Source organism: Micromonospora sp. NPDC050276 (genome assembly GCF_044459545.1).
In the GTDB taxonomy this organism is placed as follows: domain Bacteria; phylum Actinomycetota; class Actinomycetes; order Mycobacteriales; family Micromonosporaceae; genus Micromonospora.
The window spans coordinates 390664-447219 of the sequence record NZ_JBITJA010000006.1 but is presented as its reverse complement, the minus strand read 5'-3'; the positions used below and the strand labels follow the sequence as shown (position 1 = coordinate 447219).

The 56556-nt window shown below is 68.9% G+C and carries 52 protein-coding genes and 3 pseudogenes; 32 read left to right on the top strand and 23 right to left on the bottom strand.

Going from position 1 to position 56556, the window contains the following annotated elements:
* The first annotated feature begins 56 nt into the window (after nt 1–56).
* The 3 genes from ACIBF8_RS16210 to ACIBF8_RS16200 all read left to right on the top strand — a co-directional run bounded on the left by ACIBF8_RS16210 (nt 57) and on the right by ACIBF8_RS16200 (nt 1556).
* A complete protein-coding gene (locus ACIBF8_RS16210) occupies nt 57–296 on the top strand; it encodes a hypothetical protein (RefSeq protein WP_396783698.1) in 240 nt (79 codons plus the stop codon).
* A 730-nt stretch (nt 297–1026) separates the two neighbouring features.
* Nucleotides 1027–1302: a type II toxin-antitoxin system Phd/YefM family antitoxin gene (locus tag ACIBF8_RS16205; RefSeq protein WP_396783696.1), complete on the top strand. Its 276-nt coding sequence runs from the start codon at nt 1027–1029 to the stop codon at nt 1300–1302.
* Nucleotides 1299–1556 carry a Txe/YoeB family addiction module toxin gene (locus ACIBF8_RS16200; protein ID WP_396783694.1) on the top strand — a complete coding sequence of 86 codons (258 nt, stop codon included), beginning with the start codon at nt 1299–1301 and terminating at the stop codon, nt 1554–1556. Before ACIBF8_RS16205 ends, ACIBF8_RS16200 begins: the two co-directional genes overlap by 4 nt.
* A gap of 30 nt (nt 1557–1586) precedes the next feature.
* Here the strand turns inward: ACIBF8_RS16200 and ACIBF8_RS16195 are convergent.
* Nucleotides 1587–2620 (bottom strand): annotated as a pseudogene (locus ACIBF8_RS16195) (tyrosine-type recombinase/integrase); the annotation flags it as partial.
* 128 nt (nt 2621–2748) lie between these two features.
* Here ACIBF8_RS16195 and ACIBF8_RS16190 point away from each other — a divergent pair.
* Nucleotides 2749–2931 (top strand): hypothetical protein, encoded by a 183-nt coding sequence (locus ACIBF8_RS16190; protein ID WP_396783692.1) that lies wholly within the window; start codon nt 2749–2751, stop codon nt 2929–2931.
* A 15-nt stretch (nt 2932–2946) separates the two neighbouring features.
* Here ACIBF8_RS16190 and ACIBF8_RS16185 read toward each other — a convergent pair whose 3' ends face one another.
* Nucleotides 2947–5232: a TOTE conflict system archaeo-eukaryotic primase domain-containing protein gene (locus tag ACIBF8_RS16185; protein WP_396783691.1), complete on the bottom strand. Its 2286-nt coding sequence runs from the start codon at nt 5230–5232 to the stop codon at nt 2947–2949.
* Between the two features lie 228 nt (nt 5233–5460).
* Here ACIBF8_RS16185 and ACIBF8_RS16180 point away from each other — a divergent pair, with 228 nt between their 5' ends.
* From ACIBF8_RS16180 to ACIBF8_RS16145, 8 genes are all read left to right on the top strand, one after another.
* Nucleotides 5461–6486: a hypothetical protein gene (locus ACIBF8_RS16180; protein WP_396783690.1), complete on the top strand. Its 1026-nt coding sequence runs from the start codon at nt 5461–5463 to the stop codon at nt 6484–6486.
* A gap of 34 nt (nt 6487–6520) precedes the next feature.
* The gene (locus ACIBF8_RS16175) at nt 6521–7285 is read left to right on the top strand and encodes an NYN domain-containing protein (protein WP_396783689.1); all 765 of its coding nucleotides are present in this window, start codon (nt 6521–6523) and stop codon (nt 7283–7285) included.
* 367 nt (nt 7286–7652) lie between these two features.
* Nucleotides 7653–8069, top strand: coding sequence for a hypothetical protein (locus tag ACIBF8_RS16170; RefSeq protein ID WP_396783688.1), 417 nt, complete (start codon nt 7653–7655; stop codon nt 8067–8069).
* 330 nt (nt 8070–8399) lie between these two features.
* Nucleotides 8400–8888, top strand: a complete 489-nt coding sequence (locus tag ACIBF8_RS16165; protein ID WP_396783687.1) for a hypothetical protein — start codon at nt 8400–8402, stop codon at nt 8886–8888.
* Nucleotides 8889–9053: 165 nt separating this feature from the next.
* A complete protein-coding gene (locus tag ACIBF8_RS16160) occupies nt 9054–9368 on the top strand; it encodes a hypothetical protein (protein ID WP_396783686.1) in 315 nt (104 codons plus the stop codon).
* Nucleotides 9365–9733 carry a hypothetical protein gene (locus ACIBF8_RS16155; protein WP_396783685.1) on the top strand — a complete coding sequence of 123 codons (369 nt, stop codon included), beginning with the start codon at nt 9365–9367 and terminating at the stop codon, nt 9731–9733. The genes ACIBF8_RS16160 and ACIBF8_RS16155 overlap by 4 nt, the downstream gene beginning before the upstream one ends.
* Before the next feature lie 465 nt (nt 9734–10198).
* Nucleotides 10199–10579 carry a hypothetical protein gene (locus tag ACIBF8_RS16150; RefSeq protein ID WP_396783684.1) on the top strand — a complete coding sequence of 127 codons (381 nt, stop codon included), beginning with the start codon at nt 10199–10201 and terminating at the stop codon, nt 10577–10579.
* Nucleotides 10579–14151: an AAA domain-containing protein gene (locus ACIBF8_RS16145; protein ID WP_396783683.1), complete on the top strand. Its 3573-nt coding sequence runs from the start codon at nt 10579–10581 to the stop codon at nt 14149–14151. Before ACIBF8_RS16150 ends, ACIBF8_RS16145 begins: the two co-directional genes overlap by 1 nt.
* 431 nt (nt 14152–14582) lie before the next feature.
* On the opposite strand, the gene ACIBF8_RS16140 is transcribed toward ACIBF8_RS16145, so the two are convergent.
* The 7 genes and pseudogenes from ACIBF8_RS16140 to ACIBF8_RS16110 all read right to left on the bottom strand — a co-directional run.
* Nucleotides 14583–14840: a hypothetical protein gene (locus tag ACIBF8_RS16140; RefSeq protein WP_396783682.1), complete on the bottom strand. Its 258-nt coding sequence runs from the start codon at nt 14838–14840 to the stop codon at nt 14583–14585.
* Between the two features lie 12 nt (nt 14841–14852).
* A complete protein-coding gene (locus tag ACIBF8_RS16135) occupies nt 14853–15248 on the bottom strand; it encodes an Imm7 family immunity protein (protein WP_396783680.1) in 396 nt (131 codons plus the stop codon).
* 1 nt (nt 15249) lies between these two features.
* Entirely contained in the window at nt 15250–15783 is a 534-nt protein-coding gene (locus tag ACIBF8_RS16130; protein WP_396783679.1) for a restriction endonuclease fold toxin, read from the bottom strand.
* 9 nt (nt 15784–15792) lie between these two features.
* Nucleotides 15793–16701 (bottom strand): RHS repeat-associated core domain-containing protein, encoded by a 909-nt coding sequence (locus ACIBF8_RS16125; RefSeq protein ID WP_396783677.1) that lies wholly within the window; start codon nt 16699–16701, stop codon nt 15793–15795.
* Nucleotides 16698–17222: an RHS repeat domain-containing protein gene (locus tag ACIBF8_RS16120; RefSeq protein WP_396783785.1), complete on the bottom strand. Its 525-nt coding sequence runs from the start codon at nt 17220–17222 to the stop codon at nt 16698–16700. The genes ACIBF8_RS16125 and ACIBF8_RS16120 overlap by 4 nt, the downstream gene beginning before the upstream one ends.
* A 398-nt stretch (nt 17223–17620) precedes the next feature.
* The gene (locus ACIBF8_RS16115; protein WP_396783676.1) at nt 17621–17794 is read right to left on the bottom strand and encodes a hypothetical protein; all 174 of its coding nucleotides are present in this window, start codon (nt 17792–17794) and stop codon (nt 17621–17623) included.
* Between the two features lie 542 nt (nt 17795–18336).
* Nucleotides 18337–18499 (bottom strand): annotated as a pseudogene (locus ACIBF8_RS16110) (replication initiator); the annotation flags it as partial.
* A 126-nt stretch (nt 18500–18625) separates the two neighbouring features.
* Here ACIBF8_RS16110 and ACIBF8_RS16105 point away from each other — a divergent pair.
* A complete protein-coding gene (locus tag ACIBF8_RS16105) occupies nt 18626–19519 on the top strand; it encodes a sigma-70 family RNA polymerase sigma factor (protein WP_396783675.1) in 894 nt (297 codons plus the stop codon).
* 60 nt (nt 19520–19579) lie between these two features.
* Here the strand turns inward: ACIBF8_RS16105 and ACIBF8_RS16100 are convergent, their stop codons facing one another.
* Nucleotides 19580–19939: an ankyrin repeat domain-containing protein gene (locus ACIBF8_RS16100; protein WP_396783673.1), complete on the bottom strand. Its 360-nt coding sequence runs from the start codon at nt 19937–19939 to the stop codon at nt 19580–19582.
* Between the two features lie 1024 nt (nt 19940–20963).
* On the opposite strand from ACIBF8_RS16100, the gene ACIBF8_RS16095 reads away from it, so the two are divergent.
* From ACIBF8_RS16095 to ACIBF8_RS16080, 4 genes are all read left to right on the top strand, one after another.
* Entirely contained in the window at nt 20964–21260 is a 297-nt protein-coding gene (locus ACIBF8_RS16095) for a hypothetical protein (RefSeq protein ID WP_396783671.1), read from the top strand.
* A gap of 168 nt (nt 21261–21428) precedes the next feature.
* A complete protein-coding gene (locus tag ACIBF8_RS16090; protein WP_396783670.1) occupies nt 21429–22199 on the top strand; it encodes an IclR family transcriptional regulator in 771 nt (256 codons plus the stop codon).
* 341 nt (nt 22200–22540) lie between these two features.
* Nucleotides 22541–23977: an extracellular solute-binding protein gene (locus ACIBF8_RS16085; RefSeq protein WP_396783668.1), complete on the top strand. Its 1437-nt coding sequence runs from the start codon at nt 22541–22543 to the stop codon at nt 23975–23977.
* Nucleotides 23978–24012: 35 nt separating this feature from the next.
* Complete coding sequence (locus ACIBF8_RS16080; RefSeq protein WP_396783667.1) at nt 24013–26010, top strand: ABC transporter permease subunit; 1998 nt, start codon at nt 24013–24015, stop codon at nt 26008–26010.
* Between the two features lie 33 nt (nt 26011–26043).
* On the opposite strand, the gene ACIBF8_RS16075 is transcribed toward ACIBF8_RS16080, so the two are convergent.
* The 5 genes and pseudogenes from ACIBF8_RS16075 to ACIBF8_RS16055 all read right to left on the bottom strand — a co-directional run.
* Nucleotides 26044–26655, bottom strand: a complete 612-nt coding sequence (locus ACIBF8_RS16075) for a dihydrofolate reductase family protein (RefSeq protein ID WP_396783665.1) — start codon at nt 26653–26655, stop codon at nt 26044–26046.
* 149 nt (nt 26656–26804) lie between these two features.
* The gene (locus tag ACIBF8_RS16070; protein WP_396783663.1) at nt 26805–27701 is read right to left on the bottom strand and encodes a GNAT family N-acetyltransferase; all 897 of its coding nucleotides are present in this window, start codon (nt 27699–27701) and stop codon (nt 26805–26807) included.
* A gap of 134 nt (nt 27702–27835) precedes the next feature.
* A complete protein-coding gene (locus tag ACIBF8_RS16065) occupies nt 27836–30160 on the bottom strand; it encodes a hypothetical protein (RefSeq protein WP_396783661.1) in 2325 nt (774 codons plus the stop codon).
* Nucleotides 30161–30313: 153 nt separating this feature from the next.
* Complete coding sequence (locus ACIBF8_RS16060; RefSeq protein ID WP_396783784.1) at nt 30314–30823, bottom strand: low temperature requirement protein A; 510 nt, start codon at nt 30821–30823, stop codon at nt 30314–30316.
* Nucleotides 30779–30899: pseudogene (locus ACIBF8_RS16055) on the bottom strand (hypothetical protein); the annotation flags it as partial. The gene ACIBF8_RS16060 and the pseudogene ACIBF8_RS16055, both read right to left, overlap by 45 nt.
* A gap of 181 nt (nt 30900–31080) precedes the next feature.
* On the opposite strand from ACIBF8_RS16055, the gene ACIBF8_RS16050 reads away from it, so the two are divergent.
* Nucleotides 31081–31545 carry a hypothetical protein gene (locus tag ACIBF8_RS16050; protein ID WP_396783659.1) on the top strand — a complete coding sequence of 155 codons (465 nt, stop codon included), beginning with the start codon at nt 31081–31083 and terminating at the stop codon, nt 31543–31545.
* A gap of 34 nt (nt 31546–31579) precedes the next feature.
* On the opposite strand, the gene ACIBF8_RS16045 is transcribed toward ACIBF8_RS16050, so the two are convergent.
* Entirely contained in the window at nt 31580–33979 is a 2400-nt protein-coding gene (locus ACIBF8_RS16045; protein WP_396783657.1) for a glycoside hydrolase family 65 protein, read from the bottom strand.
* 169 nt (nt 33980–34148) lie between these two features.
* Here ACIBF8_RS16045 and ACIBF8_RS16040 point away from each other — a divergent pair, with 169 nt between their 5' ends.
* The gene (locus ACIBF8_RS16040) at nt 34149–34778 is read left to right on the top strand and encodes a phosphatase PAP2 family protein (protein WP_396783655.1); all 630 of its coding nucleotides are present in this window, start codon (nt 34149–34151) and stop codon (nt 34776–34778) included.
* Between the two features lie 127 nt (nt 34779–34905).
* Here ACIBF8_RS16040 and ACIBF8_RS16035 read toward each other — a convergent pair whose 3' ends face one another.
* Complete coding sequence (locus ACIBF8_RS16035; protein WP_396783654.1) at nt 34906–35598, bottom strand: prepilin peptidase; 693 nt, start codon at nt 35596–35598, stop codon at nt 34906–34908.
* Nucleotides 35599–36364: 766 nt separating this feature from the next.
* Here ACIBF8_RS16035 and ACIBF8_RS16030 point away from each other — a divergent pair.
* The 12 genes from ACIBF8_RS16030 to ACIBF8_RS15975 all read left to right on the top strand — a co-directional run bounded on the left by ACIBF8_RS16030 (nt 36365) and on the right by ACIBF8_RS15975 (nt 45635).
* Complete coding sequence (locus ACIBF8_RS16030; RefSeq protein ID WP_396783653.1) at nt 36365–36931, top strand: hypothetical protein; 567 nt, start codon at nt 36365–36367, stop codon at nt 36929–36931.
* Nucleotides 36925–37857 (top strand): hypothetical protein, encoded by a 933-nt coding sequence (locus tag ACIBF8_RS16025; RefSeq protein WP_396783652.1) that lies wholly within the window; start codon nt 36925–36927, stop codon nt 37855–37857. The genes ACIBF8_RS16030 and ACIBF8_RS16025 overlap by 7 nt, the downstream gene beginning before the upstream one ends.
* On the top strand, nt 37854–38513 hold the full coding sequence (locus ACIBF8_RS16020; protein ID WP_396783651.1) for an SAF domain-containing protein: 660 nt from the start codon (nt 37854–37856) through the stop codon (nt 38511–38513). Before ACIBF8_RS16025 ends, ACIBF8_RS16020 begins: the two co-directional genes overlap by 4 nt.
* A gap of 2 nt (nt 38514–38515) precedes the next feature.
* The gene (locus ACIBF8_RS16015) at nt 38516–39316 is read left to right on the top strand and encodes a ParA family protein (RefSeq protein ID WP_396783650.1); all 801 of its coding nucleotides are present in this window, start codon (nt 38516–38518) and stop codon (nt 39314–39316) included.
* Nucleotides 39306–40841, top strand: a complete 1536-nt coding sequence (locus tag ACIBF8_RS16010) for a CpaF family protein (RefSeq protein ID WP_396783648.1) — start codon at nt 39306–39308, stop codon at nt 40839–40841. The genes ACIBF8_RS16015 and ACIBF8_RS16010 overlap by 11 nt, the downstream gene beginning before the upstream one ends.
* A 4-nt stretch (nt 40842–40845) precedes the next feature.
* Nucleotides 40846–41748: a type II secretion system F family protein gene (locus tag ACIBF8_RS16005; protein WP_396783646.1), complete on the top strand. Its 903-nt coding sequence runs from the start codon at nt 40846–40848 to the stop codon at nt 41746–41748.
* A gap of 117 nt (nt 41749–41865) precedes the next feature.
* Nucleotides 41866–42735, top strand: coding sequence for a type II secretion system F family protein (locus ACIBF8_RS16000; protein WP_396783783.1), 870 nt, complete (start codon nt 41866–41868; stop codon nt 42733–42735).
* Nucleotides 42736–42759: 24 nt separating this feature from the next.
* Nucleotides 42760–42963, top strand: coding sequence for a hypothetical protein (locus ACIBF8_RS15995; protein ID WP_396783645.1), 204 nt, complete (start codon nt 42760–42762; stop codon nt 42961–42963).
* A 5-nt stretch (nt 42964–42968) separates the two neighbouring features.
* Entirely contained in the window at nt 42969–43412 is a 444-nt protein-coding gene (locus ACIBF8_RS15990) for a TadE family protein (protein ID WP_396783643.1), read from the top strand.
* Nucleotides 43409–43876: a TadE/TadG family type IV pilus assembly protein gene (locus ACIBF8_RS15985; RefSeq protein WP_396783641.1), complete on the top strand. Its 468-nt coding sequence runs from the start codon at nt 43409–43411 to the stop codon at nt 43874–43876. The genes ACIBF8_RS15990 and ACIBF8_RS15985 overlap by 4 nt, the downstream gene beginning before the upstream one ends.
* Nucleotides 43873–44322 carry a pilus assembly protein TadG-related protein gene (locus ACIBF8_RS15980; RefSeq protein ID WP_396783640.1) on the top strand — a complete coding sequence of 150 codons (450 nt, stop codon included), beginning with the start codon at nt 43873–43875 and terminating at the stop codon, nt 44320–44322. Before ACIBF8_RS15985 ends, ACIBF8_RS15980 begins: the two co-directional genes overlap by 4 nt.
* A 14-nt stretch (nt 44323–44336) precedes the next feature.
* Nucleotides 44337–45635, top strand: coding sequence for a LysM peptidoglycan-binding domain-containing protein (locus ACIBF8_RS15975; RefSeq protein ID WP_396783639.1), 1299 nt, complete (start codon nt 44337–44339; stop codon nt 45633–45635).
* Nucleotides 45636–45752: 117 nt separating this feature from the next.
* On the opposite strand, the gene ACIBF8_RS15970 is transcribed toward ACIBF8_RS15975, so the two are convergent.
* Nucleotides 45753–46607, bottom strand: a complete 855-nt coding sequence (locus ACIBF8_RS15970; protein ID WP_396783638.1) for a DUF2231 domain-containing protein — start codon at nt 46605–46607, stop codon at nt 45753–45755.
* Nucleotides 46608–46791: 184 nt separating this feature from the next.
* Between ACIBF8_RS15970 and ACIBF8_RS15965 the strand changes: the two genes are divergently transcribed.
* A complete protein-coding gene (locus tag ACIBF8_RS15965; protein ID WP_396783637.1) occupies nt 46792–47562 on the top strand; it encodes a crotonase/enoyl-CoA hydratase family protein in 771 nt (256 codons plus the stop codon).
* Between the two features lie 31 nt (nt 47563–47593).
* Here the strand turns inward: ACIBF8_RS15965 and ACIBF8_RS15960 are convergent, their stop codons facing one another.
* From ACIBF8_RS15960 to ACIBF8_RS15940, 5 genes are all read right to left on the bottom strand, one after another.
* Nucleotides 47594–51286, bottom strand: a complete 3693-nt coding sequence (locus tag ACIBF8_RS15960) for a discoidin domain-containing protein (RefSeq protein ID WP_396783636.1) — start codon at nt 51284–51286, stop codon at nt 47594–47596.
* A 175-nt stretch (nt 51287–51461) separates the two neighbouring features.
* Nucleotides 51462–53108 (bottom strand): glycoside hydrolase family 13 protein, encoded by a 1647-nt coding sequence (locus ACIBF8_RS15955; protein WP_396783635.1) that lies wholly within the window; start codon nt 53106–53108, stop codon nt 51462–51464.
* A 102-nt stretch (nt 53109–53210) separates the two neighbouring features.
* The gene (locus ACIBF8_RS15950) at nt 53211–54098 is read right to left on the bottom strand and encodes a carbohydrate ABC transporter permease (RefSeq protein WP_396783634.1); all 888 of its coding nucleotides are present in this window, start codon (nt 54096–54098) and stop codon (nt 53211–53213) included.
* Between the two features lie 11 nt (nt 54099–54109).
* Nucleotides 54110–55066 (bottom strand): carbohydrate ABC transporter permease, encoded by a 957-nt coding sequence (locus ACIBF8_RS15945; protein ID WP_396783632.1) that lies wholly within the window; start codon nt 55064–55066, stop codon nt 54110–54112.
* A gap of 86 nt (nt 55067–55152) precedes the next feature.
* Nucleotides 55153–56532, bottom strand: a complete 1380-nt coding sequence (locus ACIBF8_RS15940; RefSeq protein WP_396783630.1) for an ABC transporter substrate-binding protein — start codon at nt 56530–56532, stop codon at nt 55153–55155.
* Nucleotides 56533–56556 lie beyond the last annotated feature (24 nt).

Genomic DNA, 56556 nt, shown 5'->3' with positions numbered 1-56556 from the left:
TGGGGCCATTGGAACCCGGGCATGAACAAGTTCCGAACGAGAGCGGGTCGAGACCTATGGCAAGCGAGTCCTGCCCCATCTGCGGCGACGAGGCCGACGCCGACGAAATCGACCCGCACGGCCACTTCTCCGGGGATGACGAGAGCGACCTCGACGAGGACGTAGTCGTTCACCTGCTTATCCTTGGATCGCGACGGGACAGGATCGGCTGCGGCGAAGACATCGACAACAGTAGCGACGGGGCAGGCACGGACGAGGGTAGCGTGAACTGCCCCGAGTGCCGCGCCCTCATCTGACCCGACGGAGACGGTGAGGGCGGCCTGGGCGTCCGCTCATGGCCGCGAAGTGCTCGTTAATTCCGATGATTGTTCGGCGGGATGACTCGCTTCCGGACGTGCCGAGATGCCGGCACTCCAGCCGACGAACTGGCCCCTCGCGGCGGCGGCTCGCTCATCTAGCCGCGATCCGGGCACCAGCCGCGTCCACCGAATACTCACCGTGAGTAGCGGACGTGGGTCGTCGGGCCGGCCGCCGTCGCAGCGTCCCGAATGCTTCGCGCACCGACCTCTGCACTTTGGCGTACCCCGACTTTGTACCGGACCCGTACGCCGACAGGTGGTCGCTCCTCGGGTGCTCGGACGTCCCCAGTCCAGGACGGACCCACCAAGCAAACCCGGACATCGCCCCGAGTCGGGCCACACACCGCCGCATCGCGCTCCGAATCCGGGACCTGGACCAGCGCGGACACGACGGGACAGTCTTGCTGTTGCTTGGACGGCAGACCAAGGCCGCGATGATAGAGAGCCTTCATGGCACTTTGTCTCGTTCTGGTCACTTTTAATCATAGGTTCAGGGTTCGAGTCCCTGGCGGCCCACTCTGTTCCAGCTCAGCGGCCTTCTGTGGGGCCGCTGACTTTGCGATCCGGGCCGGTGCAGCAGCGAAGTACAGCAGCAGCCGGCCAGGCAGTGCATGTCGGCACCGCCCCACCTGAGGTACAGTTTTCTGTACTTGCTATGGAGGTGGTCGTGCGGACCGTGAACTTCACCCAGCTACGGCAGAACCTGGCCGCCGAACTCGACAGCGTCATCAACGACGCGGAGGAAGTGGTGGTGACCCGATCCGGCCACGAGCCCGTGGTGATCGTGCCGCTTGCCGAGTACGAGTCGATGAAGGAGACCGAGTACCTCCTACGCAACCCGAGCAACGCCGCCGTGCTGCGCCGATCGATGGCGGAGCTGGAGAAGGGTGATGCGTCCGAGCGAGAACTGATTGACCCGGCCACCGTACGGGACGTCGCGTGAGGCTGGTCTTCACCGCGACGGCATGGAGCCAGTACCTCAGCCACACGGACCGAAAGCTGGTCAAGCGCATCAACGACCTCATCGCGGACGTGATGCGCAACGGATACGAGGGCATCGGTAAGCCGGAGCCCCTTCGCGGAGAGCTGTCCGGCTTCTGGTCCCGCCGGATCGATCGCGAACACCGGCTGGTGTATCGGATTACCAAGGACGACATCGAGATCATCGCCTGCCGTTACCACTACGGCGACCGGTAGTTGACTGGGCTGGAACCAGCAGCGCGGCGGTCATCGGTCGAGCGTCTGGCCAAGTCGCTTGAGCGCGTCGCGGGTGGCCGCCGAGGAGACCACCGTGTAGATCTCCATGGTGATGGCGAACTGTGCGTGCCGGAGGATCTGCATCACCACCCGAGGGTGGACGTCCAGGTCGGCCAGGAGCGAGGCGCAGGTTCGCCGGGCGTCCCGGACGGTGATCCGCCGGACTCCTGCGGCGTACAGCGGCGGTCCCAGAAGCGGTTGAAGTTGCGTGGCTCGACCGGCCGGCCGTAGCGGGTAGTGAAGATCAGGTCGGACGGCTGCCAGGCCGGGCCGGCGGCGTCCCGGGCGGCGGCCTGCGCGACACGGTGGCGGCCAAGGGCAACGGTGCAGATGTCCGGTAGCGGCAGGGTGGCATCCGAGGCCGCCGTCTTGGTCTCCCGGTGTAGCAGTTCGGCACCGACCCGCTGGAGCTGCCGATCGATGGTCAACTCCCCCGCGTCGAGGTCGACGTCAGCCCAGGTGAGCCCCAACATCTCGCCCTTGCGCAGACCGAGTACCAGGACCAGGACGTACGCGGCGTCGAGCGGGTCGTTGTCGGCGCGGTCCGACTCCAGGAAACGCGGCGCCTCGTCGCTTGTCCACGCCTTCCGCTTGCGCTTCCGTACCGGTGGTAGCTTCACCACGGATGCGACGTTGCGGGAGATCAGCCCTTCGGTGATCGCCTGGGACAGCAGCGTCCGAAGCACGGTCCGCAGGTGGGTGACGCTCGTTGCCGATGGCAGATCGTGGCAGCAACGGCCGAGGGCACAGCAGCGACGCTGGGCCGGCTTGCGCCGCTCGTCCTTGCCCTGGGTGCAGCACTGGCAGGTGCGACCCACCTCGTTGATCCAGGTCTGCACATCGCTGACCCGGAGCTTGTCGAGGCGCTTCCGGCCTAGCCCCGGCACGAGGTAAAGCCGGACGACAACCTCGTAGGTGACGTAACTGCCCGGGGCGAGGTTCGGCTTGACGATCTCGCGCAGCCAGTAGCCGGCGTACTCCCCCACCGTCGGAGATCGGGTCGATGGGCAGACGGGATGGCGCACCGGGATTGCAAGTGCCGGGGTTCCCGAAGTGCTAGCTACTTCGACCTGAACAGCGGCTGAACGCGCTCGCCGGACGGCAGGAGCAGGAATGGCAGCGGGTGTCCGCGATGATCGAGACGAAGCGACCAAAGGAGTACGACTCTGCCATCATCCTGCTGGCCGACCTGAAGACGCTGGCCGATCGGGACGGCGGCACCGAAGCGTTTCGGCAACGGATGCGGCAGGTGCGGGAGCGGCATGCCCGTAAGCCGAGCCTGCTGGACCGGCTCGACCGAGCCGGGCTCGACTGACCCGGCACGCACGATTCAGCTGCCACCGCTGGGGACGGTGGTGAAGCCGAGTTGCGCGTAGGAGCGGGATCGCTTGCGCCACATGGCGGCGAGGACACCGACATTCTCGTCGACGTAGTCATGAACCTCGACGGTGGTCTTGCCGGGGTGAGCGCGCAGGATCCGGCCGACGTACTGCACCATGCTGCCCTTGAACGCGACGGGATGAGCCAGGAACAGCGTGTCCAACTTCGGGCAGTCGTAACCTTCACCAACGTACTTGTCGGTGGCGACGACCAGTAGTGGTGGTCCGTCGGCGGGCGGGTCGGCGAGGAAGGCGAGGACTTGCTTGAGGTCTTTGGCCTTGCGGGTGGCGTAGAGCAGGTGGGGTTCATGGCCGAGGCCGCGTAGCCGCTGCCCGAGGGCTTCGACGTGAGCGGTCTGCCGGGTCAGGACCAGGCAGTTTCGGCCGCGTGCGAGGGCGGCGTGTACGTCCTGGCTGACCTGTTCGTTGCGGGTGTCGTCGGCGACCAGGCCGCCGAACACCACAGAGGTGATCGCCCCGGGCTTGGTGGTGTCGGAGTCCTGGGGTAGCGCGAACTCGGTGTGGTGGACGTGCAGGCCACGTTGTAGGGCATCCGGGTCACCCTTGTCGATCATCGGGATGCTGTGCCGCTTCGGACCGCAGTGCATGAAGATGACCGGCCCGAGACCGTCGCGTCGGTAGGCGGTGGCGGTCAGTCCCACCCATCGGCGGGCGGGGATACGGCGGACTGCCTTCTCGATGGTGGGGGCGCCCGCGTGGTGGGCTTCGTCGACGATGACCAGCCCGTACCCGCCCAGCCGCTGTCCGGCGTCATCCATGCGGGCCACGGTTTGGATCATGGCCAAGTCGATGTACCCGGTGGGTTTCGTCCTTCCGCCGCCGATCTGCCCGATCTGACTGGTCTCGACGTCGAGGACGGCGCTGATGCGGTCACGCCACTGGTCCATCAGTGGAGCCCGGTCCACCAACACGAGGGTGGGCGTGCGGTGGTGCGCGATCAGGGCGCAGCCCATGACGGTCTTACCCGATCCTGGTGGGGCTTCCAACACGCCGTGCTCGTGGCGGGCAAGGTCGGCGACTGCGGCGGGTTGGCGGTCGCGCAAGGTTGCGGTGAACGTCACGTCGATGGGCGGAGGGTCAGCGCGCCGGTCGGTGATGTCGAGCCGGCTACCGGCCTGCGCCACCAGTTCGGTGGCCTTGTCCGCCATCGCCCGAGGCAGGTGAAGGAACTCCAGGTCCTCGGTGTAGCAGCGCACGAAACGCGGGGTGTTCCAGTTCGACAACCGCAGGTTCTCGTTCTTGTAGAACGCCGGGTTCGCCAACGACGCCGCGTGCTTGAGCGAAGCCAGCAGCGACGCGGGCAGCCCGGCCCGGCGGATCGCGAGCATCCCCGCCCACTCGGCATGAACCACGGCCGGCGCCGCCGTCTCCGAGCGCAGTGCCGACCGGAACAACACCGCCTCCGGGCCAACCGCCACCGGCCGCAGCTCGGTGACCAACCGTCGCACGTCGGCCAGGCCGAGCCGGCCGACACCCGCGAGAATCGCCCACTGATCGGGATACGGGGTGAACGTCTCCGGGTCGACGAAGACCGTCGTGCCGAGTTCGCGGCACTGCTTCTGCAACGGCAACGCGATCAGGTTGCCCAGCCCCTCCCCCTTTGCCGGCAGATGGTCCTGGGATGGGAAGAACCGGTCGTAACTGTCCAGCCCGAGTTCGCCGCGGACGGCCATCGCCTCCCGCAGCAACCCGAACCCCAACGCCCGCGCCTCCAGCGCCGGCACCGGCTCGGAGAAGAAGACCCACACATGGGCGCCCTGCCCCGACCGCGAAACCTCAACCGCCGTCGGAACGCCGGCGGTCTCGGCGGCTTGGACGTATGCCTGGACGTCGAGCTGCCACTGCTCGCCATCGAAATCACAGACGAGCAACCGGCACGAGTCATCAGCCAACATCGGGTACAGCCCGATGCTGGTCCGCCCGGACAGATGGTCGTGAAGCACCGCGTCGCTCAACGGCCGGTACCGGCGGGCCTCCTTCGCCTCCTGCCACGTCTGCCCCGGCAGCCGCTCCAACTGCGGGTACCAGCCCTTGCGGCCATCCTTTTCCCACCGCTGGGCGTGCACGTCGTCGCGCCCCACGAACAGAGAGCGGAACAACGCCAACCGCTCAGCCGCAAGCCGCTCCCCAGCGCCGGCCGACGGACCGGCAACAGGCGGGCCCTGCACCACCGCCTTACCGGCCGGCGGCAGCAGCCGGGCAACATCGGCTCGCAAGGCGGCCAACTCCGAGCGAAGCGCGGCCAACTCCGTTGCGCAGCCGCAAGCGCAGCCAGCTACGGGACTGGTCGATATCGCCGTCATCACCCCATTGAACAAAGCCGCCGATGCACCAACCTCGGCAGGGCGCAGACTCGATTGCCGGACCCACCACGCATCGATCAAGCGGTACGCTCTCGCGTCGGAGCGTACCGCCGCAGTGACGAAGAGGAGTGGCAGTAGGTCATGTCGTTCGTGCCCTCACCGCCGAAGAGCCGGCACTGGACCTTCACCGCTGTCGCCACCGCGATTGCCTCGCCGGCGATCGCGTGGGGTGTTGATCGGTCGTACCGGTCGGTGGACAGATGCCTCCGTGCGCACGGACAGCAGATCAGCGATTCAGAGGCGGACATACCCGACGCATGCTCGGGGATCAGCGCCCTACTGGCGCTGGTGGCACTGATCGCCATCGTCTACGTCGCCGCGACGGCGATCACGGGCCTGTGCGTAGGAGTGGCAGAGGGACGGCACCGGCGCGGCTTCGGGCACCGACGGTGGTTCGCTGTCACGGTCGTCGGGCTCGCCGCCCCGTGGGCGCTGGCAACCTACGCCGCCGGCTACGGCATCGGCCGGCTTGTACCGCCTCCCCCCGTCGACAGAGCGTGGGCAGAAGGTCGTGACGCCGCGCACCGGCTCCTCGATTTCCTCTCCCTGGGTGGCAAGCCGGGAGCCGTCCTCGCGCCAGGTTTTCTCACCGAGGAGCCGGTGTACCTGGACGCGCGGCTGCACTATGCGCGCCACTACGGCTCGACGGTCACCTACAACCAGACCTCGGCAGTGGCGTTCGGATCGGCGGGCTTCGTAGCCGGCGCTCTGGTCGCCAACGCCATCGGCAACAGCAGCGCCAAGTCCCGGGCCGAACGTCTGGCCCGCCCGCAGTGGCGCGAGCAGCAGCTCACCAGAGTCGTGCTCACACCGACCAGAACATGGTGTTATGCCTCCGGACGGTGGTTGTCGTTCGACCACGCTGCCGTCATGGAATACCACCTCGACCACCAGGGCGTGGTGCTCATCTTCGCCAACTCCGAACCGCTGCGACTGAGCGGGCCCGCCGCATGGGCTCACGCGGTGCTCTTCGGGTATTTCCGCTTCGGCGCCCAATCGTTGGCCAGCGCCCCGTTCCTCATGCCGGTCCGCACCACACGTGCGCCGGCATCCGCTTCACAGTCGCCGGTGACATCTGCGGCGACCCCACCCGTAGCAGGTAGGTGAAAGCATGGATAGCGCTGACCAGAGCACCGCCCGCTTGGCGGTCCTCATCGATGCCGACAATGCTCAGCCCGCGGCCGTCGTCCCGCTGCTGGCCGAGGTCGCGAAGTACGGCACGGCCCACGCCAAACGCGCCTATGGAGACTGGACCGGCAACGGCCTTCGTGGTTGGAAGGAGCATCTCCTCGCCCAGTCCATTCAACCGATCCAGCAATTCGCCTACACCTCCGGCAAGAACGCCACCGACGCGGCGCTCATCATCGATGCGATGGATCTGCTCTACACCGGCCGCTTCGATGGTTTCTGCATCGTCTCCAGCGACAGCGACTTCACCCGCCTGGCCTCCCGCATCCGCGAGTCCGGCCTGACCGTCTACGGCTTCGGCGAGCGCAAGACGCCCCACTCATTCGTCGCCGCCTGCGACAAGTTCATCTACACCGAGAACCTCACGCTCGGCCTTCCAACACCGCTTCAAACGGTTGTCGTCAAGCCGCGCATTCCCACCACAGATTCCAGCATCGACACCGCCCTCGCGACGCTTCTCCGCGACGCGGTCGAAGCCGCCTCGGGCGACGACGGCTGGGCGCACCTGGCCACCGTCGGACACATCCTCACCAAGCGGCGCCCCGACTTCGATTCCCGCACCTACGGGTACGCCAAGCTCACCGACCTCGTCACCGCCACCGCGCTCTTCGAGGTAGACCGCCGACTGCCCGCCGACGGTAAACCCGCCGTCGTTTACGTTCGGGACCGGCACCACGCCACGTCCCGACGCGACACCGACTCAACTCACGGCCCGTAACACCACGGGTCGGACGCTCCCAGATTGCTCGGACGCTCCTCCCCCTGCTGAACACACCCCATCCACTCGATCAATGGGCGCGAATAGCGACTTGTCTCGTTCTGCGCACTCAAGTAGCACCGGGTGTCGGATCTCAGCACCTTCCGACGACTGATCACCTCACAAGACCCGACGACCAGACCCGAGCCAAGCGGACGCTGGAGCACGAATCCGGTAGCGCTACCGACCTTGCAGGCACCCGCAGCGGTAACCGGTCGGGTACTCTCCGCTCAGCGCGCTTGTCCCTAATGGACGGCGCGAGCCTGCCCCTGACCGGTACAGGTCATGGCCGCCAGGCGACTGCCGACCGGTCGAGGAGGAGCCCCTCATGACGGCAGATGCCGACCAGTTCCGCCAGTCGATGGATGATGCCCTGAAGGCCCTGCGTGAATTGCGGACCAACCGCCCAGCGGTGGCAGACGTCCAGACCTGCGGAGAGGCCACTGCGGCGGACGGACTGATCGCCGTGATCGCCGCTCCAGGCGGTCGGATTCAGTCGATCACCGTGGCACCCCAGGTGCTGCGGCAGGGCAGCGGCTACCTCGCCGAACAGATGACGATCGCCGTCAACGCGGCCCTCGACGACCTGCAAGCCCGAACGGTCGCCGAAGCACCGGACGCTCCAAATCCGGCCGTGCTGCTCGAACGGCTCGAAGACGTCCAGCAGCAGTCGGTGCACCAGATGCAATCGTTCCTGAGCGCGCTCACCTCAGCCCAGACCCGGACAGCCCGGCCGGCGGGTTGACGATGTCGTTGGAGATTGATCCGGATCACGTCCGGGCATCGGGCAGTCGGCTCGTGGACGTGGGTGACCGGCTGGCGAGCGCACTCGAGACGCTCGACGCCCGATTGAAGAGCTTTGGCGAGCCATGGGGTGGCGACATGCTCGGCACCCTGGTCGGCCTCTCGTTTCAGTTGTCTCCGGCTACCTGGTGCAGTGCTATGCCGCGATGGCCGACGAGTACCAGAGCAGCGGCGAGGACCTGGTGGCACTGGCGGAAGACCTGATGGCCGTCGAGGAGGACCTGACCGGCCAGTTCGGCGCACTGGCCGCGAAGTTGGGCTGACCATGGGCATGACGATTCCGAGTGAACTTGCCTCGGTGCTCGCCATGATCGGTTACGACTGGCCGGAGGGCGACGAGGAGAAGCTCTTCGAACTCGGGCAAGTCTGGATGGACTTTGCCACCACGGTCGAGGAGGTGGGCCGGGAGGCTGACGCGCTGGCCGCAGAAGTGACTGGCGGCAACCAGGGCGACGTGATCGCGGCCTTCGACGCGTACTGGTCTGGTGCCGACGGGCCGGGTGGCGTGTTGGCCGGGAACACCACCGCCACTACCGTGCTGGGCGCCGGTTACGTGGTGGTCGCCGCGGTCGTGCTGGCGCTGAAGGTGCAGATCATCGTCCAACTGGTCATCCTGGCCGTTCAGATCGCCCAAGCGGTGGCCACGGCGGTGCCCACCTTCGGTGCATCCCTGCTGGAGATCCCGATCTTCAAGATGATCACCAGCCTGATCCTCGACCAGCTCATCGACATGGCCATGCGGGCGATCCTCGGTGGGTAAGCGAAACCGCAACCGGCATCTCCGCGACGCGGCCGTGCCGCCCGAGGTGGAGTCGGCGCTGGTCAAGCCGGTCGCGCAACTCGCCAAGACCCCCGGGTACGCCGGGAGTACCACGTCGGCGACGAGCAGCGGCCCAAGCATCGGGGCACCGACCGCAATCTGGCTATGGGCAGCGCGAGCCGTGCCCCCACCAATGGGCAGACCGCGCTGGACCGCTCGGTGCAGATCAAGGAGACCAACGAGCGTCGCCGTATCGGTGTCGATCACCAAACGGGCGAGATCGTCATCCTCGACCGGCACCGCCGCATCGAGCCGTCCAACCCTGGTGACGACGTCGTCGAGATCTACCACGGCCATGTCCGCAACTGGGAGGACCACAGCTCAGACGGCTTGAACGACGATATGCGCAACGCCCTCAAGCGTGGCGGACTGGTAGACAAGAAGGGCAGGCCGACCGCGCCGCCGAAGGACGAGGCATGAGCACACAGCGCAGCTACTACGAACCAGCTCCGGCGACCCACGACACGGCCACCGCCGCACTCGCAGCGGGCGATATCGACACCCTCACCGACTCGATGGTCGGACTCGCCCTGCACGATGCGGACTGGCGCTGGTGCCAGGACTTCTACCTACGCGTGCTGGATCACCCAGAGGAGGACGTCCGGGCCACAGCAGCGATCTGCCTCGGCCACCTTGCCCGCATCCACCACCAACTCGACACCGACAAAGTCCTGCCCGCCCTGCGCGCCCGGCGGCGCGACCCGCAGGTCGGCGGCACGGTGGAGGACGCCATCGCCGACATCGAGCAGTTCCTCGCTATCCCGCCCGGTGCCACCCAGGGATAGACCTCCAATCGAAGTTTCGCAGCTGCTCACCACACACAGCCTCTGAGCGGCGGTAACTCAGATAGAAGATCATCCGGTACAGCCAGGACCCAGGACTCCAGTTTGCCACTGGCAGCGACATGCCCATGACCCGCTTAAGCGCTGATCTGCTGCACGATCGCGCAAGTTCTTGGTCAGGGCTGACGTGGCGCTGGAAGGGCTACAGTCACTCGCGGCCTGCCTCATTACGGGACCAACTGGTACGCCGAGCGCTCGGCACCGCCCGGACAAAGCGGGTCGCCGCCCCACCCTGCTGACCCGGCTCGGCTAGGTCGATCCGCCAAGGATCTCCTACACGTACCGCATGGCCACGCTGCAGGATCCCGATTGCCGGACAACGGGACTTTGGATCGGCATACCGACAGACGCGGCCCTATGGCGAAGTTCTTTCGTAGGTTGGACTGCACCGCTCATGCAGGAGGATGGATGTCCCACGTCCGCGTTCGGATCGACTTCACACCGCTTGCCGACGACGACGAGTTCATTCTCGGCGAACTGACCGACGATCTGGCGGACGACCTCCGCGAGATCGGCGAGGTGGAGCGCGTCGAACGCACGGTTGTCGACCCGAATGCCAAAGGCGTCGCGGAGCTGGCTGTCGGTGTGGTGACCGTGCTGGTGGGCACGGACCCCGGCTACGTACAGGCGTTGGTCGAGGTGGTTCTGGCCTTCCTCCGACGCCACGACGGGCGCCGGGTGCACCTGCGGGTCGGTGACATCGAGCTGACGATCGACCGGCCCACTCACGGTCAGATTGATGAACTGATCAGCACGGTACGGGCCGCGATCGAGCGGGCCCGCCTCTGATGGGACGGCATGCCCTGCTGCTTGGCACGGCCACGTACCACGTCGACCGTGAGCTCGCGCCCCTTCCGTCGGTACATCACGACGTGGCGCAGCTCAAGACACTGCTCGACGGTGCCGGTGAGTTCGACACCGTACGCGCCGAACTGGACCTGCCGGCGGAACACCTGCGCCAGGTCGTAGAGGAGTTCTACGGCGCACGCCGCGGGGACGACCTGGCCCTGCTCTACTATTCCGGCCACGGAGTGCTGCACGGCGACGGGCAGTCGCTGTTCCTCGCCACGACTGACACGGTCAGTGGAAGTTTGCACGCATCCGCGCTGGACACCGACGGCACCCTGCGCCATCTGCTCAACGACACCAAGGCCCGCCAGAAGGTGGTCCTCCTCGACTGCTGCTTCTCCGGCGCGTTCACGGCACGGAACCGATTCCGAGGTGGGGTGCGTGAAGAGCCGCGCCGCCTCAAGCGTCAACGCGGCACCTTCATCCTGACGTCCAGCACCCACATGAAGGCGTCGAAGGCCCAGGGACCGGATCGCCCGTCGGTCTTCACCGAGGTGCTTCTCGAGGGTCTGCGCGGCGCGGCCGAAGGGCCGTCCGACGACGGGTGGATCACCAGCAACGACCTCTCCCGATACGCCCTGACCGAGATGGCGCGGCGCCGCCAGCACACACCGGTCGAGTCGAGTGAGGGCGTCACCGAGCCGATCAAACTGGCGACGGCGCCAGGATCCGCCGCCGCGGCGAGACAGGTCACGGCCGTCACGTCGAGCCCTGCGGACGAGGCGCCGTTCGACGCGGACCAGTGGCGCCGCCTCGTGACCTACTACATCAACTGTATGCAGCGATCGACCGTGCTGCAGTCGCTCATCGATCCTCGTGAGACCCGGTCGTTTGTCGCCGCGCCACCGGGGTCTGAGGCGGTCTTCACCTCGGAGACGCCCGTCAAGCTGAGTGGTTCGGCAGCCGAGCTCGCCGCCAGGGCCCGTGATGGCGGCAGGGAGCTGCAATACGGGTATCCCGTCGTCGCCGTTCGACCGGCCCGGCAGAAGCCAGTGCGGCTTGCCCCACTGCTGGTCTGTGACGTCACCGTCGGCGTGGACGACGTTCTGCACGCCTCCTTCCCGCCCCGCCCCAGCGCCGCGCTCGTCGACCTGTTCCAGCTCTCCGAGGTGGAGAGCGACGAACTGCTGCAACGGGTCGAACAGGCATTCGCGCCGGGTGACCCCACCTCTCTCACCGCCACCGTCGAGGTGCTGGTGAAGACGTTCGGGCTGAACCCGGTGACGGAGCTGGACCCGAAGATGCTGGCAGGCACCATCCGGCCGGGACCGGTGAACGGGGTGCAGAACGCAGCGATCATGTACACCGTCGACGCAGCCGAGTCGCCGCAGCGGCAGCTTGTCGACGACCTACGCGGCATGATCAAGAACCCTCGGCTCATCGACCAGACGGCACTGAGCGCTCTGGCGCGCCGACCGGACGAGGCGACCGCGACGCCGATCGTGACGGTGGCGATGAGCGCGACGAACGAGGCCCAGGAAAAGATCATCCAGGCGGCGATGTCCCAGCCGTTGACGGTCGCCCAGGGGCCGCCGGGTACCGGCAAGAGTCAGCTCGTCACCGCCCTACTCGCCACCGCCACCGCAGCCGGTCAGAGCGTGCTGATCGGCTCCACGAGCAACCAGGCGGTCGACTCGGTGCTTGAGAAGGTGACTGACCTGATCGGCCCGGGCCTGCTGCTGCGTACCGGCAACAAGGAACACCGTTCGCAGGAGCCCACACACGTCGCCAACATCCTGGCCGCGTATCCACCGACGGACCGGCCCGCCACGCCGGACGACCGGACGCCACTGCACGAGTTGCGACTGCTCGCAGACGAGATCGCCGACCTCCGTGCCGAGTTGGACGAGCGGCGGCTACTCGAACGCGACCTCGCGGACCTCGCCGTCGAGCGTGACGCTGACTCAGACGCCGGTGGGGCCGCGCTGCCGATCGACACCACCGCGCTGGAGCATCTTGTCCAGCTGACCGATCGAGCGCTCGCCAGCAGGTGGTTCGGCTGGTGGTACCGGTGGCGGCTGCGGTCGTACCAACTCGTCGACCGGAACGCCATCGAGGCGCTCGCCGAGCGGGCGGTGATCGAGCTGCGCTGGCGAGAGCGCCAGCAGCGCCTCGCCAAGCTACCCCACGCTGACGCTTCCTGGCGGCGACTGGTCAACCTGATCAGCACCGAGCGACCCGCTCTCAGCATCGACCTGTTGCGGGCCCAAATCGCTCGGCGGATAGCTGCGGGCACACGCCTGCTCCAGGATCGAGCCGATGAGATGTCCAGGCCACAGCCGGACAGCTGGGCCTACTTCCCGGAACTACTGCGGGTGCTGCCGGGCTGGGCGGTGACCGCCCTCTCCGCCCGACGCCTGAAGAGAAGCCCCGCCATGTACGACCTCGTGGTGATCGACGAGGCGGCGCAGTGCACCATCCCGGCGATCCTGCCCATGCTCTATCGGGCGAAGCGCGCCCTGCTCATCGGGGACCCGCGTCAGCTCGCACCCGTCGTGGACCTGCCCGAACCCGACGACGTCACCGAGCGGACACGCGCCGGTCTGAGCACCGGCTGGCTCAACAACCGCCGACTGACCTACACCGCCCATTCCGCGTACGACGCTTTCGCCGCCGCAGCGGGCACGGCACTTCTTCTCGATGAGCACTACCGGTGCCACCCGGACATCATCGAGGTGCCCAACCAGGAGGTCTACCAGGGTCGGCTCACCGTACTGACCGATCCGGCCCGACTGGCCGCTGCGGTCGATCCTGCCGTGCGTTGGCGCGACGTGCCAGGAGCGTTCAGTTCCGGAGTGACCGGGTCCGGGCTCAACCAGGTCGAGATCGACGCGGTCGTCGCCGAGGTGACGGACTTGCGCAGCGCGTACCCCGATGTCTCGATCGGGGTGGTCACGCCGCTGGCCGCGCATCAACGTCGGCTGGCGGCAGCCCTTCGCAGCGCCGGCCTCATCGAAAACCTGCTCTGCGCGACGATCCACAAGTTTCAGGGCAGCGAACGAGACATCATGGTCGTCTCGCCGGTGGGGGCGCATGGCATTCCGGACCGCACCCGCGGCTGGCTGGTGCACCAGACCAACCTGTGGAACGTCGCCATCACCCGGGCGCGGTCCCAGCTCGTCGTGGTCGGTGACCGCTCGTGGTGGTCGGGTCAACGTGGCCTGCTGACTGCCCTGGCGTCGATCCGTGAGGTCGCCGTCGCTCCGCTGGACTCCACAACCGGGGCAGCGGACCGATTGCACCTTGCCCTTCGCGGCGCTGGCCTCACCGTGCGGCGCGACGTCGCCGTGGCCGGGCGCGCTGTCGATCTGATGGTGCGACGCGGCGATGTCGAGTTGGCTGTCGCCGTCGACGATCCAGCGGGTGATCCGGCCGGCCGGGCGCTGCGTAAGATGCTCGCCCGACTCGACATCATCGGTGGTTCAATGTCCGTCCACCGGGTGCCCGCCTGGCGGTGCCTGGCCGAGCCAGCGCAGGCGGCGGCAGAGTTACTCAGCGAGCTAAGCCGGTAACAGCAAGCGCAGGACGGCGAATAGACCAACAACTGGTGCCACGGCTCGCGAAGACGGGCATCGCGGCACCCACGTTCACACGGACTTCTGGTTCATGAGCAAAAGTCTTCGGATTCGTCTTGCCGGCGGCTCTTCTACGGTCGAAGTAGGCGCGACCTTCGGTGGGGTTGCGGATCTTAGCGGGCAGCCATGTCTTGCCAGGCCAGCAGACAGACTCTTCCTCGCCACGTCGAAACCGGCCCCAGCAGCAACTGGTGCAGCTGAGATACATCTGGGTTTGGTCTTGGCCAAGGGACCCGCGTGAGGCAGTCGAGCGGGAGCGCTGGGAGACGTTCAGTAAGGGCAGTTCGTCGGCGGACGGTCGGCAAAGACGGCGAGGACCTGCGGCCCGTCCACCCTCGCGGGGACGGGCCGCCCCTCCGTTGCGGGTGCTACCTGGACAATAGGCGGATGGCGTCGTCCGCAATCTGAGCCGCCGCATCGACCTGGTGCTCCGGCCGCTGCGTGAACCGGACGAGTTCCACCCGGTTGATCAGCTCGTTGAGCTCGCGTGGTAGTTGCCTGCCCTCGTACGGCACCGCGTGTATGGCGGCCTCGAATGCCAGGTAGAAGCCGTCAAGGTCCAACTCCCCGCCGCGCAGCACGTCCCGCAGCTGAACCAGATGGCGCGCGGTCGTCTCGTCTCTCACCGCGTGACTCCATCAGTCCTCTATCAGCGGACGACATGGCGAGAGGAACGGGTCGAGGCGTTCAGTGATTGCACCACGCACCATCACCTGGGCACGAAACGCATTGGGGCCGGGAGGAACGGGCATGTCGTCGTCCCTCTCGTACAGGAGACCAAAGGATCCGGGTAGACGCCGCGTGACGAATTCAAGCACCCCACGCATCGCCACCGCCTCATCCCGGCGGCGGTTTGCCAACCCGTTAAGCAGGAGAAAGCACTCTCCGTTGAGCCACTTTATTTCGGCTGAGACAGTCGGGAAACGCAACCCACCCAACAGTTCCGCCAGCTCCTCGACGATCGATCTGAGCTGCCCCGCGTCCGATTCTTCCGGATTCTGGGCAAGGCTGAACCAGCCATGGAATTCATACATCTCAGCCGCCTAGACGTTTAGTGTCGATCACCGGCTGTACACCATACCGAGCACCATACTCCTGAAGCTTCTTGATCACCCCTGGCCCGGGCGGCCCTTCGAAGTGGAAGTAAGGCACCCTGCCCGTCCGAACAGCGGCTTCGAACGTCGCCCTGACCTGATCGCGAAACTTCTTGTTGAGCGTGAAGTTGGCTGGCTTCGACTGGGCCACGAAGCGGTGACTGACTGCGTCGAACTCTCGGTTGATCGGATCGTCAGTAAACCGGACTGATGGGCGCCCGCCGATACGAGCCGCAAGCGCGGTTGCTGCAGGATCATTGACATTGACGTCGGCAAGCTCTCCCGTGGTCCGCCCGAGGTAGGGTCGGCTCGGAAATCCTCCGCTAGGTGGTGGTGCACAGTCGATGGGCGGGAGGCCACCCGGGCGAGCCGCGAAGGCTCCGGCGGCGCGGCCCGCCCCGGCGAACGCTGCGCCCCACAGGAAGTCCTGCGCAGCGTCGCCGTATCCGTAGGGCTGGCCGGTCCAGGCCGCCACGCCTGAGCCCTACAGTGCACTGCCGGTGCCGCCGACGAGGGCGGTGGTGCCGACCTCGCCGGCGGTCACCCCGCCGTACAGGCCGGCACCGGCTCCGCCGGCCATACCCATGGTGGCGCCGGTGAGCGCGCCGGCGGCCGCGCCGACGACGACCTTCTTGACGCAGGTGTTGCGGTCGTCGCCGCTGAGCCAGCAGTCCACTCCGCCGGCCGCCGCGCCGACGACGGCGCCGATAATGGCGGTGCAGACGATGGCGCACTGCCCGGTCGGATCGGTCAGCACCGTCGGCCGGTTGTTGCCGTAGTGGTAGGTCTGGACGAACGGCGACCTGTCCGCCACCGGCACCGGGTCCGGAGCGGTGAACCGGCCACTAGCGGCGTCGTAGTCGCGGGCCCGCACGTCGTACAGGCCGACCTTGTCGTCCAGGTACTGCCCGTGGAACCGCAACGGGTTAGCCGTGTAGCCGCCGGTGCTGGTCACTATTTCACCGAATGGGTCGAAAGAGGCGCTGCCGGTGAGCGTGGTGGCGTTGGCGAGATCCGTTAGCGAACCCTGGTAGTCGTCCAGCAGCCAACTCGGGCTGGCCCCCGCGGTGTCAGCCAGGGCGGTGCCGAGTTGGCCCTGCGGCTCATCCCACCACCGGTGGGTCACCGTGCCGGCGCTGTTCTTCTCCTCCGCCCGTGTGGACAGGCCGAGGGTGTCCCAGGTCCAGGTGGCGTCGCTGGCGGAGTTGACCGTGCGTCGGATGCTGTTGCCGTCCTCGTCGTACTCGTAACCGACAAGGGCCCCGCTGGGAAGCCGGGCCTGACGCAGGTTCGCATCGAGCCCATAGGTGTAGCTGGTGGTGCCGGCTGGTCCGGTCTCGCTGCCTAGGGTGCTGTTGGCGGTGTACGCCACTGTGGTGGCGGCCCCGTTCACCGTCCGGCCGGTCGGCCGGTCGGTGAGTCGTCGGCGTCGTAGGTGTATGTGGTGGTGCCGGTGCCGCCGGTGTTGGCGGTGGCCTTGCTGGTCCGGTTGCCGTTCAGGCCGTACTCGTAGGTGGTCTTCGGGTCGGTGGCGATGCAGGTCGTTCCGCTGGCCGGGCGACACACCCCGGTCACCTGATCGGTGGCGCCGTACGAGTAGAGGGCCCGGGTCGTGGTCGTGCCCCGGGTGGTGGTGACCGAGCCCGGAGCGCCGGTGGCGGTACGGGTGACGTCCTGGGCGACCAGGGTGGTGCTGCCGCTGGTGTGCGCCACTCGGGTCAGCGACCCGGCCCGGTCGTACGCATAGCTGCTGCTCGGGCCGCCCTGTCGGGTGACGCTGGTGAGGTTGCCGGCGGCGTCGTAGCCGTAGCCGACCTGCCAGTTGGTGGCGCCGCTGGTCAGCGTGATGCTAGCGAGCCGGGAGTCGGCCTGCCAGCCGACGCCGACAGCGAGCGACTGATCGCCAACCGGTATTGGTGAGCCGACCGTGCAGAGTGGTTAGCGACCCAGGCGCTTGCGCCCGCCACATGGAACCACCGGTGCCGGACCGCGTCGGCTCGTGGGTGCTCTACGGGTGCTCGGACAACGCCGCATCAGTCGGATTCACCACGCCGTCGCCGGATTCGCGTCCTCGTTGTGCACCCACCGCAACATCACAACACGCAGGTTGGGCGTGGACCAGCGCGAATACGGCCGGACGACACACGCGGAGTCCGGAGCGTCAACACCGCGCGACGCTTGGCACTTATTTGTCCGCTCCTGGCCACTTTAATCCATAGGTTCAGGGTTCGAGTCCCTGGCGGCCCACTCTCCACCCCTTCTGAGCTGCGAAAACGCCGGGCAAAGATCATCGGGCACAACCAGGGCACAAACTAGATCCGATCTTGGCCGGTGGAGCGTTCCCGCCGCTTGCCGTCTGCCTGCCGCAGGAGGTTGCCCACCAGGCCGCGCGGGCGGTCCTTCTTTGGTAGCCAGTGGACGTAGGTTTCCAGCGTGATCCGCAGGTCGGCGTGCCGTAGTGCCTTCTGCACCTGCGCTTGGAACACAGCTCGGCGCTGTTTCCCTTGCGGCGCAGCGGACATCGTCGACGGGATCAAGGCGGCCCGCTTCGCGGACCGCTCGCGCCGCCGAACCTGGGCCGGGCCGATGGCCCGCCGCTCGCGCCTTAGGCCTGCGGCCACGGCGCGATCGGTGATAGCCCGCCGGCGGCGCGACATACGAAGAAGCCCCGGGCCGCCATGATCGATGGCAGTTCCGGGGCTTCGGTCTGGTCGAGACACAAGCAGTGCCTCTGGCGGGGCGCTCGGGCGCTCCGGGATGGTTGGTGCCATCCCGACAACCTTCGTCCGGGCGGAGCCGAACAGGTGGGGCTCCGCAGGTGGGTGACGCTGGTGGCCGAGGGCAGATCCCGGCAGCAGCGGCCGAGGGCACAGCAGCGACGCTGGGCGGGCCTGCGCCGCTCGTCCTTGCCCTGGGTGCAGCACTGGCAGGTGCGACCCACCTCGTTAATCCAGGTCCGCACATCGCTGACCCGGAGCTTGTCGGGCCGCTTCCTCCCGAGCCCGGGCACGAGGTAGAGCCGGACCACGAGCGCGTCGGGGTCGTCGGGGTCGACGCCGTCGAAGCGCAGCAGGACGTGGAAGTGCAGCTGCCCGACGTTGCATCTCGGCGACCCTCCCGTGCGACACCCAAACCGGCGGCAACCAGCGCACCTTGCCGGTGTCGGTCATGACCTGGACGAAGGGGATGCCACAGCAATGAAGCCAGCTCAGGCAGAGATGCGCCATGGGCACAATGTGAGCCGGGCCAGGCGGTGTCACGTTCGCCGTGTCTGAGGGTTCATCTCTGTGAGCCTTGGCAATGGGATGGTGTGACCGATGGACGAGAATGAGTGGTTGGCCGCGCGCTTCGAGCAGCACCGACCCCGGCTGCGGGCGGTGGCTTATCGAATGCTCGGTTCGCTGGCTGACGCGGACGACGCTGTTCAGGATGCCTGGCTACGGCTGAGCCGGTCCGACGCGGAGCAGATCGACAACCTCGGCGGATGGTTGACCACTGTCGTCGCCCGGGAGTGCCTGCACATGTTGCGCTCCCGCCGACGCCGCCGGGAGGATCCGTTCGCCACGCACCTGCCCGACCTGGTTGTCATCCCGGACGGGGACCTCGACCCCGAGCAGGAGGCGTTGCTGGCCGACTCGGTGAGCTTGGCCCTGCTCGTCGTGCTCGACCAGCTCACTCCTGCTGAGCGGTTGGCGTTCGTGCTGCACGACATGTTCGACCTGCCCTTCGAGGAGATCGCCGGCATCGCGGGCCGCACCCCGGCCGCCGCACGGCAACTCGCCAGCCGGGCACGGCGCCGGGTGCACGGTGCCGAGATCCCTTCACCCGATCCGGATCTAGCGCGCCAGCGGCAGGTCGTCCGTGCCTTTTACGCGGCTGCGTGGACCGGCGACTTCGACGCCCTCGTGCAGGTCCTCGACCCCGACGTCGTCCTACGCACCGACTTCGGCACCGCCAGGCCGGCGACCGTCGTTCGCGGCGCGGCGGCCGTGGCCAAGCAGGCCCGCGCCCCACGCGGTGGCCAACTGCGCCCCGCCCTGGTCAACGGCGCGATCGGAACGTTGATCACCCGCGACGGGCAGCCGTTCTCTGTCATGGCCTTCACCGTCGCGGGCGACAAGATCGTCAGGATCGACGTTGTCCGCGACCCCGACCGCGTCCACCGCCTCGCGTCCTCCCTCCTGAACCAGTCGGAGCGAACAATGGGGTGAATGCCTAGCCCCACTTACACGAGCTGTGGGTCTGATGCCGCGTGACCGGACGGCGCGGCATCAGGCCAGGGACTCGAGATATTTCTGGGTTTCCGGCTTCTTGAAGTACTGCGCCCAGCCCGCCGGCTGCGCGTTGAACCCGGGTTCGCGGGCGGTGTGGTCGGCACCGTGCTCGACCAGCAGGCGCGCGATCGACAGCTCACCCGCTGCCGCCGCATAGTGCAAGGCGGTGGCGCCGGCGGCGGTGACACCGTTGACGCCGAAGCCAAGATCGATGAGCAGCCGAACCGTTGACCAGTTGCGCGCCTCGGCCATTCGCGTAACCAGGTCTGCATGCCGATCGCGCAGCCCAGGATCGGCGGACAGCATCGACCGCATCGTCGCTTCGTCGGCGGCCTCGGCGGCTTCTTCAAACTGCATTGTGCCCTCCTCGCGTGTTTGCACTCGTGCTTATGAGCCCAGACGACGAGCCGATGTGACAGGGCGAGGTACTCGGACGAATTGTCATGGACACGACTGGCCTGACGAAAACCGCCTGGCCTGTGGGGTCATCTATCAGGGCCGCCGTGAGCAAGAAGTCAGCGAGACGCCCCGCACGTCCCCGCCGGCCACCCGCCGGGCCACGACTACGACCAGGAGGTCTGGGACGAGCAGGTCCGCCAGCACAAGCACGGCCACCAGAGAAACGAGCGTCCGAAAGGTCCGCATCCAGCGCCTCGTGTGACCCCAGCAGTACAGCAGCGAAGTACAGCAACCGTGCCAGCAGAACCAAAGCGAGAAACGCGCGAGCAGGCTGGATGACCTCGCACCACACCCGATCCGGCCGCCCCGCCGGCAATCCATAAATTCAGGGTTCGACTCCCTGGCGACCCACTCACACGCAGGTCAACGACCCCGGCCTGAGTGGCTTTTGCTGATCGACGACTGAAATCGCAGGGGCTCGTAGCCTGACGCGTCTTGCGCGAGAGGCGGAGTCTGCACAGTGCTCAGAATGGTGCTGCGTAGGTTGACTGCGGTGGCGACGACCCTCTGCATGATCGCCGCCTGCGGTTCTCCGACGGCGCCGAGAGCGGATCAATCCGCAGAGGGAACACAGCACGTAACGGATTCGGCCACGCCCACGAAGCCACCTTCCTCAGCAGTTCCGGCGACCGGCGGGCCTGGATACTCCGCGACGCTGTCCGCGCGCCTGGTGGCCACGGAATCACTACCACCCGGATCCACTGTGCAGATCGCTACCAGCATGGCGCCGGATGCTGGGGATCGGCGATCAGACGTCGACGCATCCTGTTCGCGTAGCCAGATCCCACTGCTGTCGGCCCGCCGACTCACCGGGACTCCGTCGGCGATAGCCGCAGCCACCCTCAGCCTTGAGGCTGGTCCCGACTTGTGGGTAGGGACCGAAGTCCTCAGGACGTACATCGATGACGGCGCACGGCGGGCAATGACCGACCTGCGAACGCTCGTCGACCGTTGCCCCACCCTTGCGTCGTCCGGCCGGGGCGACGGCGGCAGCTATCGCTTCGCGGTGGCGCCAGGGCCGCAGTTGGGCGATGACAGTATTCACCTCAGCTGCACCGTGACGTCGGGTCTGGACACGCTGGAATGCGACAGCATGCTGGTCCGGATCGACACCGCGTTGGTGGTCGTTCAGGCGGAGGGCAACAAATTCGGCGGCGACAAACATCTAGCCCAGGTGGCCGAAGCCGCGCTGCGCAGATACCAGACGACCGGATCCTGAACGGGAATCCAGAGCCGTTTGCGGCCTGAGCGACGACGCGTCGAGACCGCTCCGTCCGGCGACGAGTCCGGCACCTGGCGCTGCGGGCTGACGTAGATATCCTCTTCAGGTGCTGGCCCCGTGTGGAGATCGTTGACACGGGTACGGCACTGCGAAGGGACTATCGACATGCCCCGTGTGGTTCCGGCGGTCATCCGCGCACTCGACGTCCTCGAACTGTTCCTGGACTGCCCCCAGCTGTCGGCCCGCCAGGTGATGGAGCGCCTCGACCTGCCCCGCACCACCGTGCATGAACTGCTCGTCACGCTCGAGGCTCGCTCGTATCTGATCTCCATCCCGGGCCAGCCGGTGCAGTATCGGCTCGGCATGCCACTGTTCCAGCTCGGCGCGGCGTTCGCGGGCCGGCTCGATCTGGTCCGTGAGGCGCAGTGTGTCGTGCGGGACGTGGCCGCCGCGTGCCACGAGGCGGTCCATGTGGCGGTGCTCGACGGCGCCGATGTCATCTACCTCGTCAAGTTCGACAGCACGCATCCGGTGCGGATGGTGTCCGGGGTTGGGCGGCGGCTGCCGGCGCACTGCACGGCGGTCGGCAAGGTCTTGCTGTCGAGCCTCGATCAGGCGAGCTTGGACGCCGTCCTGATGAAGGGCGACCTGCCGGGCATGACGCCGGACAGCATCACCGACCCGGACCGGCTACGCGAACATCTCGACCGGGTCCGGACGGAGGACGTCGCGGTCGACATCGGCGAGTCGGACAGCGCGATGCGCTGCGTCGCTGCGGCGATCCGCGACCATTCGGGGGCCACCATCGCCGCGATGAGCCTGTCCGCGCCGATCATTCGCTGGACCCCGCAGGCGCACGTGGAGTGGACCGGACTGGTTCGCGAGGGCGCGGCCGCGCTGTCCGCCCGGATGGGTTACCGGGCCCAGCCCCGCTAGCCGGCTTCCCGTTTTCGGTTCGAAACAACATCGAAACATTGACATTCCTCACGGCGCTGCTCTAGCGTCGCGACCACTCGATACGGTATCTCGAACTCAGTTCGAAATCTCGAACGGTGGTGGTCTCGTGGCCCGACCGAACCGCAACGTCAGCGCAGCCTTCTCGGCCCGGTCGCCGATCACCGCAACCTCGTCGCGCTTCCCGTCGGCAACCCCACCAACTGCGACAGCGGGTACGCGAGCGCACTGATCGATGCGGCGTCCGTTGTCGCCGTCATAGGGACACCTGGAGCACAAGCGCGCCTTCGGCGTGCATTGGTGTGGGAAAACAGAGGAGGCGAATGTCCATGGAGGACAACCCGGCGTGGTCCCGGCGCGGCTTTCTGGGGATGGGGGTGGGGGTGCTCGGCGCGGCCGGTCTGGCAGCGTGTGGGGGCACCTCCGAATCGCCCACGAAGGTGCAGCCGGAAGTTCCGCAGGAGCTGATCGACGCCGCGGCGTCGATGAAGGGCTCCTCGATGGGGATGTTGTCGCAGAGGCTGTACTCGACGGCGGCGAACGAAGCCCTCGACAGCTCGATCAAGAAGTTCGCCGACACCACCGGGACGAAGATCGAGAACAGTCTGGTCCAGGCCGACGCCGGTGATGTGGTGGCCAAGATCCACGCCGAGGTGCAGGGCGGGGTGGCCCGTGACCTGGCGTTCATGACCGACTCGCGGTTCGTCGCGCAGTTCCAGTCGCTGGGCGACCTGGAGGACGTGACGGACGTCGTCCAGGCGCTGACCGCCACGTACGGCGAACCCTGCGCCGAGGCCAAGAACTACTGCGTCTTCGACGGCAAGTGGTTCGCGATCCCGTACCACTTCATCGGGATCGGGTCGTTTCTGCGCAAGGACTGGATGCAGGACAAGGGCATCTCCCCCAAGGACATCTACAGCTGGGAGGAGCTGCGGGACCTGTGCCTGGAGATCTCCGATCCGACCAAGCGCCGGTTCGGCTGGGGCATGACGGTGAATCGCTCCGGTGACGGCAACGGCATGATCGAGGCACTGATCAACGCCTACGGCGGGTCGATCGCCTCCAACGACGGCCGGAAGGTCACGTTCAACTCCCCCGAGACGGTGCAGGCGGTGACCTTCCTCGGCGACATCTACACCAACCCCAAGTACAAGCCGATGCTGCCGCCGGGAATCGCGAGCTGGACCGACACCAGCAACAACGAGAACTGGCTCGCCGGGATCCTCGGCTACACCCGCAATCAGTTCAGCGTCTACGCGGACTCCCGGACCAAGAAGAACCCGGTGTACGCGAACACCCACGTGTTCTCCGACTGCATCGGCCCGGCGACCAACAATCCCCTGCTGCTCGGCCAGTCGCAGGGTTTCGTCGTCTTCAAGGGCGCCAAGAACCCCGCGCTCGCCAAGCTCTTGGCGCAGTACCTGGTCAGCGCACCCGCGTTGCTCGGGGTAGCGAAAGAGGCGCCCGGCCTGGTGATGCCCGCCTGGGAGAAGGTCTGGGACGCCGACCCGTTCTTCACCAGCGGTGACCCGGCGTTCCCCATGCTACGAAAGATCACCGAACTGAAGCTGCCGCTGAACACGAAGAACGGCCTGGCCTTCCCGCAGAAGGCCAGCGCAGGCCAGCAGGCCGTGGGCGCGGCCTACGTCCTCACCGACATGATGCAGCAGGTCGTGCAGGGCACTGCGCCGGCACAGGCCGTGACGGCCGCCCACGCGAAGATGGTGCAGATCTTCAACCAGCAGGGGCTGCCGCAGTGAGGTCGGTCCGTCCCGCGCGGGTCCCGGCGGCGCGGATGTCCGCTCCGCCGGGACCCGGCTCTCTCACCCCGGTCCAGCGGCGGCTGGGCCGTGACTGGCGGCTGGCGGCACTGTTCCTGGCGCCCATGGCGGTGTTGGTTGGCGGGCTCGTTCTCGTGCCGATCGCCCGGTCGATCATCACCAGCACCACGGAACGGCACGGGCAGGACACCGTGTTCGTGGGCCTGGACAACTACCTCGCGCTCGTCGGCGACGACCAGTTCCACACCGGCGTGGTGAACTCGTTCGTCTTCACCGCGTACGCCGAGGTTTTCAAGGTCGTGCTGGGGTTGGCCGCGGCCCTGCTGCTGCACCATCGACGCCGTGGGCGGGCCGTGCTGGCCGGGCTGCTCCTGGTGCCGTGGGTGGTGCCGACGGTGGTGACGGCGTTCAGTTGGCGTGCGCTGCTCGACCCGATCTTCGGCAGCGTCAACACGCTGCTCACCGTCACCGGGATCGGGCCGCTGCTGGCCAGCGCGCACCTGGTCGACAGCTGGCCCGCGGGCTGGCTGTCCGATCCGTCGCTGGCCATGCCGTCGGTGATCCTCGTGAATGTCTGGAAGGGGGTGCCGTTCTTCACCGTGTGTTTCCTCGCGGGGCTGAAGGCCATCCCGGCGGACCTCTACGAGGCGGCGACCATCGACGGGGCTTCGTCGTGGCAGCGGTTCGCCAACGTGACGTTGCCCGGACTGCGTCACGTGATCACCGTGACGGTGACCCTGTCGTCGATCTGGACGTTCAACAACTTCGACCTCGTCTGGTTGCTGACGCAGGGCGGCCCGGGCGACGTGACCGCACCGTACGTGCTGATCGCGTACTCAAAGGCGATCTTGCAGTTGCAGTACGGCGCGGGCGCGGCGGTCACCCTCGTGATGCTGCCGATCATCGGTGGGCTGGTGTTCGTCCTGGTCCGGTTGTTGCGCCAGGACAGCAACATCAGACTGCCCCGGAAACGCCGGGCGGCGCGGTGGATCGGAACGCAGCGGTGGGCCGCAACGGCGCGCCAGGCCCTGCCGTGGGCCGTCACCGCGCTGGTCACCGGTCTGCTCTTCTGGGCGTCGCCGCACATCTTCTGGAAAGCGGCGGTGGTCCTCGGGGTGATTCTGCTGGTCGCGGCGGCGGTCGGCCGGGTGGTCTCGGCGCTTTCGGCGCGGGGCGGTCGCCGGTCGTCGTCAGTGGTGTCGGGCGTGGGGTCCTGGGTCGCGCTGGCCGGGTTGCTCTTCTTCGTGCTGGGCCCGCTGTACTGGATCGGCGTCACGGCGTTCAAGTCCGAGGGCCAGGTCGTCATGCGCACGGACGACCTGTGGCCGACGCCGTGGACCCTGGAACAGTTCGGTGCCCTGTTCGCCAACCAGCCGTTCGGCCGCTGGTATCTGAACACCCTGCTGGTGTCCGCGGCATCCACCGCGGTGGCGCTGGTCTGCGCCGCCCTGGCGGGCTATGCGCTGGCTCGGTTGCGGTTCCGCGGGGCGCAGGGCTTCACCGTGACGGTGCTGCTCACCTACGTGATGCCGGGCGCGCTGCTGTTCATTCCGCTCTACCAGATGCTCATCGGCGCCCGGCTCACCGACTCGTTGTGGTCGCTGGTGGTGACGTACCCGACCTTCACGCTGCCGTTCGCCACCTGGCTGCTGGTGGGGTACTTCTCGTCGATCCCCATCGAGTTGGAGGAGGCCGCGCTGGTCGACGGCTGCACCCGCCTCCAGGCGTTCGGCCGGGTGGTGCTGCCGCTGGCCAAGCCGGGGCTGCTGGCGGTCGCGCTCTTCACCCTGACCAACGCCTGGAACGAGTTCCTCTTCGCCTTCGTGTTCATCACCAAGGACGAGTACAAGACGCTGCCGGTGGGCATGCAGTCGATGATCGCCGGAGACGTCGTGCCGCAAGGACAACTCGCCGCGGCGTCGCTGCTCGTCAGCATCCCGGTGGTGATCATGTACGCCCTCGGGCAGCGCTTCCTGACCGAAGGGCTCACCGCGGGCGCGGTGAAGGGCTGACCGGGGGCGGCCGACCGCTGCCGGGGGATGAGCTCAGACGGGCTCGTTCCCGGCCTCGGTGCGGCTGTAGGTCAGGAAGAGGGCGCCACTGTCCAGGACGGTGTGGTCGGTCAACCGCCAGGTGCGTGGGGCGAAGACGGCGTCCCGGCCGAACAGCGGGATGCCGGCGCCGATGGTCAGCGGGGCGAGTTTGACGATCAGTTGATCGATCTCGGGGTACAGGGCACCGGCCAGTGCACCACCGCCGATCACCCAGACGTCCCTGCCGTCGTGCCGCTTGAGCTCTCGTACCGTGGCGATCGGGTCTTCGGCGATGACCTCGACGGCCGGGTCCGGGCTGCTGCCCAGCGTGCGGGAGAACACCAGGTGACGCAGGTGGGGGTACGCGTCGGTCACGCCGGCCTTCAGCCCCACCTCGTAGGAGTGGCGTCCTTCCAGCACGGTGTCGAACCGGCTGCCCTCGTCGGTGATACCGAAGGCCTGCCGGGCCGGGCCGGGCAGGGTCTCCGGGTACTCGGTGACCAGATGGCGCAGGTAGTCGTCCGGAATGGGCCAGAACCCGCCGGGGCCGGTGGGGTCGGCGCCGTCGGGGCCGGCGATGAAACCGTCCAGAGTGGTAGCGATGTAGTACACAAGCTTGCGCACGAACGACTCCTCGCGGGGGTGCCGGATGCTGTTCCTCGTTTCGACGTCCATCAGCCTGCCGCAGCGGGGCCGGGTCGACAAGATCACGACTGGTGACGTGCGACAACCTTCGCCAATACCTAAATAGGCGATCAAGCAGCTCCGCGCCGTCACTGCCCGATGTGCTTCTCGAACCAGTGGTGGGCGTAGTGCTCGGTGTTGTACGCCTCGATCTCCCGGTAGCCCGTCGCCCGGTACAGCGCGATCGCCTCGGTGAGGTTGCGGTTGGTGTCCAGCCGGACCGCGGTCGCGCCGCGCTCGGCGGCGTACCGTTCCAGCTCGCCCAGCAGCCGCCGCCCGACGCCGAGCCCGCGTACGGTGTCGGCCACCCACACCCGTTTGATCTCGGCGGGTGCGTCGCGGTGGAGTTTGACCGCCCCACACCCGATCGGTTCGCTGTTGAGGGTGGCGAGCAGGAGCACCCCGTTGGGCGGAACGAGCGCTTCGTCATGGACCGGGTTGCTCAGCGTGGGGTCGAACCCGTCGTCGAATCGTCGCGTGATGTCCCGGGCGTAGGCCCGCAGACACGCGCGGGCTCGCGGGTCGCTCGGCGGGCACGGCTCGATGACGACCATCGACCCGATGAGCAGCCGTTCGACCTCGGCCATGGCGGAGACGAGCCGTTCGCGGCGGTGGTCGGTGAGTGGTTCGAGGATCGAGGCGGCGAGGTCGTCCGAGCGCTGGTCGAGGTCGGCCCACTGGGTTCGCCCGGCGTCGGTGAGCGTGGCGACGCGTACCCGGCCGTCGGCGCCGGTCTGGTCGGCCGGTCCGACGGTGATGAGGCCGTCGTTCTCCAGCGTGCGCAGGAGTCGACTGAGGTATCCGGAGTCCAGGCCGAGCCGGGCCCGTAGCGCGGCGACTTCGGCGCCGGCGGGGCCGATCTCCCAGAGCAGCCGGGCCTGCCCCAGTGGGCGCCCCTGGGTCATGTACTCGTCGTCGAGCGCACCCACCCGTTGGGTGACCGTCCGGTTGAACCGCCGCACGGCGGCGATGAGAGCCGAGTCCATATACCTGACTTTAGTCAGGTATAGGAATGCGGCACTACCACCCACCGACATGGCGATGGCGGGCAATGCACTCCTTCACGCTTGGGAACCACCGCTGCGTGCCGCCGTAGGCCGGCGGCACGCAGCGGACCTGGTCAGTTGTCCCAGTCGACGATGAAGGTGTGCTCGTTCCAGCCCGACAGGGTGCCGTCGGCGCTCCGACTACGGATCTTCAGAGTGTGGTAGCCGGATTGGGTCGGGGTGTAGCTGAGAGAAATCTTCCCGTCCGCCCCGGCGGCGACTGTGGTCTCCGGTCCGCTCCGAAAATTCACCTGAAACTGGTAGACGTACTCGGTGACGTTCGGCATCTGTGGCTGAACGTCGAAGGTGCCCTCTACGCCGACACCGCCGCCGGTCCTCCACAGGGGGTAGACCGTGGAATTCACCTGCGGTGCGCTCGAGACGTAGAAGCTGATCCCTGAACCGCCGGAGAGCGCGCCGGTGGCGTTGCGGGCCTGCACCCCGAGGTAGTAGCTGCCGTCCTCGGTCGGGGTCCAGGTAAGCCGGCCGACTCCGTCCGGCCCGGCTTGCAGGACATGCTTCTCCTCATTCGGCGACAGCGACCAGACGTACTCCGTCACGCCCGGCATCCGGGAGGTGAAGGTGAAGGTCATCGGCTGCCCGGGCTTGCCTTGTTCGGGACCGGTGACCTCCGGGCTCACCTCGTCGGGCCGGACGTACGGCTCCGCGGCGGCCGACAAGGCGCCGCCCGCCGTGCGGCTGCGTACCTTCAGTTCCAGTGGCCACATCGCCATTGAGGGCACCCACGTGAAGCTCGCCGTTCCGTCGGCTGACGCGGGCACCGTCGTCTTCTCCGCCTCGTCGTTGATCCAGTACTCGTACTCGATCACGTCGGGCATGCCCGGGCTCAGCGAGACGGTGCTGACCTTCCCCATCATCAGGTCCCCGTCGAACTGCACCTTGGGTGCGGTGTCGACGGTGAAGGTGTAGGTACGCCACGCACTGAGCACGCCACTCGCATCGCGGGTGCGCACCCGCAGCGTGTTCAGGCCACCCACGCTGGGCGTGATGGTCACCGTGGTCGACTCCTCCGGGGCGACCTGAGCGGTCTGGTTCGCCCCTTCGTTGACCTGGTAGATGAACCGGGTCGCGCCCTCTTGACTGCTGGTGAACCGGAACTCACCGGGCACCCCGATCCCGCCGGCGGCGCCCCAGGGCGTGTAGAGCCAGGACTCCACCGCGGGCCGGGTGTCCCGCACCCAGTAGTTGTAGTAATTGACGTCGGAGGTGTTACCGGCCCGGTCGACGCTCTGCACCGTCAGGTACTGCTGGCCCGCCTCCTCCGGTCGCAGGGTGATCGTCGCCGTTCCACCCGGACGGTCGGCCTTGACGTCGCTGTCCGGCCAGTACCGGCCCCACCGGAAGGCGACCACGTCGTCGTCGTTGGCGGTGAAAGTGAACTTCCCCGCGAGGCCGACGTCACCGGTCGGCTGGTCGGCGTTGGGATACTCCGGCGAGGTCACGGTGGGCGTGCTGGGTGCCGTGGTGTCGACGGTGAAGTAGCACGTCCGCGTCCATGGCGACGTGGCGTCGCCGTCGTCGGCCTGGAGCTGCCACGCGTAGGTCCGGCCCTGCTCGAAGCTCAGGTCGAGGTAGTAGGTGGAGAAGCTGACGTTGGGCCAGTGTGAGTAGGTCCGGCTGACCCGCTCCTGACGCTGGCTCTCATCGTCGACCGGCCAAACTGCCAGTCGTCCGAGCTTGTCCTCTTCCACGCCGTCGGCGTCGGCCGGCAGCACGGCGTAGATGTCGGTGCTTGTCGCCGGTAACCAGAGGCCCGGCGCCGAGGTCGCGCAGGGGCGGCCACCCAGAGCGAGGTCGGTCGGCCGGGGCGGTGGCGTGTTGTGGTGCACGGTCAGGGTCGCACTGCTGGCGTACCGCCGGCCGTACCGCTCGTCGGTCTCTTTGTTACCGGCCACCCGCAGGGCGAGAGTGAGCGTCTCCTGGTCGTTCTTCGCCGCCCAGGTGAGCGCCTTGGCGACGTCGAACTGCGCCTCCGCCACCGCGCAACCCGACTCGGGCACGCCAGCGCTGGCCACCCGGAACTTCTGGGCCGGCTGATAGTCCCACCGCGAGTCCTCGCTGTAGGGGTCCGTGACCCACACCTCGACCGCGCGGTGTGCGCAGTCGTTCGCCTGCGTTTCGTTGGCCGCGAGAGTGGCGCTGATGATCTGCTTGCCTCGGAGGGCGGCGACGTCGAAGGTGAAGTAGGAGCGGGTCACGTGCTTCCCGCTCGGATCGACTGTGGCTCCGACCGGTAGGTCACCAGACGGGTTCGGGAAGGTCTTGTCCGGGGTGGCGCGGTCGACGTAGCCGCGCAACTGTGGCTCGATGGTGGCCGTCGGTTGGTACGTGTTCTCCTCGGCGGCCTGGGCCGCGCCGGCCGGGACCAACAACCCCACGCACAGGCTGCCGACAATCGCCACGCTGAGCGCGGCCCGCGTGACCCGGGCTCCGCTCAGGCTTCTCGGGCCCGACGTCCGGAGCCACCGGCGTCGATGATGGTGGGTCAAGGCTCCTCCTCGTTGTCGCCCTGCACTAGGGCGGCGGCAAGATCATGGCAGGAGACCCCCTGTCCGCGTCTGCTCAAATTCGGCGGTGGAATCGCGCTGACGGGTGTGAGCAGCACCTCGGGCACCACGGATGGCGGAACAAGAGATGAAGCGGTGATCTGAATCAGGCCATCCGGTGGATGGGTGGTCGGAGCTGATTCCGGCCGTCAGCGGGTTCGCTCGTGGCGACAGCGTCGGGCCGCTCAGGATGACCACGACCGCGGCCGTGTCACCGGTCCGCAGGGGGTGGGCGATGCTCAACTCGGCGCCGACGGCGGTGACCACCAGCCCGGCGATCATCACCAGGTGCAGGTAACCGGTGATCACGCCGAGCCGGGCCGGATCGGCGCGCTCGATGGCCGGGTTGAGGCGCTGGCCGGCGGGCGTGACGTAGAGCAGACCGATCAGCACTGCGATGGTGAAGACCAGCAGAAATGTGCAGCGCGCCGACCATGCTGAGGTCGTGCAGCAGGTGGGTGGCCAACTGACTGAGCACGAGCACGAACGCCAGATCGAAGAAGAGTTCCAAGAACGAGGCGCTCAGCGGCGAGTCACCGCCCCGCAGCAGCCGCTCGGGTTTGCTCGCCATCGGCGCTCCTCCCGCTGGCGCACGCCCTGCGTCCGTCGTACCACCCGAGGCCGGCCACCGGAGCGAAAGCGGTCAGCTGCGAAAGCGACGACCCGCCGGCCCCTCGTGTCGTTGATCCGGCTGCGCCCATGGTCACCGCTGACCACGGTGGGGGCACCGACTCAACGAGGAGGGGACGCCGATGACCGCTCAGCGCGAAACCGTGCAGGTCGACCACGACCTGTTCCGCGCCGTGTACGACTCGCCCGCATCACTGCCCGGCCGACACCGCTGGACCACCCCGGAGTCGGACGTCCGACGGCTGGAGAAACTGCTCGGCATGCCGCCGCGCAGCATCGGCGCCCCGCTCTGGGTCAGTGGCGACGAGCCCGACTGCCCCAAGTGCAGCCGGCGGATCACCTGGTACGACATCGTCTCCTCGGCGCTGTCGGGGTTGCACGACAAGGCCATGATCGCCACGGTGATCCTGGGCGAGCGGAAGTACGTCAACACCGAGATCCCGGATGCCATCGCCGGGGTCCGCTGCTCCGACTGTCACACCGCGATCGACGGTCTGCGCAGTTTCAAGTGTCACAACTGGGCGTACGCCTTCGAGGCCCTGGAGGCTGTCCGCGAGCGGATGGCCGGCGGTCTCGCGCCGACCTGAGGCGGCGCCGCAACGACCTGAGCCGGCCGAGACCTCAGCCGACCGAGCGGCGGGTGGGGCGGCGGCCGGGTGGGGAGGGTGGCTCCGGCCCGGGGTCGGGCACCGGCGGCATCGGTCGGGTGACCGGCTCGGCACCGGTGACCCGCAGCGACTCGCCGTGGTGCCACAACTCGATCTCCACATCTCCGGCGGCGTCGGGCAGCTCGTAGCGGGCCTCGGCCGGAGTCAACGTGACCCGCAGCCGGTGGCCGCGCCAGCGCAGGCTGAACGCCAGCCGGTCGATCCGGCGCGGCAGCCGGGGGTCGAAGGAGAGCACCCGGCGGTCGTCACGGAGCCCGCCGAAGCCCTGCACCAGCGCCAGCCACGCACCGGCCAGCGAGGCCAGGTGCAGCCCGTCGGCGGTCTTGTCGCCCAGGTCCGCCAGGTCCTGCAGGACCGATTCGGCGAACAGGTCGTACGCCAGATCCAGGTGCCCGACCTCGGCGGCCAGCACGGCCTGCGGGGCCGCCGACAGTGACGAGTCGCGGACCGTGCGGGCCTGGTAGTAGGCCAGGTTGCGAGCCTTCTCGGCAGCGGTGAACTCACCGGGGCAGAGCTGCATGGCGAGCACCAGGTCGGCCTGTTTGACCACCTGCTTGCGGTACAACTCCAGGTACGGGAAGTGCAGCAGCAGCGGGTAGTCGTCGTCGCCGGTGTTCGCGAAGTCCCACTCGGGTTGTTCGGTGAAGCCGGCGGCCTGCTGGTGCACCCCCCGCTCACGGTCGTACGGGACGACCATCGCGTCGGCGGCGGCCCGCCACCCGGCCACCTCGTCGCCGTCGACGCCGAGCCGGCCGGCCAGCTCGGGATGTCCCTCGGCGGCGTCCGCCGCGCCCCGCAGATTGCGCTTCGCCATCAGGTTGGTGAAGACGTTGTCGTCGACCAGCGCGGCGTACTCGTCCGGCCCGGTCACACCGGGCAGGTGGAAGTCGCCCTCGGCGGACCAGTGGCCGAAGCCGTGCCAGAGCCGCGCGGTCTCCACCAGCAGCTCCAGCCCCGCCTCGGTCAGGAACCGCTGGTCGTCGGTGGCCGCCAGGTAGCGCAGCACCGCGTCGGCGATGTCGGCGTTGACGTGCAGCGCGGCGGTGCCCGCCGGCCAGTAGCCGGAGCATTCCCGGCCGCCGATGGTGCGCCACGGGAAGGTCGCGCCGGTCAACCGCAGCTCCGCGGCCCGCTCCCGCGCCTCGGGGAGGTGGGCGTGCCGCCAACTCAGCGCCGAGCGGGCCACCGCCGGGGCCAGGTAGGTGAGCACCGGCAGGACGTAACTCTCGGTGTCCCAGAGGACGTGCCCGTCGTAGCCGTTTCCGGTCAACCCCTTGGCCGAGATGGTCCGGTGGGAGTCCGGGCGGCCGGCCTGGATCAGGTGGAACATCGCGAACCGAACGGCCTGCTGAAGCTCCGGGTCGCCATCGAGCTGCACGTCGGCGACCTGCCAGGCCGCGTCGAGGGCGGCGCGCTGGTCGGTGCGCAGGGCGTCGAAGCCGTCCGCGCGGGCCGCGTCCGCCTCGGCGGAGACCAGGGCGGCCAGCTCGTCGGCGGGTGCCGCGTCGACCGACGCCCACTCGTACGCGGCGAACTTGGTCAGCCGGATCCGCTGCCCCGGGTGCAGCCGACCCGTCACGGTCAGCCGTACCCGGTCGGGGGTGCAGTCACCGGTGGTGGTCACCGTGCCCGGCCCCTCCAGCAGGTGACTGACCGCGACCGCGACCCGTTGGCGGCTGCGCTCGGTGCGGTGCACCAGCACGCCGTCGAGGCCAGCCGCATGGTACGTCTCGGCGGTCAGCGGGTCGGTGGGCACCGAGGCGGCCCGCGGGTCGTCCGAACGCTCCGGCACCTTCTCGTTGGCCAGCAGATCCGAGCAGACCCGCAGCTCGACGGCGGTGTCCAACGGCTCGACCTGGTATCGGACGGCGGCCACCGGGCGACGAGGCAGGGACACCAGCCGGGTGCTGCGGACGCGCACGCCCCGCCCGGCCGGTGAGATCCACTCGGTCTCCCGGCGCAGCACGCCGGCGCGTAGGTCGAGCACCCGTTCGTGGCTGCGCAGCGTCCCGGTGCGGAGATCCAGCGGCTCGTCGTCGACCCAGAGCCGGATCAGCGCGGCATTCGGGGCACTGATCACGGTGTCGCTGGCCAGCGGGAACGCATACCCCTCCTCGGGATAGCGCAGCTCGCGCCGCTCGTGGAAGCCATTGACGTAACTGCCCGGCATCCCGCACGGGGCGCCCTCGTCGAGCACTCCGCGCCAGCCGATCCACCCGTTCCCCAACGCGAAGATCGACTCTGTCTCGCCGAGTCGGTCCAGGTCGGCCGCCGTGCGCCGGATCCGCCAGGTCTCGTCGTCCGCCGTCGCGGCGGTGGGCGGCGGTTGATCGGTGGCCGAACCGGTCTGCACGAAGCCTCCTGGGATGCCGACGTCCTCGAACAGCCAACCAGAGCCGGCTGTGCGAATCCTGGACGAAGGTCGCGCATACCGCTCGACCTTCGACGGCAGCGGTGCCCGCTGCCGTGTTCCTAGGGTGTCTGCCAGGTGAACAGGGTATGAACGTGAAGTGAGGTGATGCATGGTCGACAACGGCAGCATGGACGTTCCGGAGATCAGCGCCGAGTGGTACCGCGACGTCGTCGACGCCGCCGCCGGCAGCCCAGAGCCGGTGCGGTGGTTCGTCGGGCACGCCACCGAGGGGGTGATCCTGCTGCTCGGCGCGCTGCTGCTGATGGCCGCGCTGAGCCGCCGGTCCGGCGGCCCGCACGACCGGGCACTCGCCCTGATCGCGCCGGTGCCGACTCTTCTGGCGTACGCGGGCAGCGAATGGTTCAAGACCGTGGTGGACGAGGACCGCCCGTGCCGCACGATCGGCCGGGCGATCATCGCGGGCGCCTGCCCACCCCCGGGCGACTGGTCGTTCCCCAGCAACCACTCCACCGTGGCCGGCGCGCTGGCCGTCACCACCTTGCTGCTCTCCCGCCGGCTCGGCCTGGTCGCACTGCCCCTGGCGGCGCTCGGCGCGTTCTCCCGGGTCTTCGTGGGCGTGCACTATCCGCACGACGTGATCGCGGGCGTGCTGTTCGGTGCGCTGGTCGCCGTGGTGGCGACCCCGTTGCTGGCCCGACCAACCACCGAGTTGCTCCGCCGCCGCGCCAACAACCCCGACAACCCGCTCGCCAAACTAGCCAGCCGCTCCCGCCCCTGACCCGCGGACCCCGCCCCGCCGATCTTGCACTTTCGGTTGTCGATTTGAGTGGGATACCCCTTATGTCGGGACAGTAAGTGCAAGATCGCGGAGCAGGGGCAGGGCGGAGCGGGGGCGGGGTTGGTGGTCAGAGTGCCCAGGGGAGCGCGCCGGCCGTGCCGAGCAGCAAAAACGGGCCGAATGGCAGGTGGGTGCTCCAACTGGCGCGGCGGGTGGCCAGCAGGCCCAGACTCACCAGGGCGGACAGCCCGAAGGCGAGCAGCAGCCCGAATATCAGCACCGGCCAGCCGTACCAGCCAAGCAGCGCCCCGACGCTGAGCGCCAGCTTGGCGTCACCCAGCCCGAAGCCGCGGCGGCCGAGCAGCAACGCGGTGCTGGCGAAGAAGAGCGCCAGTCCCGTACCGGCGACGACGGCGCGCAGCCAGTGCCCCGGGTCGGCGTCGAGCGCGGCCACGCCCAGCAGCAGCCAGGTCCCGGCCGCCCCGGGCAGGGTGAGCCGATCCGGCAACCGGTGCACGGCCAGGTCGACGAAGACCGCCGGAACCGTCCAGCCGAGCCACCAGATCAACGCCGGCAGCGCCCCGCCCGGCGGGCCGGTGAGCGCCAGCAGCACCGCCGCCGCGAGCAGGGCCACCTCGACCGTGCCTGGCGGTGGGCCGACCCGGGCGCGGCAGCGACCGCACCGGGCCGCCGGGCCCAACGCCGGCCAGGGCCGGGTCAGGCCGACCGGCGCGGCGCAGGCGTCGCAGCCGGTCCGGCTGGGCAGGCCCGGGGGTACGGCGTAGCGCAGCGCGGCCATCCGGATCAGCGGGCTGATCATGAGGATCGCGAACAGGGTCGAAACCCGGGCGCGCACCGAGCCGGGAGCGGGCGGTCCGTGGTCTTCCCGTGCGGGCGCTGCCGGGCGGGCGGGTCCCCTCGTCGGACCACCGGACGGCGGGGGTGCCGGGCTCCGGTCGGGCGGGTTTTCCCGGCCGGGTACGGCCGTCGGGGGGCCGGTCAGCGCCATGTCGCCGCCCGTGCGGCCAGCCGCATCCCCGCAGTGGTGAACACGGATCGTGATTGAGCACTGGCAGTGGTGTAGCGGATGGCGCAGAAAGCGACCTGCCGGCCCGACCCCGCCAGGGTGTTTTCGACTGCTATCGAGTCGGGCGAGGCGACCCGTCGACCGGTCGGCGGCACCGGTCGAATGCCGGGATGAGACCGCGATGTCCCACTCCCGTCACCGGTGGCGGGACTCCGGCGAGCCCATCCGCCCCGGCGGCACCCCACCAATAACGACCTTTCGCTCGCCCATTGCCCGAGGCGCAGTGCGGACACCGGCCACCACCACCTGTCATCACGCTGAGTGTTCACATGAATTGCCTCTGTTGCATCGGCGAGCGTCAGCCTATGCTCGCCCCTTGGGTGCGACGCAAGCCTCACCTCCAATACCGGACGACACAGGACCCGCATTTGTAAAAGATCCGTAACGGTGAATGCAGAAGCGCAATGAACGGCTCCGGATGTGCTGATCCGGGCGCGCTTCCGCATGCCTGTCGGCGGTGAACCGTCACCGCCTCGGGCGACCACGAGGAGGCTCGACGGTGCGCGGACGGCAGCTCAGACGAGCGGCAATCTGCCTGCTGGCAGTCGGGGCGGCGGTGCCGGTCACCGCCTGCGCCAGCGGACGGGAGGCGGTCGAACGGCCGACGGCAGTTTCGGACGACGAACAACGCACCGATCCCGACGTCGAACGCCGAGCCGCCGAGAAGGCGGCACTCGACGCGTACTCCGGATATCTCGCGGCCTCGCGCACGGCGGGCGTGCGCAGTGATCCACGCGCGCCGGAACTGTCCCGGTTTCTCGCTGATCCACTTTTGACTCGAGTCCGAGTGTCCATTCGCGACGCTAAGGAGCACGGCGCAATGCGTACCGGGACGTTGAAGTCCGACCCGACCGTGATCGCCGTCAGCCTGGACGCGAAACCGGCCACCGTGGAGATCCAGGACTGCCTGGACACGACGGGCTACCGGCTGGTCTACGCCAAGGACAAGCGCCCGGTCCCGGGCAGCGGCGGGGGCAGACACCTCTCCACCGCCACCGCGACCCGCTATCCCGACGGCCGCTGGCTGATCAACGCCGGTACGACGCACCGGGACCAGCCATGCTGACCCGGGGCGCGACAACCCGACGGGCGCTCGCCGGGATCGGCCTCGCGCTCCTGCTGGTGGCCGGTGCGACCCTGCCGGCCGCCGCCGCCCTCCGGGCCGACCCGGGAGCGGGCTGCCCACCCGACCAACCCGACTGCAGCGTCTGGGACGACGAACCCGGCAACCCGGGCGATCCCGGCGGCGGCGGGAACAACGGTGGGGGCGGGGACGACGGCGGCGGTGGCGGCGGCGGTACCTGCCAGTGGAACGGGCGGATCATCGCCTGTTACGACGAGCACCTGGGCTGGTTCAACAGCGGCGACGGCTGCTACTACAAGTTGGCCGAACCGCAGGGCGAGGCGCCCGAAGGTCAGCAGTGGTACGTGAAGACGTGCAACGGCGGCGCCGACGTGGGCAACCAGACCGTGGTGCTGTTGGACGATCCGCCAGCCGGCTACGGCGCGCCGCCCAACCCGGAGGAACTGGCTCGTCGCGCCCTGGCCTCGATCAGTCTGCTGCCGGCACCGCTGAGGGTGGCACCCCGCAAGAGCGTCGGCCCCGGTCTGGTCGGCCTGCCGGTCTGGATGTGGGCGGCGCCGAGCACCAGCTACTTCGGCCCGTTGACCGCATCCGCGTCCGACCGGGACGTGACCGTCTCGATCGAGGCGAAGGTCGATCGGATCGTCTGGGACATGGGCAACGACGAGCACGTCACCTGCGATGGTCCCGGCACCCCGTACGACCCGAAGGGCGATCGCGCCGGCCTCACGTCCCCCGACTGCGGCTACGACAAGGGCTACTCGAAGGCCGACACCTACGAGGTCACCGCGACCACCCACTGGAAGGTGACCTGGCGCGGTGGCGGCGAGAGCGGAGAAATCCTGGTGACCCGTAACAGCGGCATCGTTCAGATCCAGATCAACGAACTCCAGGTGGTCACCCGATGAGCCTCGCGACGCGCAACGGGACCGGATCGGTGGACGCACCGATCAACCCGCCCAAGGTGGTCCGACAGCGCCGGGTCCGCCCGGGTCTGCTCGGTCTCGCCGTCCTCCTGATCGCCCTCGGCGGGCTCGGCGCGGCGTTCGCGGTCACCTCGGTACGAGCCACCGGCAGCTATCTCGCGGTGGCCCGACCGGTGGAGGTGGGCCGGGAGATCAGCGCCGCCGATCTGATCACCGTGCAGGTCGCCGGGGGTCAGGGGTTGCGCCCGGTGCCCGCCGGACGCCTCGACGAGGTGGTCGGCAAACGGGCCGCCGTCGCGCTGGTCCCGGGCACGCTGCTCACCCTGGGACAGGTCACCGACGATCCGCTGCTCGGCCCCGGCCAGCAGCAAATCGCACTCGGTCTGAAGACCGCCCAGGTGCCGGCCCGCGAACTGCACCCCGGAGACAAGGTCCTGCTGGTCAGCACTCCGGACAACAAAGCCGACGGAGACACGGCCGCCGCCGGCACCCGGTTCTCCGCCACCGTCATCGACATGGTCAGCCCGGCCAACGACAACAAGGTCCTGTACCTGGCGCTCCTCACCCGTGACGTACCCGCGGTGGTGGCGCTCGCCGCACAGCAGCGAGTCGCCGTCGTGCTGACCGAGGCGGCCTGAGCATGGCGATCATCGCGCTGGTGTCCGCGAAGGGTTCACCCGGCGTCACCACCTCGGCGCTGGCCTGCGCGCTGACCTGGCACCGACGGCTCGTGGTGGCCGAATGTGACCCGGCCGGCGGCTCGATCCTCGCCGGATACCTCGGCGGCCAACTGGACGGCCCGCGCGGCATCGGGGAGCTGGCCGTCGGGGAGTTGCGCGACGGCAACCTGGATACCGCGTTCTGGTCACAGCTGGTCGACCTGGACGCACCCCGCCGGGAACGACTGCTGCTGCCCGGCCTCGTCGACCCGGCCCAGAGCGGCAGCGTCACCCCGCTATGGCAGCGCTTCGCCGACTACTTCGACGCGCTCGACCGCGGCACCCCCGGCTACGACGTTCTCGTCGACTGTGGCCGGTTGCACGTGACCGGGCCGCCGTGGCCGGTGCTGCGGGCCGCCTCGGTGGTGCTGCTGGTGACCCGAGCGCAGCTGCCGGACCTCTCCAGTACCCGCGCGGTGGTCACCGCGATCGAACGGGACTTCGCCGAGCACCGGGTGCCACCAGGCACCCTGCGGCTGCTGCTGGTGGGCGACGGGCACGGACGGGCCGAGATCAGCCGCTCTTTGAAACTGCCAGTCATCGCACGGCTGCCGCACGATCCGCGTACCGCCGGGGTGCTCGCCCTGGGCGGGACCGTGCGGGCCGGACGGCCGCTGATGCGCGCGGCGGCCGCGTTGGAGGTCCCGATCGGGGCGCTCCTGGAGCGGCGGCGCGCCCGGTTGGCGTGGCCCGTGCAGCAGGGGGTGCCGGATGCGGTTTGAGCCGGTCTCCGCCGATCCGCGGCAACAGTCACCGGCGGTGACCTCCACCGCGCCACCACTGGCCATGCCGAACGGCCGGCACCACCAGTCCGTGCCGCAGCCGACGCCCGCGGCCACTGCACCGCCGGAGTCGCCACCCCGACCCCGGATGGACTTCCAGGTGGTCCGGGAACTGCGCCGGGAACTCACCGAACGCCTCACCCTCTGGCAGCGCGGCCGGGAGTTCACCGTCGACGAGGAGGACACCGAGCGGGCCCGACTCGCCGTCACGGTGGTCGCCGCGTACGCGGACTCGGTGCGCCGGGCCGGCACACCGATGGCGGCCGGCGAGGAACGGCTGCTGCTCGACCAGGTGACCGCCGAACTGGTCGGGCTCGGCCGGCTACAGACGCTGCTGGTCGACGACACCATCGAGGAGGTGCACATCCTCGGCTGCGACCAGGTACGCATCACCCGGCACGGCGGTGGGGTGGACTGGGCCGAGCCGATCGCCGACAGCGACGCCGAGTTGGTGGAGATCCTCCAGGCGGCGGCCCGCCGGGCGGGTGCGACCGAACGGTCCCTGTCCACCGTGAAGCCCACCCTCGACCTGCAACTGCCCGACGGCAGCCGGCTGGCCGCGGTGTTCCTGGTCAGCCACCGCCCGTACGCGGTCATCCGCAAGCACAACACCCTGGACGTCAGCCTCGACGACCTGGCGGGCGCCCGGGGTGACCTGGACGAGATGATCGACCCGCTGCTGCGCGACTTCCTCCGCGCGGCGATGCGCGCCGGTCTCAACATCATGGTCGCCGGGTTGGCCGGTGCCGGAAAGACCACGGTCATCCGGGCACTGATGAACGAGATCCCGCCCGACGAGCCGTACGTGCTGCTGGAGGAGAGTCGGGAGCTACTCCCGGCCCGCCGCCGGGAGCGACACCGGGCGGTGATGAGCTTCGAGGCCCGGGAGGGGCACGGCGAACGCGGCTTCGACGGTCGTCCGGCCGGCGAGGTGACCATCGCCGACCTGATCCCGTTGTCGCTGCGGATGGGCGTCCTGCGGATCATCGTGGGCGAGGTGCGGTCCCGGGAGATCGTGCCGATGCTCCAGGCGATGACCACCAGCCGGGGGTCGATGTGCACCATCCACGCCCGTACCGCCGCCGGGGTGGGTGAACGGATCGTCGAGCTGGCTCTGGCGCACGGCCGAGAGATGACCGTCGACCAGGCCCGCCGGATGGCCGGCAACGCGCTCGACCTGATCGTCTACGTCACCGTCGAGGACGAGACCGCGATCGGTGGGCGCAAACACCGGTTCGTCTCGCAGGTGGAGGAGGTGATCGGGGCCGGCGAAGCCGGTCGGATCACCACCACCACGGTCTTCGGGCCCGGCCCGGACGGTCGCGCGGTCCCCCGGCACCTGCCGGAACGGGTCCGCGACCAGTTGCTGCGGGTGGGTTACGACGCGCGGCTGCTGACCCGTTGGGTCGAGGCCGGCGCCGGTGCGTGGCGGCGGCCGCGGCAGACCCGACTGGCCCGGCGGTGATCTGATGCTCGGCAGCCTGGAGTTGATCGCGGTGGTGTCCGGGGCCGCCTGTGTGGCCGGGCTGGTGCTGGCCGTGGTCGCGCTGGTCGGCACCCGCCGACCTCCCGGGCCGGGCCCGGGCAGCGGGCCAGGCATCGCCCGGCTGTGGCGCGGACCGGGCAGCACCCCGGCTGAGCAGCGGGCCTATCAGGCGCTGCTGGTCGCCGCGCTGGTCGCCGGCGCGTTGGCATTCCTCTTGACCGGGCTGCCGGTGGTCGGCCTGCTGGTGGCGGTGGCGGTGCCCGGCACCCCGTGGCTGTTCGGGGTGGGCAAGGCCGAACAAAGGGCGATCGCCCGGATCGAGGCGGTCGGCGAGTGGACCCGCCGGCTGAAGGACGTCTCCGGCACCGGGCAGGGCCTCCAGCAGGCCATCATCGGCACGATCGGCAGCGTGCCACCCGGCATCGAGGACGAGGTACGGCTGCTCGCCGCCCGTCTACAGGCCGGCTGGATGGCCCGCTCCGCGCTGCTGGCGTTCGCCGACGAGATCGCCGACCCGGTCTGCGACCAGGTGGTCGCGGCGCTGATCCTGCACCTGTCGGACCGGGGTGAGCGGCTGGGTGACGTGCTCGGTTCGATCGCCGGCGCGGCGTCCGCGGAGGTGGCCACCCGTCGGGAGATCGAGGCCAAGCGCACCCAGCCCCGGTTCGCGGTCCGCTTCCTCACCGGCATGACCCTGGCAACCCTGGGATACGGCTTGATCAACACCGAGTACATCAAGCCGTACGGCACCCCGGTCGGCCAGTTGGTGATGGCCGCCCTCGGCGCCGCCTTCATCGGCCTGCTGGCCTGGGTGCGGTCGATGAGCCAGCCGCAGCGACCGGCCCGGTTCCTGCCGGCGCCCAACCCGAACGAGGTGATCGCGTGAGCGCGAGGAGTGCAGCGCAGCGGAGCCCCGCAGTCGCGAACGAAAGGCGGCTCCCGTGAGCGCGAGGAGTGCAGCGCAGCGGAGCCCCGCAGTCGCGAACGAAAGGCGGCTCCGATGATCGTGAATTGGCAGTTGGCCATCGCGGTGTGCGGCGGGGCGGCCATCGGGTTGGGTGTGTTCCTGGTGGTCCGGGAGATGGTGCCGGCGACTCCGGCGTTGGGGCCGGCGCTGCGCCGACTGCACCAGCCGGCGGGCGTCGGGCAGCTCCCGGCTGCCGCGTCGCGGCGGCTGGACTGGTTGACCGGGTTCTCCCGCTGGCTGCGGCCACCGCACCGGCACTTGGCCCTGATCGATCAGACCTCCGAGCAGTACACGCTGTCGGTGCTGCTCTCCGCACTGATCGGGTTGGCCACGCCGACTCTGCTCGGGGCGGCACTGTGGGTGCTCGGCGTGCCGTTTCCACTGGTCGTACCGGTGCTCGGCAGTCTCGGCCTGGCGCTGTTGGGCGGCCTGCTCGCACACCGTGCCGTGCTGACTAAGGCCGACGCCGCCCGCGAGGAGTTCCGCCAGGCGGTCTGTACCTACCTCGATCTGGTGGCGTTGCAGCTCTCCGCCGCGCACGGGCCGGTGCAGTCGCTGGAGCGGGCGGCGGCGGTCTGCGACGGCTGGGTGTACGACCGGCTCCAGGAGTCGCTGCGGATCGCCCAGATGCAGATGCACGCGCCCTGGGACGAGCTGCGCGACCTCGCCGACAAGATCGGTATTCCGGAGCTGGGTGACGTGGGCGCGATCATGCGCTCCTCCGGCAGTGAGGGCGCGCAGGTGCACGAGACGCTGCGCAGCCGGGCCGATTCCTTGCGCGACCAGATCCGCACCGACAGCCTGGCGCACGCCGAGGGGATCACCAGCAAGCTCGACATTCCGGGCGCACTGCTCGTCTTCGTGCTGCTCGGCTTCGTCCTCTATCCGTTCATCACCCGTGTCTGACCCCGCCCCCTGAAGGAGAACGCCATGTCCATCCTCAGCTACCTGCACGTCGCGCTGACGGCGCGCCTGGCCGAGCTGCGCCGAGACGGTGAGCGCGGCGACAGCCCGGTGCCCACCGCAGTGATCATCGCCGGTCTGGTCGCCGTCGCCATGGCCGTCACCGCGCTGGCCCTGACCAAGGCCAACAACTGGATGACCGGCATCCCGGACCACACCAACCCGGAGTAGCCGGGATGCGTCGAGCCGCGTGCCCGAGGTGGAGCCGAGCGGTCACCGCCGCCCGGCACCGCCTCGCGGCCGGTGATCGGGAGCAAGGCGCCAACCCGGTGGAGCTTGCCGTGATGATGCCGCTGATCCTCGTGCTGCTCTTCGCCTCGATTCAGGTGTCGGCCGTCTTCCTCGCCCGCTCCACCGCGTTGAACGCCGCGCAGAGCGGCGTCAGCGCCCAGCGGACCTATCAGGCGGAGGACGGCGCCGGGGTGGACAGCGCCACCCGTTTCCTCAAGGCGGCCGGCGGCTGGCTGGTGGGCTGGGACAAGGCCGGCCCGACCTGCGTGACCACCACGACCGAGGTGACCTGCACGGTGAGCGGTCGGTCCCTGTCGGTGGTGCCGGGCGTGGACTTCGCGGTCCAGCAGACCGCGCACGGAACGGTGGAGAGGTTGACCGAGCCATGACCCGTACCGCCGAGCGCGGCTCGGTCTCCATCGAGGTGGCGGTGCTCGCCCCGGCGTTCATCGCGCTGATGGTGCTGGCCGGTGTGGTCGGGCGCAGCGCGGTCGCGGCGGAGGCGCTCGACGCGGCCGCGCACGACGCCGCCCGGGCGGCATCGATATCCCGGGAATCCGGAGCCGCCCGGACGGCGGCGCTGGCGGCCGCCCAGAAGCAGCTGGACTGGCACGGCCTGGCCTGCGCCAACGACCTGGACCCGACCTTCACCGGCTCGGTGGGCGGCGCGGCCTCCAGCTTCGACGAGGCCTTCAGCAGCCAGGTTGGCACGGACGCCACGGTGACGGTGACGATCACCTGCGTGGTGTCCTTCCAGGACATCACGCTCGACATCCTGCCTGGGATGAAGAGTGAAAGGCAGATCACCGCGGAATTCACCTCCCCACTCGACCGTTACCGGGGCCGGCAGTGACGGCCACGACGTCGGCGGCCAGGTCCGCGCCGGCCGGTGAGCGCGGCCGGGTGAGCATCTTTCTCGCGGTGACGATGGTCGGCGTACTGGCCATCATCGGTCTCTCCTTCGACGGCGCCGGGCAGCTCCGCACCCTGCAACGTGCCCAGAACCTGGCCGCCGAGGCGGCTCGGGCCGGCGGTCAGGCCATCGACCGGGCCACCGCCATCGAGGGCGGGCCGAAGCGGATCGACGAGCCGGCGGCGCGCGTGGCGGTCGCCAACTACCTGGCCGCCGTGGAAACCACCAACCACACCGTGAACTTCCCCGAGGTCGACGGGGAAATCCTGATCCGGGTGACCGTCTCGATCACCTACCACCGCTCGATGCTCGGACCGTTCGTCCAGCAGAAGACGGTGACCGTCACCGGCGAGGCGACCGCGCGTGCCATCACCGCAACACCGTAGGAAGGAAGGCAGCCATGCCCGTATCGGGTGGGTCCGTCGTACGGCGGACCGGACGGATCCTCACCGGCATCGGCGCGCTGGCCGTGCTTCTGGTGCTGCTGGTCGGCGCGCCGATCGCGCTGCTCGCCTTCGCCGGTAATCCCCTACCTGATCACCTCCCCACGATCGGCGCGGTGGGCACCGCGCTGACCAGCCGCGACGACGGTCAGCTCTTCCTGCGGGCACTGGCCGTAGCCGGTTGGTTCGGCTGGGCCACGTTCGCCTTCTCCGTTCTCGTCGAGCTGGGCGCACAGACCCTGCGCCGGCCGGCACCGAAGCTGCCGGGCATGGGCCGCCAGCAGAAGGCCGCGGCCGCGCTGGTCGGCTCGGTCGCGCTGATCCTGGTGGCCAACCCGGCCGCCGCCAGCGCCGCGGCGGTCTACGGAACCCCGGTGTACGCGAGTCCGGCCGCACCGGCCGTGACCACCCTGGCCGCGCCGACCCCTGCGGCGTCGACGCCGGACACGGCCGCACCGGTGTACCGGGTGGCGCGGGGCGACTACCTCGGCGAGGTGGCCGAGCGGTACCTGGACGAGTTCGGCGACTACCGACAGCTCGCCAAGCTGAACAAGCTCGACGATCCGGACCGGATCCGCCCCGGTCAGCTGCTCCGACTGCCCGCGGAGGCCACCGACCAGGGTGCCCGGCAGCACGCCACCGGCCGGCTGGTCGACCGGCCCGCGGCGCCAAAGCCGCCCGCGCCCCGTCCGGCGCCCGAGCGAGCCGCACCGCCGCGGGTGGCTGACCCGGCACCCCCCGGGGGTACGGCGTCAGCGGGCCAACCACCCGCGATGACGGTCGGCGCAGCGCGGGCCGGCGACGCCGACCGGGTGAACCGACCGCTGGCGGTCTCCGCCGTACTGGCTGTGGCGAGCATCGTCGGCGCCCAGATCGGCGCAGTTCTCGGGCTGCGCCGCCGCCCGGCGACCGCAGGGGCGGCACCCCGGTTGGCCGCGTCCGCCCGCACGTCCCGGGGCGGCACGGGCCGCAGCGGTGGTGGCGCGGGCCGGAGTGGAGTGGCTCCCGGCAGCCCGATGACACCCGCCGGTAGTGGCATGGCTCCCCCCGGCAGCACGGCGTTCCCCGGCAGCGGGATGGCTATTCCCGGCGGCACGACACCCGCCGGTGGCGGGATGGCGACCACCGGCGCAGAGGGCTGGAGTGGTGACGACGACTGGGCCGGCGATGGTCTGGAAAGCGGGCTGTTCAACGGCAGGCACGGCCTGGACTCCGTGCCGGACGGCCCGCCGGTCGGCCGGCACCGACGCGCCTGATCGGCAGGGTAGGCGCGTCCGGAACTGAGGTGTCCGGGAAGCCGTGATGCCTCTGCGGCATCTTGATGACTCAGAGGCATCATCATCATGGGCGACACTGCCGAAGCAGGGTCCGGGTCAGGGCAGACGGGTCTGGAGCACGCCGTTCTGGATCCGGGTGGGCAGGATCTGCTGGTCGTTGCCGGACGGCCCCTGCACGACCTCGCCGCCGTTGAGCCGGAACGCGCTGCCGTGCCACGGACAGACCACGCAGGCGTGGCCGTCGATCTCCTGCACCTCACCCTGGCCGAGCGGCCCGCTCTGGTGCGGGCAACGCTCCAGCATCACGGTCACCTCGTCACCGTGCCGGTAGAGGATCACCGAGATGTCGTCGTCCACCTCTCGGGTGATCAGAGTGCGTTGCGGCAACGTCGCCATGTCGGCCAGCGAGTGCCAACCGTCGGTCATCCGGTGCAGCTCGGAGATGCTCTGGTTGACCTGCGCCCCCTGCTTGTACGCCAGGTGACCCCCGATGTACGCCCCGAGGCTCACGGTGGAGAGCCCGAAGAAGCCGAGGGCGCGACCCATACCGTGGCGGCCGGACAGCCGCGCGGCCAGCGAGCCGGCGTAGAGCGTCAGGCCGACGGTGTTGGCGGCGGCGTGCACCAGGCCGACCCGGCGCTGGTCCCGGGCGAGTGCCGCCCAGTCGTTCAGACCGGCGACCGCCGCTGGCAGCGCGCTGACGGTACCCAGACCGACCAGCACGGTGGCGGGCCGGCGCTGCCCGGGCATGAGGTCCAGCACCGCGGCGCTGATCCACGCACCGACCGGCACCTGCACCATCGCCGGGTGCAGCGGATGGCCGAGGGTCACCCCGTGCAGCAGGTCACGCAGCCGGCGCGGCCGGAGCGTCCCAAGGACGACCTTCTGCAACCGGTCACCCGCGCGGTCCAGCCGGGAGTCCTGCTCAACTTTCGTCAGAAGTGCTCGCACGAGTACCGACTTCCCGACGATCGCCGTCGCAAACCGGTCGGCGACGACAAACCTGACGCGCCCCCACACCGCTGATCTTGCAGTTCCTGCTGCGGCAATCCGGGGCACAAGCCGCGAAACGGCAGCGCAAAGTGCAAGATCGACGGGGATTGTGGGGTGGGGTGACGGCGGGCATGCTGGCGGGATGGGTGTGCGGGTGGAGCGGGCCGGGGCGGTGAGCACTGTGGTGCTGGACCGGGCGGACGTTCGGAATGCCGTGGACGGGGCGACGGCGCGGGCATTGGCGGACGCCTTTCGGGCCTTCGACGCCGATCCGGACGCGGCGGTGGCCGTGCTCTGGGGTGCTGGTGGCACGTTCTGCGCCGGCGCCGACCTCAAGGCGATCGGCACGCCGAGCGGCAACCGGGTCGAGCCGGAGGGGGACGGTCCGATGGGTCCGACCCGGATGGCGCTCAGCAAACCGGTGATCGCGGCGATCTCCGGGTACGCGGTGGCGGGCGGGCTCGAACTGGCGCTCTGGTGTGACCTGCGGGTCGCCGAGTCCGACGCGACGCTCGGGGTGTTCTGCCGCCGCTGGGGAGTGCCGCTGATCGACGGCGGCACCGTCCGGCTGCCCCGGTTGATCGGTGAGAGTCGGGCGATGGACCTGATCCTCACCGGCCGCCCGGTGCCGGCCGACGAGGCGTACACGATGGGGTTGGTCAATCGGTTGGTGCCGCCCGGCCAGGCGCGGGCGGCGGCCGAGGAGTTGGCGGCGACGATTGCCCGGCATCCGCAGACCTGCCTGCGCAACGACCGGGCAGCAGTGCTGGCTGGCGCAGGGCTTCCCGAGCCGGAGGCGCTGGCGACCGAACTGGCGTACGGGATGAACTCGCTGGCCACGGACGCGGCGGCCGGCGCGGCCCGGTTCGCGGCGGGCGAGGGCCGGCACGGCGCGGCGCCGCCGGGAGGGTGAGCCCTCCCGACGGCGCCGGCTGCTGACCAGCTCAGTTGCGGTTGATGGTGAAGGTTGTCGTGACGTTGCGGATGTCCTGGTAGTTGTTGGTCAACCGCAGGTTGTTGAAGGTGACCGAGCCGACCGCCGGGCCCTGACCGGGTTCCGGCATCTCGTTGGCCCAGATCGCGAAGCCGGACTTCGCGTCGTACGCGTCACCGCTCTTGCGGACCCCACTGATCGAGATGTTGGTGAAGACCGTGTCGGTAATCGGGTTCTCCGGCTGCGACCCGTTGTACTTGGTCTGGAACATGATCCCGGTGTACGTCGGGTCGACGATGTCCACGTCGGACACCCGGATACCGCGGAATTCCTTCGAGGCGGAGAAGACCCAGATCGCGGGGAATGTCTGGGAGCCCCAGAAATGCCCACCCGCGCGGATCAGCGAGATGTTCTGGAACTGGGTCGGCGGGCTGGCCCCGAATCCGATGAACGGATAACCGAAGTCCAGCGAGCTGATGGTGATTCCCGAGTACGTCAGCATGTCCGCGATGTACAGATTGCGGAAGATGTTGTTGTAACCGCCGTAGACCGCCAGGCCGGCGGCCCGCCAGGTCAGCGTGGCCGTGAGGTTCTCGAACACGTTGCCGTTGTTGCCGGTCGACGCACCCTGGTCGGTGGCCGAGAAGAGGGCGAACGCGTCGTCGCCGTTCGACCGCCCCTCGGAGTTGGTGACCAGGTTGTTGGTGCTGCCGTTGGTCAGGTTCACGGCGTCGGCGAAGGTGTTCCGGAAGCGGCTGTTGCGGATGGTCAGCCCGCTGACGCTCACCCCCCAGTACGCGCAGACGGTGTGCTCGACCCAGACGCTGTCCAGGGTCATGTTGTCGACGTCCTTCAGCTCACCCCAGACCTTGCCCGGCCCGTCGATCCGGTTGGTGTAGTTGCCGAAGAAGGCCAGGTGCGAGAAGGACGACCCGCTGGCCGAGGACTCCACCCGGAAACCCGCGTCGGTGTTCTGCTGACCGGTCGGCGTCCGGAAGCGGGTGTACCACATGCCCGCGCCGACCACGGTGATCGGCTTGCCGTACACCTGGAACTTCTGCGCGGTCTCGTAGGTGCCGGCCGGCAGGTAGACGCCGATCAGGTTGCCGGTGGTGTCCATCCGGACCGCGTCCAGCGCGTTCTGGACGTCCTGGTGGCTGAAGCCGGAAGGCACCCGGTAGCGGGCCGGGTCCGGGTTGGCCCGCGGTGCGACCAGCTCCAGGTTGATGAAGTCGATCGCGTACGTGGTGGTGTTGGCCGGGTCCTTCTGCAAACGGATCTTGCTGCCGGCCGGGATGGTCGAGTTCAGCATGACGTTCGCCTCGTCGTACAGGTGGCGAGGCGGGCCGGCGCTGGGCGAGTCACTCGGGCTGGCCTCCGCGCCGTACAGCCAGATGTGCTTGGAGGTCAGGTTGATCGGCTTGTGCAGGGTGCCGTTGACGTAGATGTTCAGCGTCGAGTCGATGCCCCCGCCGCCCGCCGAGTCGGGGATGGAGAAGCGGGTGACCAGGGTGTTGGTGGCCGCCCGGGTGGTCCACTCGACGTACGAGCCGGTGCTGTTCAGGGTCACCGCCCGCCGTCCGGACGCCTCACCGCCGAGGTTGCCGATGTCCCGGTTCGGTCCGACCTGCCCGGCGCCGCCGCCGGTCGTGCCGTCCTCGGCCTCGTACATGTCGTACCCGAGGTTGGCGCCACGCCCCACGAAGAGCGGGCGGTCGGTGGTGTTGTTGGTCTGTTTGACCGGCAGCTCGTTGCCGTCCACGGCGAGCACCACCCGGACGGTGTACTTGCCGTTCGCAGCGGTCCAGGTGCCCAGGCTGATCGGGCCGACCGTCGCGCCGGCGTTGATCACGCCGGAGTACGAGCCGGTGAGGGTACGGACCACGGTGCCGGAGTCGTTGAGCACGGTCAGGGTGATGCCGTGCGCGCCGGACGCGGACGCCTGGTTGCCGGCGTTGCGGATCGACACGGAGAAGGTGACCGTGCTGCCCGGCGGCGGGTTGCCCGGCGACCAGTCGACCGCGGAGGCGACCAGGTCGGAGCTGGCGACCGCGCCGACCACCAGCGGGCTGGGGTTGGTGTAGCTGTTGTTGGTGTCGTCCTGCTCCACGACGGTGTTCGACTCGTCGACCTTGGCGCTGAGCGGGTAGCTGCCCGAGTCGCGGGTGCCGATGCTGGCGCTGACCGTGGTCGAGGCGCCGGTCGCGAGGCCACCGACCGAGGCGGTGCCGACCCGGGTGGAGCCCAGGTAGAAGTTGACGTTCGTCGCACCGGAGGCCGCCGTGCCCGCGTTCCGCACGGTCGCGGAGAGCGTGATGGTGCTGGTCTCCACGGGTGCGGACGGGCTGAACGACATACCGGTGACGGTCAGGTCCGGGTTCGGCGCCGGGGTGCCGAAGACCTGGAACTCGGCCACCTGCCCGGCCGGGGCGCCAGTGTTCGAGGCGATCGAGAGGCGTACGTCGGCCGCCGCACCGGAGACCGGGATGGTCACCGTGTTGCCGCTGCCCGGGTTGAAGGTGTAGTTCGCCGCGCCGACCAGGGTGGTGTAGCTCGACGAGCCCTGGTCCCGGCCGAGCACTGTGATGTTCTGGGTACGGGTGCCCCACGCGGAGTCCGGGTTGAGCTTCAGCACGACCTGGCTGAGGGTGGCGTTCGCGCCGAGCTGCACGGTCAGCGTGCTCGGGTTGCCGTTGCCCTCCCAGTAGGTGGCCACGTTGTTGTCGTTGGCGTTGGTGGCCACGAACGTGTGCACGAACCCGGAGGCGCTGATCGGCTTACCGATCGCCAGGTTGCTTCCGGTGGGCGGGTTGCCGGTGCCGGTCCGGGTCACGGTGTTGCTGTTCGCCGACTGGTTGCCCGCCGCGTCCTTGGCCCGGACGTAGTACGACACCGTGGCGCTGTCCGCCTGGTTGTCGGTGTAGGTGAGCGTCGAGCCGTTGACGCTGCCGCGCAGTGCGCCGTTGGCGTACACGTCGTAGCCGGTCACTCCGACGTTGTCGGTGGACGCCGACCAGGTGAGCCGGATCTGCCCGCTGGCCGGCTGGGTGTAGGCCAGGTTGCCGGGCACGCTGGGCGCCTGGGTGTCGGTGCTGCCGGTGGCGCCGTACACCTCGACCTCGGAGAACTGCGCGGCCGGCCAGCCGGTGTTGCCGGTGACCTGCACGCGTACGTAGCGGGTGCTGGCGGCGGTGAAGCTGACGGTCGTGGTGTTGCCGCTGCTGGGGTTGAAGGTGTAGCCGGCGGACGCCTTCAGGGTGGTGAAGGACGAGCCGTTGGTCGAGCCCAGCACCGACAGCGTCTGGGTACGGGTCTGCCAGTCCGACGAGGGCGGCAGCTTCAGCACCAGCCGGTCCACGTTGATCGTGGCGCCCAGATCGGCCTGGATCCACTGCGGGAACGCGTTGTTGGCGCTCTCCCAGTAGGTCGACGCGTTGCCGTCGTTGGCGTTGGCCGCCACGTAGTTCTGGTTGTAGCTGCTGGCGGTCATGGTGGCGGAGAGCCCGGCGAGCATGGCCACCCGGGCGGCGGCCGCGGACGGGTCGGCCGCCGGTGCCGCGCTCGCCACGGGGGTGACGACCGGGGCGGTGGCGAGGAGCATTCCGGCGAGCGCGCCGGCGAGCATCCGCCGGCGGGCGGTGCGGGGGACGGTGGTGGGCGCGCCGGTTGGCGGCGTGCCTCGTCTGGTGCCGGTCCTGGACATGGGGTCGCTACACCTCTTTCGGGGGTGGGTGTGGTGCGTTGCCCGGCGGCGGGAGCAGGGGGTACGCCCGCCGCGTTGCACATTGCCCCTCGGTTTCTCCTTTCTCCCCGGTACGTGGGGGCTGGTGGTAGGTGGTGCCGGCGGCCGGGACGGGACCGCCGGCACACCACGACGGTCAGGTCCGGCCGGGTCCGTCCGGCGATTCGGCGGTACGCAGCCAGACGGCGGTGTCGGATGGCAGTAGCCCGTCGTCGAGCGGCCCGCTGGCCAGCAGCAACTCCCCGTGAGCTGGCATCGGTACCGGCGCGGCGGAGAGGTTGACCAGGCAGGTGAAGCCGCTGCCGCGGCTGAACGCGAGCACCCCGTCCGGGGCGGGCAGCCAGGTCAGTTCCCCGTCGCCGAGCGCCGGATCGGCCCGCCGGGCGCGGATCGCCGCCCGGTACAGCTCCAACATCGAGGCCGAGTCACCGGTCTGCGCGAGAGCCGTCCGGTCCTTCCAATCGGCCGGCTGCGGTAGCCACGGCGCCGCGGCGCCCTCGGGGCTGAACTCGAACGGTGGCTCGTCACCGGCCCACGGCAGCGGTACGCGGCAGCCGTCCCGACCGGGATCGATCCGGCCGGACCGCTCCCACATCGGGTCCTGACGCAGCGCGTACGGAATGTCCTCGACCTCGTAGAGGCCCAGCTCCTCGCCCTGATAGACGTAGGCGGCACCGGGCAACGACAGCGAGAGCAGCGCGGCGGCGCGGGCCCGGCGGGTGCCCAACTCCAGATCGGTGGGGATCCCCTCGCGCTTGGCCGCGAAGCTGAACCGGGTGTCCGCCCGACCGTAGCGGGTGACGTGTCGGGTGACGTCGTGGTTCGAGAGCACCCAGGTGGCCGGCGCGTTGACCGGCGCGTGCGCGCTCAGCGTCCCGTCGATGCTCTCGCGCAGCGCGGCGGCGTCCCACGCGCAGCCGAGGAAGTCGAAGTTGAACGCCGCGTGCAGCTCGTCCGGGCGCAGGTAGTTGGCGAACCGCTGCCGGTCCGGCAGCCACACCTCTCCGATCAGCGCCCGGTCGGTGTACTCGTCGGCGACCCGACGCCAGCCCCGGTAGATGTCGTGCACCCCGTCCAGGTCGTGGAACGGGTGCGGCTGGTCGGGCTGGACCTCGGGCAGCGTCCCGTCCTTGACCAGGAGCCCGGCCGAGTCGATCCGGATGCCGTCCACCCCCCGGTCGAACCAGAACCGCAGGATGTCCTCGAACTCCTCCCGCACCCGGGGGTGGTCCCAGTTGAAGTCCGGCTGCTGGGGGGCGAACAGGTGCAGGTACCAGTCGCCGGGGGTGCCGTCCGGGTTGGTGGTGCGGGTCCAGGTCGGCCCGCCGAACTCGCCGACCCAGTCGGTGGGTCGCTCGTCGCCGTTCGGGCCTCGGCCGGGTCGGAACCAGAACAGGTCGCGTTCGGGTGCCCCCGGCCCGCCGGCGAGGGCGGCCTGAAACCAGGGGTGCGCGTCGGAGCAGTGGTTCGGCACCACGTCGACGATGGTCCGGATGCCCAGCGCGTGCGCCTCCGCGATCAGCGCCTCCGCCTCGGCGAGGGTGCCGAAGACCGGGTCGATGTCGCGGTAGTCGGAGACGTCGTAGCCGGCGTCCGCCATCGGGGACGGGTACCAGGGACTGAACCAGATCGCGTCGACACCGAGCGCGGACAGGTGGTTCAGCCGGGACCGGATGCCGGCGATGTCGCCGATGCCGTCGCCGTTGCCGTCGGCGAAGCTCCGGGGATACACCTGGTAGATCACCGCTCCCCGCCACCACGGACTTCTGTCAGCTGTGGACACGAGCACCTGCTTTCTGCGTCAGTACGTCGGCGGGTTCGCCGGACCTGGTCATGTGTCGGGCGAACGGTCGTTGTTCGCCGCGCGGGGAGGATGCGGTGGTGGTCAGCCCTTGATGCTGCCCGTGGTCAGACCGGACATGATGTTCCGTTGGAAGATCAGGAAGATGATGACGGTCGGGATCGCGGCGATGACCGACGCGGCGATCACCACGTTCATCGGCGTGCCACCGGCGAAGGCGTAGATGCCGACGCTGACCGTCCGGGTCTCGGGTGAGGGCATGACCAGCTTCGGCCAGAGGAAGTCCTTCCAGACCGCGGTCACCGCGAAAATCGAGACGACGCCGAGGATGGGGCGCGACAGCGGCAGGATGATCGACCAGAGCGTGCGCAGCGACGTCGCCCCGTCCATCAGAGCGGCGGCCATCAGCTCCTCCGGGATCGAGTCGAAGAACCGCTTCAGCAGGAAGATGTTGAACGCGTTGGCGACCAGGGGCAGCCAGATGGCGAACGGTGAGTCCAGCAGGTTGATGTGCAGGATCGGCAAATCGATCACGGTCACGTACTGCGGAACGATGAGGACCATCGCCGGGATCATCAGCGTCCCCAGCATCAGGGCGAGGATCACGTTGCCGAAGATCGGCCGGAGCTTGGACAACGAGTACGCGGCGGCGGTGTCGAGGACGAGTTGGAAGAGCACCGCGCCGATGGCGTAGTAGAACGTGTTGAACAGCAGCTTGGCGAGGTCCAGGTTGTTCCACGCGTCGATGTAGTTCTGCGGCTGCGGATCCTTCGGAAACAGCGACGGTGGGGTCTGTGCGATCTCCTGGCCGGACTTGAGCGCGCCGGTGACCATCCAGTAGAGCGGCCCGAGGAAGACCAGCGTGAACCCCGCCACGACGACGACCAGCAGCGTCCAGTAGATGACCCGACCACGCCCCCGGCTGATCTGGGTCTGGGAGATGAGGGTCCGGGTTCCGGAATCCTGTGCCATTCCTCGCCGTCCTAGTCCTGTTTCGCGGTCAGCCGCACGTACACGGCGGAGAAGCCGGCCAGCACCACGAGCATGATCACGCCCAGTGCGGCGGCACCGTTGAGGTCGTTCTGGAAGAACCCGTGCTGGTAGATGAGGTACGCCACCGAGGTCGCGGAGTCCTCCGCGCCCGCCCCGTTGGCCAGGATCAGTGGCTCGATGAAGAGCTGCATGGTGGCGACGATCTGCAACATCGCCAGGAGCGCGAGGATCAGCCGGGTCTGCGGGATGGTCACGTGCCGGATCCGCCGCCAGATCCCGGCACCGTCCAGCTCCGCCGCCTCGTACAGCTCGCCCGGGATGTTCTGCAACGACGCCAGGTAGATCAGCACCGCGCCGCCCATGTTCATCCAGGTCGAGGCGAGCACCATCGCCGGCATGGTCATCTCGGGCGACTGCATCCACTGCGAGGTGGGCAGGTGCAGCGCCTTGAGGATCGCGTTGAACAGCCCCGCCTCGCTGGGGTCGTACGCGTAGAACTTGAACAGGAACAGCGCGGAGGCCGGCGGCAGCATCACCGGCAGGTACACCAGGATCCGCAGGTAACCCTTGGCGTGGCGGAACTCGTTGAGCAGCACCGCCACGAAGAACGGCACCACGTACCCCAGCGCGAGCGCGAGCACGGTGAAGTAGAACGTGTTCTGCCAGGCCGTCCAGAAGCTCGGGTCGGCGATGATGCGGGAGTAGTTGTCCCAGCCCACCCAGGTGGTCTCACCGCGCCGGGTGCGCTGGAAGCTCATGACGATGCCGCGGATCATCGGGTACCAGGAGAAGACGACGAAGCAGAGCACCGCCCCGATCAGGAACGCGTGACCGGTGAGGTTGTCCCGTACCTTGCGGCCGAGGCTCGTACGCTGCGGCCTCACCGAGTACGGCGACGGCGGGCGGCCCGGTTTCCTGGGGGTCTCCGGGACGGTGGTGAGCGCCAAGGCAACTCCTGGGTGAGTCGGTGACGTCGACGATGCGGTGCGAACAGCGTGGGGCCGGGTCGGCGTCCCGGCCCCCACACGATCTGTCAGCTCTCGGCGGCGAGGAGCTGGTTGACCTTCTCCTCGGCGGTCTTGAGCAGTGCGTCGATGTTCGAGTTCGGGTTGGTCAGCACACCGGACATCGCGGCGTCGAGCACCGCGTAGATGGCCTGTGCGTTGCGCGGCTCGCCCTTGATCGGGACCGGGGTCGCCTCGAAGAGCGCGAAGTTCGCGGTGTCGACGTTCGCGTTCGCCTTACGCAGCTCCAGCTCCTGCTTCTGCGCCGCACTGCCGTTGGCGAAGAGCAGCGGCTGGGGCAGGCCCACCGGGTAGTTCTGTGGCTTGGCCCGGACGTAGTCGAACTGGCCCTTGCCCGGGGTGAGCTTCTGGTACGCGATCCACTTCAGACCGGCCTTGACCTGCTCGGGAGTGAGGTCCTTCTTGAAGAAGTAGCCCTCGCCACCACCGAGCGTCCCCTTCGCCGCGCCGTCCTGGCCGGGCAGCGGGCTCATCGCCCAGTCCTGGAACTTGCCCTGGAACTGGCTGACGATCGCCTGGGTGGCGTCCGGCGCACCGATGAACATGCCGACCTTGCCCGCGCCGGCGTTCGTCAGCAGGTCACCCCACTGGAGCAGCTGACGGGAGCCCATGCTGTTGTCGCCGTACCGCATGTCCTTGAGGTTCTGCAGGACCTGCTTGCCCATGGCGTTGTTGAAGTCGGCCTTCTTGCCGTCGGCGGTGAGCACCTGGCCGCCCTGCGAGTAGAGCAGCGAGGTGAAGTGCCACCCGCCGGTGTTGCCGGCGCTGTACTCCGAGTAGCCGGCGATGCCGTTACCGAGCGCGGAGATCTTCTTGGCTGCGGCCCGAACGTCGGCCCAGGTCTTGGGCGGGTTGTTCACGTCCAGCCCGGCCTGCTGGAACAGGACCTTGTTGTAGACCAGACCCATCGAGTAGTTCTTCACCGGTACGGCGTAGAGCTTGCCGCCGTCGGTGAAGACCTCCTTCAGCGCGGGGTCGACGCTGTCCCAGGTCGGGATCGTGTCCTTGTTGGCGTACTGGCTGATGTCCATCGCCTGACCGGAGTCGAGCACCTGCTGGAGGTCGGTCATGTACCCGTAGAACACGTCGGTCACGGTGCCGCCGGCGAGCCGGGCGGTGAAGTCCGGCGGGTTGTTGCACTGCTCGCCGACGCTGACGCTCTTGATGATGATGTCCGGGTTGAGCCGCTGGAACTCGGCGACGTCGTCGTTCCAGTTCTTCAACAGCTCTTTCTGGGCACCGACCGGCTGGCAGTCGACCGTGATGGTGACCTTGCCGCCTGCGTTCGAGCCCTTGTCGTCGCTCTTCGTGGAACACGCCGTGAGGCTGAGCCCCAGGCCGGCCACGAGCGCAACCGCCGCAGCCTTTCGGTATTGCGGTACGGACATCTGTCCATCCCTTCGGGAACGGGT

Bases quoted from the DNA above. Each gene is read 5' to 3' on its own strand.
- ACIBF8_RS16210 (WP_396783698.1), top strand. From the start codon at position 57: ATGGCAAGCGAGTCCTGCCCCATCTGCGGCGACGAGGCCGACGCCGAC.
- ACIBF8_RS16190 (WP_396783692.1), top strand. From the start codon at position 2,749: ATGATCGAGACGAAGCGACCAAAGGAGTACGACTCTGCCATCATCCTG.
- ACIBF8_RS16180 (WP_396783690.1), top strand. From the start codon at position 5,461: ATGTCGTTCGTGCCCTCACCGCCGAAGAGCCGGCACTGGACCTTCACC.
- ACIBF8_RS16170 (WP_396783688.1), top strand. From the start codon at position 7,653: ATGACGGCAGATGCCGACCAGTTCCGCCAGTCGATGGATGATGCCCTG.
- ACIBF8_RS16165 (WP_396783687.1), top strand. From the start codon at position 8,400: ATGACGATTCCGAGTGAACTTGCCTCGGTGCTCGCCATGATCGGTTAC.
- ACIBF8_RS16160 (WP_396783686.1), top strand. From the start codon at position 9,054: ATGGGCAGCGCGAGCCGTGCCCCCACCAATGGGCAGACCGCGCTGGAC.
- ACIBF8_RS16155 (WP_396783685.1), top strand. From the start codon at position 9,365: ATGAGCACACAGCGCAGCTACTACGAACCAGCTCCGGCGACCCACGAC.
- ACIBF8_RS16150 (WP_396783684.1), top strand. From the start codon at position 10,199: ATGTCCCACGTCCGCGTTCGGATCGACTTCACACCGCTTGCCGACGAC.
- ACIBF8_RS16145 (WP_396783683.1), top strand. From the start codon at position 10,579: ATGGGACGGCATGCCCTGCTGCTTGGCACGGCCACGTACCACGTCGAC.
- ACIBF8_RS16135 (WP_396783680.1), bottom strand. From the start codon at position 15,248: ATGTATGAATTCCATGGCTGGTTCAGCCTTGCCCAGAATCCGGAAGAA.
- ACIBF8_RS16105 (WP_396783675.1), top strand. From the start codon at position 18,626: ATGGACGAGAATGAGTGGTTGGCCGCGCGCTTCGAGCAGCACCGACCC.
- ACIBF8_RS16100 (WP_396783673.1), bottom strand. From the start codon at position 19,939: ATGCAGTTTGAAGAAGCCGCCGAGGCCGCCGACGAAGCGACGATGCGG.
- ACIBF8_RS16095 (WP_396783671.1), top strand. From the start codon at position 20,964: ATGACCGACCTGCGAACGCTCGTCGACCGTTGCCCCACCCTTGCGTCG.
- ACIBF8_RS16090 (WP_396783670.1), top strand. From the start codon at position 21,429: ATGCCCCGTGTGGTTCCGGCGGTCATCCGCGCACTCGACGTCCTCGAA.
- ACIBF8_RS16085 (WP_396783668.1), top strand. From the start codon at position 22,541: ATGTCCATGGAGGACAACCCGGCGTGGTCCCGGCGCGGCTTTCTGGGG.
- ACIBF8_RS16080 (WP_396783667.1), top strand. From the start codon at position 24,013: ATGTCCGCTCCGCCGGGACCCGGCTCTCTCACCCCGGTCCAGCGGCGG.
- ACIBF8_RS16070 (WP_396783663.1), bottom strand. From the start codon at position 27,701: ATGGACTCGGCTCTCATCGCCGCCGTGCGGCGGTTCAACCGGACGGTC.
- ACIBF8_RS16050 (WP_396783659.1), top strand. From the start codon at position 31,081: ATGACCGCTCAGCGCGAAACCGTGCAGGTCGACCACGACCTGTTCCGC.
- ACIBF8_RS16040 (WP_396783655.1), top strand. From the start codon at position 34,149: ATGGTCGACAACGGCAGCATGGACGTTCCGGAGATCAGCGCCGAGTGG.
- ACIBF8_RS16035 (WP_396783654.1), bottom strand. From the start codon at position 35,598: ATGATCAGCCCGCTGATCCGGATGGCCGCGCTGCGCTACGCCGTACCC.
- ACIBF8_RS16025 (WP_396783652.1), top strand. From the start codon at position 36,925: ATGCTGACCCGGGGCGCGACAACCCGACGGGCGCTCGCCGGGATCGGC.
- ACIBF8_RS16020 (WP_396783651.1), top strand. From the start codon at position 37,854: ATGAGCCTCGCGACGCGCAACGGGACCGGATCGGTGGACGCACCGATC.
- ACIBF8_RS16015 (WP_396783650.1), top strand. From the start codon at position 38,516: ATGGCGATCATCGCGCTGGTGTCCGCGAAGGGTTCACCCGGCGTCACC.
- ACIBF8_RS16010 (WP_396783648.1), top strand. From the start codon at position 39,306: ATGCGGTTTGAGCCGGTCTCCGCCGATCCGCGGCAACAGTCACCGGCG.
- ACIBF8_RS16005 (WP_396783646.1), top strand. From the start codon at position 40,846: ATGCTCGGCAGCCTGGAGTTGATCGCGGTGGTGTCCGGGGCCGCCTGT.
- ACIBF8_RS15995 (WP_396783645.1), top strand. From the start codon at position 42,760: ATGTCCATCCTCAGCTACCTGCACGTCGCGCTGACGGCGCGCCTGGCC.
- ACIBF8_RS15990 (WP_396783643.1), top strand. From the start codon at position 42,969: ATGCGTCGAGCCGCGTGCCCGAGGTGGAGCCGAGCGGTCACCGCCGCC.
- ACIBF8_RS15985 (WP_396783641.1), top strand. From the start codon at position 43,409: ATGACCCGTACCGCCGAGCGCGGCTCGGTCTCCATCGAGGTGGCGGTG.
- ACIBF8_RS15975 (WP_396783639.1), top strand. From the start codon at position 44,337: ATGCCCGTATCGGGTGGGTCCGTCGTACGGCGGACCGGACGGATCCTC.
- ACIBF8_RS15965 (WP_396783637.1), top strand. From the start codon at position 46,792: ATGGGTGTGCGGGTGGAGCGGGCCGGGGCGGTGAGCACTGTGGTGCTG.
- ACIBF8_RS15960 (WP_396783636.1), bottom strand. From the start codon at position 51,286: ATGTCCAGGACCGGCACCAGACGAGGCACGCCGCCAACCGGCGCGCCC.
- ACIBF8_RS15950 (WP_396783634.1), bottom strand. From the start codon at position 54,098: ATGGCACAGGATTCCGGAACCCGGACCCTCATCTCCCAGACCCAGATC.
- ACIBF8_RS15940 (WP_396783630.1), bottom strand. From the start codon at position 56,532: ATGTCCGTACCGCAATACCGAAAGGCTGCGGCGGTTGCGCTCGTGGCC.